The following is a 54,801-nucleotide window of genomic DNA, read 5'->3' as shown; positions in this document are numbered from 1 at the left end:
CTACAACGAGGACATCGACGTCGAGGGCAGCGTCCCGGCCGCCGCCGCGAAGCTGCGCGAGGCCGCCCAGGGCGCGCAGGCCTTCCTGCTCTTCTCGCCCGAGTACAACGGCACCATCCCGGCCGTCCTGAAGAACGCCATCGACTGGCTCTCCCGCCCCTACGGCGCCGGCGCCTTCACCGGCAAGCCCGTCGCCGTGGTCGGCACCGCCTTCGGCCAGTACGGCGGCGTGTGGGCGCAGGACGAGGCCCGCAAGGCCGTGGGCATCGCCGGCGGCAAGGTGATCGAGGACATCAAGCTGGCCATCCCCGGCTCGGTGACCCGCTTCGCCGAGACCCACCCGGCGGACGACGCCGAGGTCGCCGCGCAGCTGACCGAGGTCGTCGCCCGGCTGCACGGCCACGCGGACGAGGCCATCGCCGCCTGACCGGCGCGAGAGGACGTTGTACGGGACCGGAGCTCGGCCGAGCTCCGGTCCCGCCGTGTGTCAGGCCACCGCCGCGGCGGCCAGCGTGCGCAGCTCCTCCAGCGCGGCCGCGACCGCCGCACGACGGTGACCGCCGCTGCGCGTGCAGGTCAGCAGCTTGCGGTGCGGCCGGTTCGCGCAGGGCACGCGGACGATCGGCAGCTCGGGGGTCAGCCGGGCGAGCCGGGGCACCAGCGCGACGCCGAGCCCGTGGGCGATCAGGTGGGCGGTGACGTTCCAGTCCACCGCGTGATGGACCACGTCGGGGGTGAACCCGGCCGCACCGCACGCCGACATCACGTGCGTCCGGCAGGGGCTCTGCGGCAGCGGCGCGATCCAGGCCTCGTGCGCCGCGTCGGCGAGGTCGGCGCCGTCCCGTCCGGCCAGCGGATGGTCCGCGGGGACGACCAGGTCGAACGGTTCGTCCAGGAGCGGCCGCTGGTCGAAGCGCGCGTCGGCCGACGGCGGGCTGGCCGGCGTCGCCTCCACCACCGCCAGATCGCTCTCCCCCTCGAAGAGCAGGTCGAAGCTCTCCGCCACCTCGACCTCCCGGATCCGCACCGACAGCCGGGGGTGCCGCTCGCGCAGCCGCGCCGCCATCGGGGCCAGCAGGACGGAGACGGCCACGGGGAACCCGGTGACCCGCAGCGGCCCGGCTGGGGCGCCCTCCCCCGAACGCAGATCCTGTTCGGCCTCGTCCCAGCGGGCCTCGATCGCGTCCGCGTGTGCGAGCAGGCTCTCGGCGGCCGCGGTGAGCCGTACCCCGCGCCCCTGCGGCTCCAGCAGGTCGACGCCCAGGTCCCGGGCGAGCTGCCGGATCTGCTGCGAGGCGGCCGAGGGGGTGAAGTGAAGGGCGCGGGCCGCCGCGGTGACGGTGCCGTAGTGGGCGACGGCCCGCAGCACGTGCAGCCTGCGCAGATCAATCATGAAGTGCACGCTTCACGGTGGAGTCCGTAAAGTCAACCTGGACGTGAACGGATCCGTGGCCGCACCCTGTCAGTGGCGCCACGGTGGGACCGAACACCCACACCAGCATCCCGACGTACCACTGACGCACGAGGAGTCGCCATGCCCAGCACGACCGGTGTCGTCTGCCCGCACTGCGGGTGGCCCGACGCTGCCGAGCCCTTCCAGGTGCTGTCCGCCCACCCCACCGGGGCGGGCGGCACCCTGTGGACCCGGTGCGCCTGCGGTTCGCTCCAGGCCCGCCTCGTCGACGAGCACGGCAGCCGTGTGATCTCGCGCGGCAGGCCCACTCCGGCGGGCTGCTGAGGCGCTACCAGGGCATCGGACCCGCCGCGTCGAAGAAGCCCCCGGTGGGTCCGTCCGGGCCCAGCCGGGCCATCCGGACGATGACCTCGGCGCCCTCGGCCACGGTCTGCGTGCCGGTGTTGCCGTTCAGGTCGGTCGCGGTGAAGCCGGGTTCGACCGCGTTGATCCGCATCCCGGGGAACGCCTTGGCGTACTGCACGGTCAGCGCGTTGACCGCGGTCTTCGACGCCGGATAGGCGAGGCCGGGGTAGCCGTACCCCGGACTTGCCGGTGAGGTCAGTCCGGTCAGCGAGGCCAGTCCGCTGCTCACGTTGACCACGACGGGGGCGGCGGAGCGGCGCAGCAGCGGCAGGAAGGCACAGGTCACGCGGACCAGGCCGAAGACGTTGGTCTCGAAGACCGTGCGCACCAAGTCGGGGGTCGTGTCCTGCGCCCCGGCCACGGTGTTGTGTGCGCCGCGCTGCTCGATGCCGGCGTTGTTCACCAGGACGTCGAGGCCGCCGTCGGCCTCCACGGTCTTCACGGCGGCGGTCACCGACGCGTCGTCGGTGACGTCCAGGACGAGGGGGCGCGCGCCCAGTTCCGCGGCGGCGCGGCGGCCGCGCTCGGGGTCGCGGGCGGCGGCGTAGACGGTGTGGCCGGCGGCGACGAGGCGGCGGGCCGTCTCGAGGCCGAGGCCCTTGTTGGCTCCGGTGATCAGTGTGGTCGTCATGGAATCCAGCCTGTGGCGCGCCGGTGCCGACAGCCAGGCGTCCCGTCTTCCTGGGACCGCGGGTACCAGGAAGACCGGACGCCCGCGGTGTTCACTGGGGAGCATGACGGCTACGGAGTTCGGGCGGGCGTTGCGGCTGCGCAGGGACCGGGTCTCCCCCGAGGCGGCCGGGCTGCCCTCGGGCGGGCACCGGCGGGCGGCGGGGCTGCGGCGCGAGGAGCTGGCCCTGCTGGCCGGTGTCTCCGTGGACTACGTGACCCGCCTCGAGCAGGGCCGGGCAGCCAACCCCTCGGCCCAGGTCGTCGAGGCCCTCGTACGGGCGCTGCGCCTGCCGGCCCAGGAGCGCGCGCATCTGTTCCGGCTGGCCGGGCTGGTACCGCCGGGTCCCGAGACGGTTCCGGCGTACATCCCGCCGAGCGTCCACCGGCTCCTCGACCGCCTGGCCGGCACCCCGGTGGCCGTGTACGACGCGGCGTGGACGCTGCTGCTCGCCAACCCGCCCTACGCCGCGCTGATGGGCGACCCTTCGCGGTGGCGGGGCCCGGAGCGCAACGGCGTGTGGCGCAACTTCGTCGGCCCGGGCAGCCGGGCCCGGTACACGCCCGAGGAACGCCGCGCCTTCGAGGCGGCCCTCGTCGCGGACCTGCGCGCCACCGCCGTCCGCTATCCCGCCGACCGGCGGCTGGCCCGGCTGGTCGCGGAGCTGCGTGCCCGCAGCGAGCGGTTCGCCGAGCTGTGGCGGGCGGACGCGGTCGGCCGGCACGAGGCGGCCCGCAAGGTCGTCGACCATCCGCGGGTGGGGCCCCTCACCCTGGACTGCGACGTGCTCGGCGTGGCCGGCAGCGATCTGCGGATCATGGTCTACACGGCCGAACCGGACACCGCCGACGCGGAGCGGCTCGCCCTGCTCACGGTCCTGGGCACCCAGGAACTGGTGGAGCAGCTCCTGGGCTCGAAGGCAGGCGTCACACCCGCTCCTGCCGCCGTGTGGTCCACAGGCTCGTCGCCGTGGTGACCACGAGGACCAGCACGATGAACCCGAGCGAGAAGGGGATGCCGATCTCGGGCACGTGCACGCCGGACTCGTGCAGGGCGTGCAGCACCAGCTTGACGCCGATGAAACCCAGGATCACCGACAGGCCGTACGAGAGGTGGACCAGCTTCCTCAGCAGACCGCCGATGAGGAAGTACAGCTGCCTGAGGCCCATCAGGGCGAACGCGTTGGCCGTGAACACGATGTACGGGTCCTGCGTCAGGCCGTAGATGGCGGGGATGGAGTCCAGGGCGAACAGGATGTCGGTGAACCCGATGGCCAGCATCACGACCAGCATCGGGGTCATGACCCGCCTGCCGTTCTCCTCGACCCACAGTGCGGTGCCGTGGTAGCGGTCGGCGACGCCGAAGCGGCGCTCGATGGACTTCAGCAGCTTGTTCTCCTCGTACTCCTCCTGCTCCTCCTGCTCGTGCCCGCCCTCGCGGGCGTCCTGGACGAGCTTCCAGGCGGTCCAGATCAGGAAGGCGCCGAAGAGGTAGAACACCCAGGAGAAGGCGGAGATGATCGCCGCGCCGGCCGCGATGAACGCGGCGCGCAGCACCAGCGCCACCAGGACGCCGACCATCAGCACCCGCTGCCGGTACTGCGAGGGGACCGCGAACTTCGCCATGATCAGGACGAAGACGAAGAGGTTGTCGACGCTGAGCGACTTCTCGGTGAGGTAACCGGCGAAGAACTCGCCGCCCGGCCCGCCGCCGCCGAACACGAGCAGCCCCACCCCGAACAGACAGGCCAGCACCACCCAGACGGCCGTCCAGATCCCGGCCTCCCGGAGGGACACGTCGTGCGGCTTGCGGCCGATGAAGAAGTCGGCGGCGACGAGGACGCACAGGCCGGCGACGGTCAGCAGCCAGACGCTGAGGGAGACGTTCACCGGTGCTCCTCGTACGGGACGGGGTCGCGTTCGGGGTGGTTCCTGATCAGGGTGTTTCCGGGATGCCGGGCAGGCAACCCGGCACCGTGCGCGGCCCACGCACCGTGACCGGCGCGCACGGCCGACTCCGCCGACGTGACGGGAGCTCCGGATGACTCTTCGGCCCTCGCATCCGCACCCCGCCCACCGGGGCCCGCGCATCGGCGTGCTGGGTTCCTACGGCGGCTTCAACACCGGCGACGAGGCGATTCTGACCTGCGTCCTGAGCTGTCTGCGCGCCCGGCGGCCGGACGCGCGCCTCGTCGTCCTGAGCCGGAACGCGGAGCACACCCGCGCCCATCACCCCGACGCCGACGAGGTGGTCCCCTGGGAGGGGGTCAGCCGGAACCACGTCGTGGACGTGCTGCCCGGCCTGGAGCTGCTGGTGCTGGGCGGCGGAGGCATCCTCTACGACGGCGAGGCGCGGCGCTATCTGCGGCTGGTGCGCGCCGCGCAGATCCGGCACGTGCCCACCTTCGCCTACGCCGTCGGCGCCGGCCCGTTGACGGACGCCGAGGACCGGGACGCGGTGCGCACGGTGCTGGCGGAGATGGACGACGTCGTGGTGCGGGACGAGGAGTCGCGGCTGGTGCTCGAGGAGGTCGGCCTGGAGCGCGAGGTCGCGGTCACCGCGGACCCGGCGCTGCTGCTGGCCCCGGAGCCGTTCACCGAGGCGATGATGCGCGACGAGGGCATCCCGTCCGGCGCCCGGCTGGTGGGGATGTCGGTGCGCGAGCCGGGGCGGGCGGCCGAGAAGCTGGACGAGGGCGATTACCACGCCCTGCTCGCCGACGTCGCGGACTTCCTGGTCCGCCGGCTGGACGCGCACGTGGTGTTCCTGCCGATGGAGCGGCACGACGTACGGCACGCGCACGCCGTGCTGTCCCACATGACGGCCCCGGACCAGGGCCGCATCCTGCACGGTGACTACAGCCCGGGGCAGGTCCTCGGTTTCATGCGCCACCTCGACGTGGCCGTGGGCATGCGGCTGCACTTCGTGATCTTCGCCGCGCTCACCGGCGTACCGGTGCTGCCGCTGCCGTACTCCGGCAAGGTCTTCGACTTCGCGCGCCGGCTGGGCGCCCCGGCGCTGGTGGGGGTGGCGCGGGAGCAGGCCGGACTGCTGCTGGCCGAGGTGGACCGGCTCTGGGACGAGTACCCGCAGCGCCGGGACGACCTCAGGTCCCGGATGGCGGAGCTGACCGCGTCGGCACGGGAGACCTGTGCGCGGTGCGGGTCCCTGCTCGACGAGATCGGTACCGCGCGCGGCTCGGGCGGCGCGCCCGCGGCGGACGCCGGGCCGGCCGTCGAGGGGCCGGCGGGCGAAGGGCCGGTTGGCGAAGGGCCGGCGGGTGGCGGGCCGGCGGGTGACGAGCCGTACCGTGCCGAATCACGGCCGCTGAGCGCCTGACCCGGAGGGTGAGCGATGCCGATCCTGGAAGAGCCCCGCGAGTCCCGTACCGTCACGCTGCCGCCGCGGCCCGCCCGGCACGGGGGCCGCTGCGACGTCCTGGTGGTGGGCGGCGGCCCCGCCGGGTTCGCGGCCGCGATCGGCGCGGCCGACGCCGGGGCCGACGTCGTACTGGTGGAGCGGTACGGGTTCCTCGGCGGCAACGCGACCGTGGCGCTGGTGATGCCGCTGATGTCGTTCCACAACGAGCACAAGCAGGCCGCGTTCACCGAGGCCGGGGACACCTCACGGCTGCTGCCCACCGACCACGGCGAGGGCGAGCCGGTGGTCGCGGGCGTCCTGTGGCAGTTGCTGGACCGGCTCATGGGCCGCGGCGGCTGTCTGCCGCCCTCCCCGAAGACCGGGTACACGGTCCCCTTCGACCCGGAGCTGTTCAAGTTCTCCCTGCTGGAGATGATGGACGAGTCGGGAGTGCGGATGCTGTTCCACTCCTTCGCCTCCGGCGCGCTGCCGCTGGAGGACGGCTCGGGCTGGCGGGTGGTGTTCGAGACCAAGTCGGGACCGGTGGTGATCGACGCCGGGGTGGTCGTGGACGGCACGGGCGACGGCGACGTGGCGACGGCCTGCGGGGCGCCGTACGAGATCGGACGGCCGGAGGACGGGCTGGTGCAGCCCATGACGCTGATGTTCCGCGTCGCCGACTTCGCCCGGCCGGACTTCGCCGACTACGTGCGCGAGCACCCCGACCAGTGGCGCGGCGTGCACGGGCTGTGGGACCTGATCGAGGAGGCCAGGGCCAACGGGGAACTGCGGCTGCCGCGCGAGGACATCCTCTTCTTCGCGACCCCGCACCCGCGCGAGGTCGCCGTCAACAGCACCCGGGTGACCCGGGTCCTCGGCACCAGCGTCTGGGACCTCACCCGCGCCGAGTACACGGCCCGGCACCAACTGGCGCAGATCGACCGCTTCCTGCGCACCCGCGTGCCCGGCTTCGAGGAGTCGTACGTGGTGCAGAGCGGCACGCACATCGGGGTGCGGGAGAGCCGGCGGGTGCTCGGCGACTACCAGCTGACCGGTCACGACATCCTGGCGGCGCGCACCTTCCCGGACGTGATCGCGCACGGTGCCTATCCGGTCGACATCCACAACCCGCGCGGTTCCGGCACCGTCCTCAAGCGGGTGCCGCAGGGCAGTTTCTACGACATCCCGCTGCGCTGCCTGCTGCCCCGGGACACCGAGCGGCTGCTGGTCGCGGGGCGCTGCATCTCCGGGACGCACGTGGCGCACTCGTCGTACCGGGTGATGCCCATCGCCATGGCGACCGGTCACGCGGCCGGGGTGTGCGCGGCGCTGACCGTCCGGCACGGGCGCGGACCGCGCGGGCTGCCCTACCGGCTGGTCCAGCGCGAACTGCTGCGGCAGGGGGCTCGGCTGCGGACGGAGCAGCCCGACTGACGCCCCGGACTTCCCCGGACTTCCCCGGACCGACGCCCGGGCCGGATCAGCTCGCCCAGTCAAGCAGGCGTTCCCTGTTCTCGGGGGCGCGCAGATGGGCGAGCGAGGCCTTCTCCAGCTGGCGGACGCGTTCGCGGGTGAGGCCCACGTGCTCGGCGACCTGCTGCAGGGTGCGTGGGCGGCCGTCGTGCAGTCCGTAGCGCAGGCTGAGGATCAGGGACTCGCGGGGCGCGAGGGTGCCGACGGCTTCCCGCAGTTCCGCCGCGAGCGCCTGGAACTCGGCGACCTCCGGGGCACGCAGCACCTCGGTGTCGGGGATGAGGTCGCCGACGACGGTGTCGCCGGTCTCGTCCACGGGGGTGTCCAGGCTGACCGCGTCCCGTCCGACCCTGCGCAACCAGACGACCTTGCCCGCGTCGATGCCGCTCTCGGCGGCGACCTCCTCGGTCGTCGGCTCGCGGTCGAGGCCCGCGCGGAGCTTCCGTTCGACCTTGGCGAGCTTCTGCAGCTGCTCCACGACGTGGACGGGCAGCCGTACCGTGCGCGCGTGGGTGGCCAGGCCCCGTTCGATGGCCTGGCGGATCCACCAGGTGGCGTACGTGGAGAACTTGAAGCCCTTGGTGTGGTCGATCTTCTCCACGGCCCGGATCAGTCCGAGGTTGCCCTCCTGGATGACGTCGAGGAGGGGCAGCCCGCGGTGGGCGTGGCGCTTGGCCATCGACACCACGAGCCGCAGATTGGCCCGCACCATGTGGTCCTTGGCCGCCTGGCCGTCGTGGACCGTCTTCTCCAGCGCGCGGCGCCGCCCGGGCGTCGGGGCGGGCTCGCCGGTGTCGGCCGTCTCGAGTTCCTCCCTGGCCCGGACACCGGCCTCGATGCGGGTGGCGAGCCGGACCTCGTCCTCGGCGGTCAGCAGCGGCGTGGACCCGATCTGGGTCAGGTACTGGCCGAGCAGGTCGGGTTCCTCGTCGGGTTCGGGGATCCGGCTGCGCAGCCGTGCGGTGCGGGTGGTGGCGCGGCGGTCCTCCGGGGTGCGTGCGGTGGGTGTGCGTGCCGTGGGCGCCATGTCGCTTCCTCCGTCCCCCTCCTCGGGTCTCCTCGGGTCCTGGGGGTCAGTGCGGTGCGGGCGTGCCGCGTTCGCTCCGCAGCCGGCGGATCACCACCAGCAGGTCGGCCGCCGCAAGGAGGGCGAGCGCTCCGCACACCACGGCGACGACCACGAGCATGCCGCGGCCCGGGCTGTCCCCGGAGCCGGTGTCGGCGGCCCACACGCCGAAGAACACGGCCCCCGCGAGGAACAGCGGCAGGAAGACCGCCGACAGCAGCAGGCGCAGCCGCAGCGGGCTCTGCGCGCGGACCGGTTCGGTCCCGGTGCGCGGGAAGCGGCGGCCGACGGCGCCGGAACGGGAACGGGGGACGGGTTCCGTGGCCCGGTGCGGGCTGTGTCTGTCACTCATGCCGTTCCTCCCCGGTGATCGGGGGCTCGGTGGCCGTGTGCCGTTGGCCGGGTGTCAGTGGCCGGGTGTCAGTGGCCGGGTTCGGCGGCCGTCTGCCGTTGGCCGATGTCAGTGGCCGGATGTCAGTGGCCGGGTGCGGCCCGGCTGATGTCCGCGAGCGCGGAGTGCGGGTCGTCGGTGGCGGCGAGGTCGCCGAGGGTGACCACACCGACCGGGACGCCGCCGTGCTCGACGACCGGGAGCCGGCGCACGGCGTGGCGGCGCATCAGCTCGGCGGCGCGGTCGGTGGTGTCGTCGGGTTCGAGGGTGACCACGGGCGGCGGCGTGCACACCGCGCCCACGGTCGTGGCGTCCGGGTCCCGGCCGTCGGCCACGCTGCGGAGCACGATGTCGCGGTCGGTGAGGACGCCGAACAGGTCGCTGTCGTAGGTCACCAGGACGTCGCCGACGTCCTCCTCGCGCATCAACCGGGCCGCCCGCGCCACGGTCGTCATGGGCTCGACGGCCACCGCGGCCGGTGACATCACGTCTCGGATGCGCCGTGTCATCTCGCGCCTCCCGGGGTGTCGGTAGGGGATTGTCTGCGGGCCGCGTAGCCCGCACCCGGGCCGGTAAACCGTTCCGCGACGGCCGGCTCAGCCCGGGTCGATCAGGGCCAGGCCGATGTCGGGGCGGTGGGTCTTGGCCAGCTCCGCCGGGCTGTCGCGCACGACGACCTCCAGCGTCGGCCAGACCTTGCCGGACAGCAGGTGGCCGCCGCGGGTGGAGCCGTCGGACAGGCCCAGCACGGCGTGCAGGTGCGGGGTCGGTCCCTCGTCGGCGACGGCGATGTCCCCGATCAGGGACAGCACCTCGCACTGCTCCTGGACCGGAATGTGCCGGTAGTCCTTGGCCTGCCGGTCGAACCAGCCGACGACCGCCTCGGAGAAGGCGCCCACGGCGGTCACCTGGGAGGCTCCCAGCGACCGGTCACGGGCGAAGGCGGTGAGCTCGGCGACGGCGTCCTCGCCCTGGTCGAGCACCACCACGTACACCGCGGACGGACCCTCCTGAACCTGCTGCCACTTCATGGCCGGCGGGTACCCGGAGCGGGCCCGGGCAACCCCCGGTCGGCGTCCCGCCGCGGGACCCGACGCGAGGTCCGCCTCCGGTGCCCGTGCGGCCGCGTTGAGCGTCGCCACCAGGAACGGCAGGCGGTGCGGGTCGTAGCGCACGCTCGGCATCGAAACCACCATGCCGCCACCGCCCGGCCCCCTCGTCGCACACGGGGACGCCCACCGCGACCGGCCCCCGCTCGGAACGCTCCTGGTTCACGGCGAAGCCGGTGCGCCGCCCAGCGCTCGGGCGCGTACACGTCGGCCGGCTCCTCCTCGCTCGCCTTCGGACCCCTCTCGTCGCGCTGCTCCCCCGCCTTCACGCCTCGAGTGCCCGGCGGATCGCGGCGAGCCATCCGTCGACCGGTCCGAAGGTGAGCAGCCCGCTGCCCGCGCCCGCGAGTTCGCCGGCCGCGGGCAGCAGCCTCTCGTACGTCCGCCGCAGGGCCGGGCGGTCGCCGAGGTCGAGGGCGAGCGCGGCCTCGGCGCAGCACAGGGCCTCGTAGAGGAGGTCGGGCGGCGGTTCGGGCAGGGCCCGCAGGGCGCCGCGGGCCTCGGTGTCGCGGCCTTCGGCCAGGAGGGTGAACGGCTCGGCCCAGGGCCGGTACGGCCCCCAGTCGGCGCGCGGGTCCACCTCCGCGGGACGGCCGCGGGCCAGGCGCAGGCCGAGCAGGGCGAGGGGCAGGAGCCCGCGTTCCAGACCCGGCATCCCGGCGCCGTCGAGCCGCGCGGCGGCCGACCGGTAGGCGGATTCGGCGCTGTCGTACGGGCTGCCGGAGACGGCCTCGCGCAGGGCCAGGTACCAGGCGGTGAAGACGGCCACGAGGGGGCGCTCGTGCCGTTCGGCGAGGCGGTCCACGGCCCTCGCGTGCTCGTCGGCGGCGGTGAGGTCGGCGAGGGCCGCGCGGGCCTGGAGCCGGATCAGGTGGCCGAGCACCTCGTGGTTGACCAGGCCGTGCCGGATGCCGAGGGCGACGAGTTCGGCACCGATCGCGTCGCGGCGCGGAGCCAGCCCGGCGCGGGTGCAGGACTGCATGAAGACGCCGTTGAGGGCGAACGCGAGCAGCGCCGGGTCGTCCAGGCGGCGGGCGATCCGCTCGGCCTCGGCGGCCGCCCGCGGCCCGCGCGGGGAGCGCACGCCCCGCGACTCCAGGGCGACGGTGGCCAGCAGGCGGCAGCGTGCCGCGTCGGCGGCGGGGTCGTCGGGCAGGGCGACGAGGGTGCGTTCGGCCGCCGCGACGATCCGCCGGGCCAGTTCCGGGTCGTCACCGCGGGTCCAGTTGGCGGGGACGTCGTAGGCGCCGATCACCCGGGCCGTGAGTTCCGCGTCGCCCGTCTCCTCCGCGGCCTGGATCGCCGTCGTCCGGTGCTCCCGGGCGGCCTCCAGACCACCGCCGCCGGTGACCGCGAGGCTCCGCAGCAGGCCGACGGTGGATTCCAGACGGGCCCGGGCACCGGCGGCGACGGTGCGGTCGTACGCCTGGGTCGTCCGGGCCCACAGCCGGGCCGCCGCGTCCGCGGGTTCGCCGGGCGGGTCCAGGTCCGGGTCCTGGGCGAGGATGCCGGCCTCCAGGCGGCGCAGCCGGGGTCCGGGGTCGATGCCCAGCCGTCCGGCCAGCAGGGCGCGGGCCCGGCGCAGTACGGCGAGGGCGTCCGCCTGCCGTCCGGTCCGGTACAGGGCGAGCGCGAGCAGGCGCCAGGACTCCTCGCGCCAGGGGTGCTCGGTGAGGTGTGCGTCGAGGTCGGGGACCGCCTCGGCGGCGCGGCCGAGTTCCACGAGCAGTTCCGCCCGGCGTTCGACGGCGCGCAGCCGCAGCTCGGTGAGCCGGGAGCGTTCGCCCCGGGCCCAGCCCTCCGTGCCGAACTCGGCGTAGGCGGGCCCCCGCCACTCCCCCAGGGCCGCCCGCAGCCGGTCGGGCGCCTGTGCGGCGGGCAGCCGGTCGGCCTCGGCGACGGCGGCCTCGAAGCGCCACGCGTCCACGGTGTCCGGCGCGGCGCGCAGGGCGTATCCGGGGCCCTCGGTGACCAGCAGCCGGGCCGGGGCGCGCGGCGGGCGGTCGGGTTCCAGGGCGCGGCGCAGGTCCCCGACGAAAGTGCGTACCGCTCCCACGGCCCGCGGCGGCGGCGCGTCCCACAGGTCCTCGACCAGGCGGTCGACCGGGACGACCCGCCGGCGGGCCAGGACCAGCCGGGCGAGCACGGCCCGGTGCCGGGGGCCCTTGAGAGCGAGTACATGTCCGCCGCGTCCGGCGGTGACCGCTCCGAGCACGCCGAACGTGACCGCGTCCATGTTCCGTGTTCCGTCCGCTGCGATCCGCCACCGTTCGTGCGATCACCACGGTACGCGTGCGGGGCGGTCCCCGGCCGCTTGCTGATCGGTTGCTGATTCGCGCGCGGCAGGCTCGAGGGCGTCGCCCACGCGATGTGGGCACGCAGCGCAGAGAACCGAGAGAAAGAGAAGGGCACGACCAGCCATGGAACCGACCATCCCCGGCTTCACCCACGACCGTGTGACGGTCGCCGACGGCATCGGCCTGCACGTGGCCGTCGGCGGCACCGGCAGCCCCGTCGTGCTGCTGCACGGCTTCCCCCAGACCCACCTGATGTGGCGGCACGTCGCCGCCGACCTGGCGGCCGACCACACGGTCATCTGCCCCGACCTGCGCGGCTACGGCGCCAGCGACAAGCCCGCCGACCCGGACGGCACCGCGTACGCCAAGCGGGCCATGGCCGCCGACGTGGTCGCCCTGGCCCGGAAGCTGGGGCACGGGCGGTTCGCGCTGGCCGGTCACGACCGGGGCGCGCTGGTCGCGGTGCGCGCCGGGCTCGACCACCCGGACGCGGTGACGCACCTGGCCGCGCTGGACGTGCTGCCGACGCTCGACATGTGGGACGTCCTGCACGGCACGACGGCGGCGGTGGGCTTCCACCTGTATCTGATGGCGCAGCCGCCGGGACTGCCGGAGCAGCTGATCGGCGCCGCGCCGGACGCGTTCTTCAGTCACTTCCTCGACATCTGGACCCGGGACCCGGACGCCCTGCCCGCCGACGTCCGCGCCGCATACCTGAAGGCGTCGCGCGAGGCGGTGCCCTCCATCGTGGCCGACTACCGGGCCTCGGCCGGCATCGACGTCGACCACGACCGGGCGGACCGGGAGAACGGCAACCGGCTGCGGATGCCGGTGACCGTCCTCCAGCAGGACTGGGGCGTCGCTCTCGGCTACGACGCCGCCGCGCTGTGGCGGGCGTGGGCGCCGGACCTGCGGCACGAGACCGTGGGCTGCGGGCACTTCATGGCGGAGGAGGCGCCGGGCGAGGTCGCCGGGGCGCTGCGCGAGCTGCTGACCCGGTAGGAACACCAGCACCCCGGCGTACAACGTCTGGTTGTACCTGCTGCCCGGCCGGTTGTTTGATCCGTTCGGCCCCGGCTCGCTTGGATGTCGGGCGTGACGGAGTCGGGTGTGGTCGAGTCGGACGTGGTGGGCGGCGGGTCGTTGGGGCGGGGGTTCGCATGGCTGTGGGCGGCGTTCGCGGTCAGCACGTTCGGCACGCGGCTCGCCTTCGACGCCTTTCCGTTGATCGCGGTCATGGTGCTGGACGCCGGGCCCGCGCAAGTGGCGGCGCTCGCGGCGGCCGGTCTCGCGGTGGGTGCGGTGGTGGCCGTGCCGCTCGGGCCGTGGGTGGAGTTCCGGCGCAAGCGGCCGGTGATGGTCGCGACGGACCTGCTCCGGTGCGCGGTGCTGCTGAGCGTGCCGCTCGCGTACGCGTGCGGACGGCTCGGCTTCGCCCAGCTGCTGGTCGTGTCGGTCGTCGTCGCCGCGGCCGACATCACGTTCCGGGCCGCCGCCGGTTCCTGCCTCAAGGCGCTGGTGCGACCGCGGGACCTGTTGAGGGCCAACGGCCGGTTCGAGGCGACGACCTGGACCGCGGCCATGCTCGGGCCCCCGGTCGGCGGGGCCGCGATCGGACTCTTCGGTCCGGTGGTGACGGTGGCGGCCGACGCGGTCAGCCATCTCCTCTCGGCGCTGGGGATCCGCGCGATCGGCGGCGGGGAGCCGCACCCGCGGCGCGCGGAAGCGGCCCGGTTGCGCGCCGGTGACCTGCTGGACGGCTGGCGGTACGTGTTCGCCTCGCCGGTGCTGCGCCCGCTGTTCCTCAACACGGTCCTGGTCAACGGCCTGATCATGGCGACGGCACCGCTGCTCGCCGTGCTCATGCTGGGCGATCTGGGCTTCGCGCCCTGGCAGTACTCGCTCGCGTTCGCGGTGCCGTGCGTCGGCGGGCTGGTCGGCTCACGGCTGGCGGGCCCGCTCGTGGCGCGCTTCGGGGAGCACCGGGTACTGGTGACCAGTGGCGTGCTGCGCGTGTGCTGGCCCGTCGGGCTGGCCTTCGTCGGCCCGGGGACGGCGGGACTGGTCCTGGTGATGGTGGTCGAGTTCGGCCTGATCACCTCCGTGGGCGTCTACAACCCGGTGTACGCCACCCGTCGGCTGGAGCTGACGCCCGCGGACCGGGTCGCGCGCACCCTGTCCGCCTGGACGGTCACCGGGAAGCTGACGACCGCGGCCCTGACCGCGGTGTGGGGCCTGCTGGCCGGCCTGACCGGAACGCGTACGGCGGTCGCGCTCGCGGGCGTCCTGCTCCTGGCGACGCCGCTGCTGCTGCCGCGGCGCAACCACGCCTCCGGTCCGGCCCCGGTGGAGCCCGCCGGTGACGGGTGAGATCCCGGGGCCGGTGGTCCGGACGCGACGGGCGGACGCCCGTCAGCGGGCCCCGGGCACGTCCTCCGTGACGCCGTTCAGCGGCGAGGACGGGTTGCTGCCGTAGGGGCGGGTGAAGGCCTCCATGCCGTGCCCGGACGGGTCGGTGAAGTACACGCCCCGGCCGCCGTCGTTGCGGTTGATCCGGCGCGGGTGCCGGCCGTGCGGGTCGGCCTGGACGGGTGTCCCGCCCGCGACGAGGCGGGCGAGCACGCCGTCGAACTCGTCCTCGGAGACGAGGAACGCGTAGTGCTGCACGGGGATGTCGATGTCGACGGTGGCGAAATCGAGGGTGACGCCGTTGGCGGTCGTCACGGGCAGGAACATTCCGGCCGGATCGCCGACCTCGAGACCCAGGATTCCGGCGAGGAAGCGGGCGGACTTCTCCCGGTCGCGGGAGAGAACGATGGTGTGGTTGAACTCGACTGACACGGTCAATGCCTCCACGGGCATCTCCGCGGCGCCTCCATGCCTCACCCGGACGGTGACCGACACGCGATGCCGCGCGGCGATCATACGCCCGCTCCGCCCCCGCGCCCCGGGCTCAGCCGGACTGGTCGCTGTCCTTCATCTCCCCCCAGCCGTGCCAGCGCTCCACCTCGATCCAGGCGCTCACCCGGGGACGCTCCCGGTCCGGGTACGGGTTGCCCGTGTAGTGCCGGGAGAGACGGTCGATGCCGGAGAGATCCTCGTCGTCGCGCGTCTCGGCGACGCGGCCGATGAGGGTGACGTGCGTGTACCAGTCGTCGCCCGCGAGGACGGTGAGGGTGACACGCGGATCGCGGCGCAGGTGTCCGAGGCGTACGCGGCCCGCGTCGAGGTTGATCAGCACGCGGCCGTCGTCGTCCCACGCGTACCAGGTGGGCGTGGAGACGGGGGCGCCGTCCGAGCGGAGGGTGGCCATGACGCACGGGTTGGGGCGGCGCAGCAGTTCGACGGCCTCGGGCGGCAGCGGCGGCTTGGACATGCGGGCTCCTCGGGATCGGTGTGGTCCGGCACCGGTTCCGGTCGCCGGTGTCGGTGTCGGTGTCGGTGTCGGTGTGGTCTCGGGCACCCGGTACCCCGGGCGGGCTCAGTCGGTCGTCTTCTCCTCGAAACTGGCGAAGTAGGCCGCCACCATGTCCTCGTCGCCGTGTCCCTGGGCGGCGGCCCGGGCGAACCGTTGCGCACCGGCCGCGGCGAGGTCCAGACGGACGCCGTTCGCCTCGCCGGCCTCGACGATCAGGCGGGCGTCCTTCTCGGCGGTGGCGACGGCGAACTGGGCCGGCGTCAGCGCGCCGTCGCGGATCAGACCGGCCTTGGCGCGCAGGTAGCCCATGTCGAGCGGACCGCCGGCGATGGCGTCGAAGAAGCCGTCCGGGTCCACGCCCAGCGCCTTGGCGAGCGCCAGGACCTCGCCGACCGCGTTGGTGGCGGCGAGGACCCAGCTGTTGGCCACCAGCTTCAGCCGGGTCGCGCTGCCGGCCGCGCCGTCCTCGCCGGTCCACACGGTGCGGGAGCCGACGGCGTCGAACACGGGCACCACCCTGTCCCGTGCCTCGCCGGGCCCCGCGGCCAGCACCAGCAGTTGACCGGCCTCGGCGGGCTGACGGGTGCCGAGGACGGGGGCGTCGAAGAAGACGAGGCCCTGCTCGTGGGCGAAGGCCGCCAGGTCGGCGACCGCGTCGACGCCCGCGGTGGTGGACTGCGCCCACACGGTGCCGGGACGCAGGCCGGGCTCGGCCCGCCGCATGACGTCGAGGGCGGCGGGACCGTCGTACAGCATCGTGAGGACGACGTCGGCGCCGCTGACGGCCTCCTCCGGGCTGCCGGCGACGTGCGCGCCGTCGGCGGCCAGTGGCTCGGCCTTGTCCCGGCTGCGGTTCCAGACGCGGAGGGTGTGCCCGGCGCGGGCGAGGTTGCGGGCCATCGCGGCACCCATGATGCCGGTGCCCAGGACGCTCACGGTGAGCTGGTCGGTCATGACGTCGCCTTCTGCCTCGAACTGACTCGTACCGATTCGTACTGGCTCGCCCGACTCGTGCGGTCGGTGGCCGGGCCTCTCGAAGTCGGGCCCGGGGGCCAGCCTGCCACTCGGCGCGGGTCCCCGCGCGTCCGCGCGGGAACGTCCCGTACGGTACGGCCGTGAGCGCCTTCACCGACGACATCGACAGCAACGGCGAGACCGTCCCCGGCCGTTACGGTCCCTCCGCCACCGCCGAGGCCGATCCCCGGGACGTGGGCCGGGTGCGGACCGAGTACTCCCCCGCGCACGACGGCGACCCCGATCCCGGCGAGATCGTCTGGACGTGGGTGCCCTTCGAGGAGGCGGACGGCCGGGGCAAGGACCGGCCCGTCCTCGTCGTGGCCCGGGAGGCGGCCGGGACGGTGCTGGCCGTGCAGCTGTCCAGCAAGCGGCACGACGGGGACCGGGAGTGGGTACCGATCGGGAGCGGGCCGTGGGACCGCTCCGGACGCGACTCCTGGGTCGGCGTGGACCGGGTGCTGCGCCTGCACGACGCCGGGATGCGCCGCGAGGCCTGCGCCCTGGACCGGATGCGCTTCGACCTCGTACGGCAGCGGCTGCGGGAGCGCTACGGCTGGAGCTGACCGGAGCGGGCCGCGCCCTCCGGGAAGGCGCGGTCGAACGCCGCCCGGACGACCGCGCCCGGGGTGCGGTCCAGGATGCCGAACGCCACCCGTTCGAAGGCACCGGCGAACCGCCCGCCGGGGCCGAGCAGCGCACGGAACGCGCCGGCGACCTGGGCGGGGTCGTTGCGGAACACCCCGCAGCCCCAGGCGCCCAGCACCAGTCGCCGGTATCCGTGGGCCGCGGCCGTCTCCAGCACCCGCTCGGCGCGCACGGCGAGGGCGGCGGGCACTTCCGGGGCGCGCTCCGGGGCCGTGCGCAGCACCACGCCGGCGTTGGGCGCGGCGGAGGTGAGGAATTCGGCCGTGTACGGCTCGTCCAGCAGGCGGCCGCGGTCGTCGCGGAAGACGGGCACGCCGGGCGAGTGGATGACGCGGTCCGTGTAGAACGGGTCGCGGTGCGCGCGGTGGTGGTCGTAGAACTCGCGTACCCGCACCAGGCAGGTGTACAGGGCGGAGGCCCGGCACAGGGCCTCTTCCTGGGCCTGGGCGCCGTTGAGGTAGCCGCCGCCGGGGTTGCGCGCGGAGGCGAAGTTGAGCACGGCGACCTCGCCGCCGAGGCGGCGGGCGGCCTCCAGGCTGCTCTCGCCGGTGACCTCGAAGACCGTCCGCACCGGGACGGAGAGGGCCGGCTCGACGGGCCCGGGTCCGTACATGCGCGTACCGTCCCGTGCCGCCTCGATCGCCGCCGCGACGGACACCTCGCGGCCGTCGGACCTGCGGTAGGCCCCGGCCGCGACGATCTGTTCGGTCTGTTGTGCGATGCCTCGCAGGCGCGCGCTCACGGCGCCACCCCCGTGGACGCCGTGACCGCGCGCGGCGCGGTCTTCCCCGTCGTGCTCATGCGGGAATCCTGGGTGATGCTGGGATGCGGTGCAACGGAGTTTCCCGACCGGCGAACGCCCGGGAAAAGCCCCGGAAACGGGCGGATCGCGGAGATTACCGAGCAGGAACGTCCCGATATGCACCCTTGTGCGGAGCGACGCAAGGGTCTTGGGTGGGACGAGTGTGCCGGCCCGGCCCACCGCAGAAGGGCCGGCGGCATGGTGGAATCTCAGGAGGATCCCGACATGTCCGATCCGGTTGGTGGCTGTATCCGGCCACGTACCGCCGTCAGTGAGGCCGAGGTCGAGGCGCTGGTCCACGGCATCTGCTTCAAGACCGGTCCGCCCAGGCTCCTCGGCGTCGAGGTGGAATGGCTCGTCCACGAGCTGCGCGCGCCGCGGCTCCCCGTGTCACCCGAACGGCTCCGCGCGGTGTACACCGCACTGCGGGCCGTGCCCCTGAGGTCGGCGCTGACCGTCGAACCCGGCGGCCAGCTGGAGCTGAGTTCGCTCCCCGCCGCCTCCCTGATGGAGTGCGTCCGCTCCGTCTCCGCCGACCTGGACGCCGTCCGCGCCGTACTGCGCGAGGACGGCCTCGCCCTGGTCGGCCTCGGCCACGATCCCTGGCAGGCGCCGCGCCGCTACCTGCGGCAGCCGCGCTACGACGCCATGGAGTCCTGTCTCGACCGCACCGGCCCCGGTGGCCGCTTCATGATGTGCGCCTCCGCCTCCGTGCAGGTGTGCGTGGACGCCGGGCACGAGGAGCCGGGGCCGCTGGGTCACGTGCGCCGGTGGTGGCTGGCCCATCACCTGGGTGCGGTCCTGCTGGCCGCGTTCGCGAACTCCCCGCTGTCCGGCGGGCGTCCCACCGGCTGGCGGTCCACCCGGCAGCTGCGGTGGACGCAGATCGGCGCCGGCCGGGCGGGCGGTCCCCCGCTGGACAGCGACCCGCGCGGCGCCTGGGCCCGGCACGTGCTGGACGCCCCGGTGATGTGCGTACGCCGCGACGGCGGTCCCTGGGACGTGCCGGAGGGCCTGACCCTGCGGGAGTGGACCCGCGAGCTGGTGCCGAGGCCACCGACCAGGGAGGATTTGGACTACCACCTGACCACGCTCTTCCCGCCGGTACGGCCGCGCGGTCATCTGGAACTGCGCATGATCGACGCGCAGCCCGGGGACGACGGCTGGATCGTGCCGCTGGCGGTGACCGCCGCTCTGTTCGACGACCCGGAGGCCACCGAGACCGCCTACCGTGCCGTCAAGCCCCTGGCCGAGCGCACGCTCGGCCTGCCCGCGCCGCACAACCCGCTGTACGAGGCCGCGGCCCGGGACGCCCTGACCGACCCCGAGCTGCGCGAGGCGGCCGTCACCTGCTTCGCCGCGACGCTCGCCGCACTGCCCCGGCTCGGCGCGAGTGCCGAGGTGACGGACGCCGTCGCCGAGTACATGGGGCGCTACGTCCTCAGGGGCCGCTGTCCCGCCGACGATCTGCTGGACATGCCGGGCGGCGCCGGCCGTGGCCCGCACGGGAGGGAGACCCGCTGATGACCGACCCCACTGACGCGACCACGACCACCACCGCCGAGGCCCTGCGGGAGCGGGCCCTGACCACGCTCGTCACCGCCCGGGAGCGCACCACTGTGCTGACGAGTTGCGTGGAGGGTCCCGACCTGACCGCCCAGGTGTCGCCGCTGATGTCCCCGCTCGTGTGGGACCTGGCGCACATCGGCAACCAGGAGGAGCAGTGGCTGCTGCGCGCGGTCGCCGGGCAGGAGGCGATACGCCCGGAGATCGACGGCCTGTACGACGCCTTCGAGCATCCCCGCTCCGAGCGGCCGAGCCTGCCGCTGCTGTCACCCGCCGAGGCCCGCCGGTACGCGGCGGACGTGCGCGGACGGGCCCTGGACGTGCTGGAGCGCACCGCGTTCGACGGGACGCGGCTGACGGAGGCGGGCTTCGCCTTCGGGATGATCGCCCAGCACGAACAGCAGCACGACGAGACCATGCTGATCACCCATCAGCTGCGCACGGGCCCGCAGGCCCTGACCGCGCCCGACCCGGACCCGGTACCGCTGTTCACCGGACCGGCCGAAGTCCTGGTTCCGGGCGGCCCGTTCACGATGGGCACGTCGACCGAGCCGTGGGCACTGGACAACGAACGCCCCGCGCACCGGCGCGAGGTGGCGCCGTTCCACATCGACACCACCCCGGTGACCAACGGGGCGTACCTGGCGTTCATCGACGACGGCGGCTACGACGACCCGCGCTGGTGGAGCCCCGAGGGCTGGGACCACATCCGCCGGCACTCCATCACCGCCCCGCTGTTCTGGCGCCGGGACGGCGGGCAGTGGCTGCGGCGCCGCTTCGGAGTGACCGAGGCGGTCCCGGCCGACGAGCCGGTGCTGCACGTGTGCTGGTACGAGGCCGACGCGTACGCCCGCTGGGCGGGACGCCGGCTGCCCACCGAGGCCGAGTGGGAGAAGGCCGCACGGTACGACCCGGCCGGCGACCGCGCCATGCGCTATCCGTGGGGCGACGCCGACCCGGGTCCGGAGCACGCCAACCTCGGGCAGCGGCACCTGCGTCCGGCGCCCGCGGGCAGCTACCCGGCCGGTGAGTCGCCGCTCGGCGTACGGCAGTTGATCGGCGACGTGTGGGAGTGGACGTCGAGCGACTTCGCCCCGTACCCGGGCTTCCGGGCGTTTCCGTACCGGGAGTACTCGGAGGTCTTCTTCGGGCCCGAGTACAAGGTGCTGCGCGGCGGTTCCTTCGCCGTGGACGCGGTGGCCTGCCGGGGCACGTTCCGCAACTGGGACTATCCGATCCGGCGGCAGATCTTCTCCGGGTTCCGCACGGCCCGGTCGCAGGAAGGCGTCTGATGTGCCGACATCTGGCCTACGTGGGCCCCGGGGAGCCGCTCGGCGATCTCCTCGTGACGCCGCCGCACGGTCTGTACCGCCAGTCCTGGGCACCGCGGCACCAGCGGTACGGCACGGTCAACGCCGACGGGTTCGGCGTCGGCTGGTACGCCGCGGGGGACCCGGTGCCCGCCCGGTACCGCCGGGCCGGCCCCATCTGGGCGGACCAGTCCTTCGCCGACCTCGCCCGGGTGGTACGGACCGGCGCGCTGCTCGCCGCCGTACGGGACGCGACGCTGGCCGGCGCCGACGCGGAGGCGGCCGCGGCGCCGTTCGCCGCGGGGACCTGGCTGTTCAGCCACAACGGCGCCGTGGCGGGCTGGCCGGATTCGCTGGCTCCGGTGGCCGCGACGCTGCCGCCCGGGGAGCTGCTGTCGCTGGAGGCGCGCAACGACTCGGCGCTCGTGTGGGCGCTGGTCCTGGCCCGGCTGCGCGCCGGGGACGACGAGGGCAGGGCGCTGGCCGAGACGGTGCTGGAGGTCGCCGCGGCGGCCCCCGCCTCCCGGCTCAACCTGCTCCTGACGAACGGCGCCACCGTCACGGCCACCACCTGGGGCGACACCCTGTGGTACCTGTCCCGTCCGGGTGGCGGCACGGTCGTCGCCTCGGAGCCCTACGACGACGACCCCGGCTGGCATGAGGTCCCCGACCGCACCCTGCTCGTGGCGAGCCACGCGGAGGTGCGGCTCACCGCGCTCAAGGTCCCGGGCGCATCCGCCCCCGCAGACGCTTTCGTCTCCCCGAAGGAGCCCCGCACGTGAGCCAGTTCCGTCTGACCCGGACGCTGCCCGAGGACGCCACGGACGCCGCCCTGCGCGCCGACGTCCTGGCGGGCCTGACGAGCACGCCCAAGTGGCTGCCGCCGAAGTGGTTCTACGACGCGCGGGGCAGCGAGCTGTTCGAGGCGATCACCGCGCTGCCCGAGTACTACCCGACCCGGGCCGAGCGGGAGATCCTCGTCGACCGGGCCGGGCAGATCGCGGCGGCGACCGGCGCGCGCACCCTGGTGGAGCTGGGCTCCGGCTCCTCGGAGAAGACGCGTGTGCTGCTCGACGCGCTGACGGAGCGGACCGGGCTGCGCGGCTATGTGCCGGTCGACGTGAGCGAGAGCGCCCTCACCCAGGCCGGGCAGGCGCTCGTCGCCGAGCGTCCGGGCCTCCAGGTGCACGCGCTGATCGCCGACTTCACGGGAGGACTGACGCTGCCCGACACGCCGGGCCCCCGGCTGGTCGCGTTCCTCGGCGGCACCGTCGGCAACCTGCTGCCCGAGGAGCGCGCCGTGTTCCTGGCCTCCGTCCGCGCCCTGCTCTCCCCGGGCGACAGCCTGTTGCTGGGCACGGACCTGGTCAAGGACGAGGGGGTGCTGGTCCGCGCGTACGACGACGCGGCCGGGGTGACGGCCGAGTTCAACAAGAACGTGCTGTCCGTGATGAACCGCGAGCTGGAGGCCGACTTCGCGCCCGCGGCCTTCGAGCACGTGGCGCTGTGGAACGCCGAACGGGAGTGGATCGAGATGCGGCTGCGCTCGCGCACCGCGCAGACCGTCAAGGTCCAGGCGCTCGACCTGGCCGTGGACTTCGCGGACGGGGAGGAGCTGCGCACCGAGGTGTCCGCGAAGTTCCGGCGGGAGGGTGTGCGGGCCGAGCTGGCGGCGGCCGGGCTCGACCTGGCCCACTGGTGGACGGACGGCGACGGCCGTTTCGCCCTGTCGCTGAGCGTGGCGCGCTGAGCGAGCCCTGCTGAGCCGTGCGGGCCGGCCCCGCCGCGGGTCGGTCAGCGCGCGTTGGCGTCCAGCAGTTCGGTGATGCGGTCGGAGGCCTTCCGGGCCTCCGACTTCGCGTCCGCCCCCTTGAGCACCTTCGTCATGTACTCCTTGATCGGGTTGTCCGCCTCGACGGCACCCCACTGGGGCGTGCCTGGGGTCGCCCGGCCCTGTGCGGCGCCGGCCGCCATGGCCTCGATCCCCTCCTCGCCGGAGACCTCCTTGGCGAGCGACTTCTTGTTCGGGACGTAGTTCATGGTGCGGGCCAGGTCGGTGTTCCACTTCTCGCCCGCGAGCGCCTCGATCACGGCGAGGGCGCCTTCCTCCTGGTCGGTGTTCTTCGGGACGACGAGGTCGGAGCCGCCGGTGAAGACGGCGCCGGGCTTGTCGGCGTTCTTGCCGGGCACGGGGAAGAAGCCGATCTTGCCCTTGAGGCCGGGGTTCTCGCGCAGGATGGACTGGGCCTGGCCCGGCACCGCGATGATCTGCGCGACCTGTCCCTTGGCGAAGACCCCGGCCTGCGGCGGGTGTTCCTCGTCGGCGTCGACCGGGCCGTCGCCCAGGGCCTGCAGTTCGCGGTAGAAGTCCATGCCGCGCAGGGCCGCCTCGGAGTCGAGGGCGCCCGTCCAGACACCGCCCTCGCCCGCCTGGGTGGCCAGCTCGCCGCCCTCGTCCCAGATGAAGCCGGAGAGCGTGTACCAGTCCTGGCCGGCCAAATAGATGCCCTGGTCGCCGTTCTTGTCGAGCTTCTCCGTGGCGGCGATCCACTCCTCGCGGGTGCGGGGCGGCTCGTTGACGCCCGCCTGCTCGAAGAGGTCCTTGCGGTAGATGACGACGCGGTTGGCCGCGTACCAGGGGACGCCGAACTGCTGGGACATCCACAGCCCGGGTTCGGCGAGGCCGGGAAGCCAGTCGCGGATGCCCCAGTCGCGCATCGACTCCAGGGTCAGGTCCTGCAGCCGGCCGCCCTCCGCGTACTGCGGGACCTGGGTGTTGCCGACCTCGATGACGTCGGGTCCGTCCGTGCCGTCGGCCTTCAGCGCGGACTGCACCTTGTCGCCGATGCCGGTCCACTCCTGGATGCGGATGTCCACGTCGAGGTCGGGGTGGTCGGCCTCGAAGCCCTCGGTGAACCGCTTCAGGAAGTCCTGCGAGGCGCTGTCCTTCATCAGCCACACGGTGACGGTGCGGCGGTCGCCCCCGCCGTCCTGCGAGATCAGACCGCAGCCGCTGAGCACGGAGGCGGACACACAGACAAGGGCAAGGAGGCGACGTCTCACGAGGGGTCCTTCTGACTGACGAACAGAGGGCGGAGGCAGGTGCGTCCTGCACACGCGAAGGGAGACCCGACGTGGGGGACGAGCCCGAGGCTCGAACGGGTGTCTGGGATTTTGGTATGGACCATTACAAAGGTCAAGGGGAGGTACCGGACGGTTTCCACCCCGAACGCCGATGCCTCGCGCTCCGTCCCGACTTGGGGCACGGTGGAGTGACGCGGGGCACACCGCTGTCCCTCGGAAGGGAGCACCCGATGTCGAACCACACCTACCGGGTCACCGAGGTCGTCGGAACCTCGCCCGACGGCGTCGACCAGGCCGTCCGCAACGCCATCACCCGCGCCTCGCAGACCCTGCGCAAGCTGGACTGGTTCGAGGTGACGCAGGTGCGCGGCCAGATCGAGGACGGGCAGGTCGCGCACTGGCAGGTCGGCCTGAAGCTCGGCTTCCGTCTGGAGGAGTCGGACTGAGGCGCCCGGAGCCCACCTGGACGATGACGTCCGTCAGGTGCGCCCCTCGCGCTCCTGCGCCACGCGCAGTTCGGCCGACCGGGCCGCCCAGCGCGCCCGGAGCACGGTGAAACCGGCCCGCTCGGCGTCGTCGCAGACCAGCTCGTCGTCGTCCACCAGAACCCGCACCTCACGGGTCCGTGCCAGGTGCCGCAGGATCTCCAGCTTGGTGCGCCGGGCGGGCCTGCGGTCGGCGTTGCCGCGCATGTGCACGGGGCCCTCCGGCAGGCCGTGCGCGGCCAGCCAGACGAGCGTGTCGCGCCGGCAGCGCTCGGGCCGTCCGGTCAGGTAGACGATCTCGCACTCCTTCGCGCTCTCGCGCACCAGCGCGACGCCCTGCGCGAGCGGCGGATCGTGCGGCGCGGCGGCGAAGAAGGCGTCCCAGTCGCGCGGCCTGCGCTCCAGGAACCGCTGCCGGTGCGCGGTGTCGGCAAGGGTGTTGTCCAGGTCGAACACGGCCACCGGGGGCTTGCTGCTGTCGCTCACCCGCCCACCCTAGAGCGCGCCGCCGGGAAAGGGTGCCGCAGTCCGCGCGGGGAGCGGGTACCGGGAATCTGTGCGGCGTGCGGGCGTTGAACACCATGTGACCTCCAGCCTCGCCACCACCCGCTTCTCCGTCCTCGACCGCTCCCGCATCCGGGCGGGCCATACCGCCGGGGAGGCGCTGCGCGACACCGTGGAGCTGGCACGGGAGGCGGAGCGGCTGGGCTACCACCGGTTCTGGGTGGCGGAGCACCACGGCGTGCCCGGCGTTGCCGGGTCGGCGCCGACCGTCCTCGCCGCCGCCGTGGCGGGGGCCACGCACCGCATCCGTGTCGGCACCGGGGGCGTGATGCTGCCCAACCACCGGCCGCTGGTCGTCGCCGAGCAGTTCGGCGTGCTGGAGTCGCTCTTCCCGGGCCGGATCGACATGGGGCTCGGCCGCTCGGTGGGCTTCACCGACGGCGTCCGCCGGGCGCTGGGCCGGGAGAAGGACGACGCGGAGGGCTTCGACGCGCAGCTGGCCGAGTTGCTCGGCTGGTTCCGCGGCACCTCGCCCACGGGCGTGCACGCGCGCCCCGCGGAGGGGCTGACCGTGCCGCCGTTCGTGCTGGCGATGGGCGAGGGCGCGGCCGTCGCCGCGCGTGCGGGGCTGCCGATGGTCATCGGGGACCTGCGCGACCGGGACCGGATGCGCCGCGGCATCGACCGCTACCACGCCGGGTTCCGTCCCTCCGAGTGGAGCGCGGAGCCGTACGTCGTCGTCTCCGGCACCGTGGCGGTGGCCGCGACGCCCGAGGCGGCCCGGCGGCTCCTGGTCCCGGAGGCATGGTCCATGGCCCACGCCCGCACGCGCGGCTCCTTCCCGCCGCTGCCCCCGGCCGAGGAGGTCGAGGCCCGGACGATGACCGGCAAGGAGCGCGACCTGTACGACGCGGGTCTCGCGGGCCACGTCGCCGGCACGGAGGAGCAGGTCGCCGACGAGCTGGAGACGCTCCTGAAGGAGACGGGCGCGCAGGAGGTCCTGGTCACCACCAGCACGTACGACCGCGAGGCGCTGCTCGACTCCTACCGGCGGCTCGCCCGTGTCACCGGCACCGGGCCGCTCGGCACCCCGGCGTAGAATCGCGGAGTTTGTCCCCCCACCGTACGGAGTTCCCCGCGATGCACAGCCCCCACGACCCGTACGTCCGCGTGCGCGACGCCCGCGAGCACAACCTCAAGGGCGTCGACGTGGACGTCCCCCGGGACGTGGTGGCGGTGTTCACCGGCGTCTCGGGATCGGGGAAGTCGTCGCTGGCCTTCGGGACGGTCTACGCGGAGGCGCAGCGGCGTTACTTCGAGTCGGTCGCGCCGTACGCCCGCCGGCTCATCCACCAGGTGGGCGCGCCGAAGGTGGGCGAGATCACCGGGCTGCCGCCCGCCGTGTCGTTGCAGCAGCGGCGGGCGGCCCCGACGTCCCGCTCCTCGGTGGGGACGGTCACCAACCTCTCCAACTCCCTGCGGATGCTCTTCTCCCGCGCGGGCGACTACCCGCCGGGCGCCGAGCGGCTGGACTCCGACGCCTTCTCACCGAACACGGCGGCCGGGGCCTGCCCCCGGTGCCACGGGCTCGGCCGGGTGCACCGCACCACCGAGGAGCTGCTGGTCCCGGACCCCTCGCTGTCGATCCGGGACGGCGCGATCGCCGCGTGGCCGGGCGCCTGGCAGGGCAAGAACCTGCGCGACGTCCTGGACGCGCTCGGGTACGACGTGGACCGGCCCTGGCGCGAGCTGCCCGCCGAAGCGCGGGAGTGGATCCTGTTCACCGACGACCAGCCGGTGGTCACGGTGCATCCGGTGCGGGACGCGGGCCGCATCCAGCGGCCGTATCAGGGCACGTACATGAGCGCCCGGCGCTACGTGATGAAGACGTTCGCCGACTCGAAGAGCGCCACGCTGCGGGCGAAGGCGGAGCGCTTCCTGACCAGCGCGCCCTGCCCGGTGTGCGGCGGCGGCAGACTGCGGGCCGAGGCCCTGGCGGTGACCGTCGGCGGCCGCAGCGTCGCCGAGCTGGCCGCACTGCCGCTCACCGAGCTGGCCGGGCTGCTCCCGACCGAGGGCGAGACGGCCAGGGTGCTGACCGAGGACCTCACCTCCCGCATCGCGCCCGTCGTCGAGCTGGGGCTCGGCTATCTGAGCCTCGACCGGCCCACCCCCACCCTGTCGGCGGGCGAACTGCAGCGGCTGCGGCTGGCGACCCAGCTGCGGTCCGGGCTGTTCGGTGTCGTGTACGTCCTCGACGAGCCCTCGGCGGGTCTGCACCCGGCGGACACCGAGGCGCTCCTGACGGTGCTGGAGCGGCTGAAGGCGGCCGGCAACTCGGTGTTCGTGGTGGAGCACCACCTGGGCGTGATGCGCGGCGCCGACTGGATCGTGGACGTCGGTCCGCTGGCCGGCGAGCACGGCGGGCGCGTGCTGTACAGCGGTCCGGTCGACGGGCTGGCCGAGGTCGCGGAGTCCGCCACCGCCCGTCACCTCTTCGGCCGCTCTGCCGCGCCCGTCCGCGAGGTACGCACCCCGCGGGGCACGGTGACGGTCGGTCCGGTGACCCGGCACAACCTCCGCGGGGTGACCGCGCGGTTCCCGCTCGGGGTGCTCACCGCGGTGACGGGCGTGTCGGGCTCCGGGAAGTCGACGCTGGTCGGTGAGCTCACCGAGGAACTGGCGGGGGTGGACCGGATGGTCTCCGTCGACCAGCGGCCGATCGGCCGCACCCCGCGCTCCAACCTGGCCACGTACACGGGCCTGTTCGACGTCGTGCGCAAGGTCTTCGCCGCCACCGACCAGGCGCGGGAACGGGGTTACGGCGTGGGCCGGTTCTCCTTCAACGTGGCGGGAGGGCGCTGCGAGACGTGTCAGGGCGAGGGTTTCGTCAGCGTCGAGCTGCTGTTCCTGCCGAGCACGTACGCGCCGTGCCCCGACTGCGGCGGGGCGCGCTACAACCCCGAGACGCTCGAAGTGACGTACCGGGGACGGAACATCGCCGAGGTGCTGGACCTGACGGTGGAGGGCGCGGCGGAGTTCTTCGCGGACACACCGGCGGTGGCCCGCAGTCTGGCCGCGCTGCTGGACGTCGGTCTCGGCTATCTGCGGCTCGGCCAGCCGGCGACGGAGCTGTCCGGCGGAGAGGCGCAGCGCATCAAGCTGGCGAGCGAGCTGCAGCGGGGGCGCCGCGGGCACACCCTGTATCTCCTCGACGAGCCGACGACCGGTCTGCACCCGGCCGATGTCGAGGTGCTGATGCGCCAGTTGCACGGTCTCGTCGACGCCGGGCACACGGTGGTCGTGGTCGAGCACGACATGAGCGTGGTCGCGGGCGCCGACCACGTGATCGACCTGGGGCCGGGCGGCGGAGACGCCGGGGGCCGGATCGTCGCCGCGGGGCGGCCCGTCGAGGTGGCGCGGGCCGGGGGGAGCGCCACGGCGCCCTATCTGGCCCGGGCCCTGGACGGCGGGAAGCGCCGGTGAAGTCGGTTCACCGGCGCACGGTCCCGCACTGACGTCGGGGGGACGGTCACTCGCGGCCCCGGCGCTTGTCACCCCGCCGGGTCTCGTCCTCGGTGAAGGACTCGGTCTCGGCCTCGATGCGCTCCTTGCGGACCTGGCCGCGCACCGTCTCGTTCTCGGTGTGCTCCTCCGTGGTCATCCGGACGCGCTCCACCGGCACCGTCTCCGTCTCCACGACGGGGCGTTCCGCGTGCAGCGTGACCTCGTGCTCGGCCTCGCTGATCTCCGGTCCGGCCAGGGCCTCGTCACGGTTGGCTTCCGTGATGGGCTCGCGCACCACGCGCACTTCCTCGTGGCTCACCGGAACGGTCTGCTGGACCTCTTCCGTGACCACGTACTTGTGGAGCCTGGCCCGGCCCGACTCGTGCCGTTCGACGCCGACGTGCATCTGCTCCTCGGAGCGGGTCATGGCATCGTCGTCGCGCATGCCCTCGCGCCGCATGGCGTCCTGGCGGCCGGTCATACCGCCCGCCGTACCGGCCGCGCCCGCGGCGCCCGCCGCTCCGGCGGCCCCGGCGGCTCCCGCCGTGCCCGGTCCCGCGGCCCAGCGGCCGTCGTCGGTGCGCTCGGCCTCGGACAGCACGCTGTCCCAGTTGATGCCGTAGTAGTCGTAGAGCCGGTGCTCCTCGGTCTCCGACAGATGGCCGCCCGCGTCGACGTCGACAGAGGGCGCGCCCTTGACCTGGTCCTTGCCGTAGGGAACCTCGAGGTGGTCCTGTACCAGCGCGGCGTCGCGGATGGGCACGAAGGACTCGGCGGAGCCGAACATGCCCGTCTTGACGCTCACCCACTCGGGGCGCCCGGTCATGTCGTCGAAGAAGACATGCTTCGCGTCGCCGATCTTGTTGCCGTCCCCGTCGTAGACCGGTTGGTCCAGGACGTTGGCGATCTCTTCACGGGTGATCATCTGCCATCACCCTCCTTTCGGGTGCCTGCTTTCCGATTGTCCGCATCCAGCGGTGAGGAAACGGCACAAACTTCACAAAGCACACATACTTTTCGAAGGTGCTTTCCCCCGGTGACCGTGAGCGTGATCGATGGTGTGGTGGTGCCCGTGACCGCCGGCCCGGCCGTGGACCGCCTGCTGAGCGGCCTCGGCGAGGCGACGGCGGTCACGGTGACGGCCGGGCGGTACGGCCGGACGCACTTCCACCTCGGCGGTCAGTCCCCGCGACGACGCCACCCGCCAGAGGGAGGCGAGCAGTGTGTCCACGCCGACGAACGCGGGTGTCGTGCTCACCGCCCGCTCCCCGGACCGGTAGCGGATCCGGACCGGCTGGACCGGCACCCCGGCGTCCAGGGCGGCCTGGAACACCGCCCGGCTGAAGGGCCCTCGCGCGCGTCCGCACCAGGTGCTGCCCTCGGGGAAGGCGGCCACCGCGGCGCCCGCGCCCAGGACCCGGGCGATCGCGTCGACCGTGTCCGGCAGGGCCCGCAGCCGGTCCCGCTCGATGAACAGCACCCCGGCGCGGGCGGCCGGCCCGCCCGCCACCGGCCAGTGCCGGATCTCGCTCTTGGCCAGCATCCTGGCGGGGCGTACGGCGGCGAGCAGGGGGATGTCGAGCCAGGAGACATGGTTGGCGACCAGGAGCAGCCCGCCCTCGGGGACGGCGGCGCCCGTGACGCGGACCCGTACCCCCGCGGCCCGCACGACCCACCGGCACCAGCTCCGCACCAGGGCCGCGGGCAGCCTCCCCCGCAGGCCGGACGGCGCCAGCACGACGGCGATCCCGGCGAGGAGCAGCACGGCGACCGCGGTGAGCCGCAGCACGGCGCGCGGCACGGCCGCCGCGGTACGGGCCGGTTCCACGCACGCCCCGGGGGTGCAGGGCGCGGCGGGCAGCCAACCGCTCATCAGGCCGGGACCAGCGAGAGGAAGTGCCGCAGATAGCGCGGGTCGACCCGGCTCATCGGCAGCAGCACGTACAGGTCCGCGACGCCGAAGTCCGCGTCGTGCGCGGGTTCCCCGCAGACCCAGGCGCCGAGCCGGAGGTAGCCGCGCAGCAGGGCCGGCAGCTCGGTGCGGGCGGCGGGCGGCGCGGCGCGCGGGATCCACGGGAGCAGCGGCCGTACCCGGTACTCCTCGGGCGCCAGGTGCTTGGCCCGCACCCGGTCCCAGGCACCGGCGGCGAGGGCCCCGCCGTCGGCGAGGGGGAGCGAGCAGCAGCCGGCCAGCCACTCGTGGCGCCGGTCGGTCATGTAGCGGGCTATGCCCGCCCAGACGAGCCCGATGACGGCACCGTCGCGGTGGTCGGGGTGCACGCAGGAACGGCCGACCTCGACCAGCGAGGGACGGATCTCGTCCAGCGCCGCGAGGTCGAACTCCCCCTCCGCGTACAGCCGTCCGGCGACCGCCGCGCGCTCCGGCGGCAGCAGCCGGTAGGTCCCGACGACCTGCCCGGTGGTCTCCTCGCGCACGAGCAGGTGGTCGCAGTACGCGTCGAAGGGGTCGACGTCGTACCCGGGTTGCGGGCTCGCCAGCAGCGCGCCCATCTCCCCGGCGAAGACGTCGTGCCGCAGCCGCTGCGCGGCCCGCACGTCGTCCTCGTCGCGGGCGAGGGCGACGGTGTAGCGGCGGGGAGCGGCGGGCTTCGGGGGGCGGTCAGCGGTCAGTACGCCGGTCATGGGTGCTCTCCTGGTCGTGAGAACGGTGGTCGTGGGGACGGCTCCGCCCCAGTTCTTCCGACGTCGGCTGTACTGCGCATGACGACTGCCGGGAGCGCGGATGTGCGCTTCCTGAATGCCGGGAGCCCGGCCGTCCTTCCCGGACGCCGGGCGCGCACAAGCGAAACGGGGCCGGGAGGAGCACCTCTCCCGGCCCCGTCCGTCCGCACCTGTCGGCGAACGTCGGTGGGGCTACTTCTTCGCCACCTTGCGCGTGGCCCGCAGCCATTCCTTGTTCATGCTGGTGATGGACACCAGCGGGATGCCCTTGGGGCAGGCCGTCGCGCACTCGCCGGTGAGCGTGCAGCCGCCGAAGCCCTCGTCGTCCATCTGCGCCACCATGTCGAGCACTCGCGTCTCGCGCTCGGGCGCGCCCTGCGGCAGGACGTTCAGGTGGTTCACCTTCGCGGAGGTGAACAGCATCGCCGCCCCGTTCGGGCAGGCCGCCACGCACGCGCCGCAGCCGATGCACTCCGCGTGCTCGAAGGCGAGGTCGGCGTCCGGCTTGGGCACCGGCGTGGCGTGCGCCTCCGGCGCGGCACCGGTGGGCGCCGTGATGTAGCCGCCCGCCTGGATGATCCGGTCGAAGGCCGAGCGGTCGACGACCAGGTCCTTGACGACCGGGAAGGCGGACGCCCGCCACGGCTCGATGTCGATGGTGTCGCCGTCCTTGAAGGACCGCATGTGCAGCTGGCAGGTGGTGGTGCGCTCGGGGCCGTGGGCGTCGCCGTTGATGACCAGCGAGCAGGCGCCGCAGATGCCCTCGCGGCAGTCGTGGTCGAAGGCGACCGGGTCCTCGCCCTTGAGGATGAGCTCCTCGTTGAGGGTGTCGAGCATCTCCAGGAAGGACATGTCGCTGGAGATTCCGTCCACCTCGTACGTGGACATGGCGCCGTCGGCGTCGGCGTTCTTCTGCCGCCAGACGCGCAGGGTGAGCTTCATGCGTAGCTCCGCTGGGTGGGGTGGACGTACTCGAAGACCAGGTCTTCCTTGTGCAGGGTGGGGGCCTCGCCGGTGCCGGTGAACTCCCAGGCGGCGGCGTAGCCGAACTCGTCGTCCCTGCGGGCCGCCTCGCCGTCCGGGGTCTGGGACTCCTCGCGGAAGTGGCCGCCGCATGACTCGGCCCGGTGCAGCGCGTCGAGGCACATCAGTTCGGCGAGCTCCAGGTAGTCGACGATGCGGTTGGCCTTCTCCAGTGACTGGTTGAACTCCTCGCCGGTGCCCGGGACCTTGATCCGCCGCCAGAACTCCTCGCGGATCTGCGGGATGCGCTCCAGCGCCTTGCGCAGTCCGGAGTCGGTGCGGGCCATGCCGCAGAACTCCCACATCAGCTCGCCGAGTTCGCGGTGGAAGGAGTCCGGGGTGCGGTCGCCGTCGACGGACAGCAGCAGGTTCAGCCGGTCCTCGGTCTCGGCCAGCACCTTTTGCACCGCCGGATGCGCGTCGTCGACCTCGTCCCCCAGCGGGTTGCGGGCGAGGTAGTCGTTGATGGTGGCCGGCAGGACGAAGTAGCCGTCGGCCAGGCCCTGCATCAGCGCGGAGGCACCGAGCCGGTTGGCGCCGTGGTCGGAGAAGTTGGCCTCGCCGATCGCGAACAGGCCCGGGACGCTGGTCTGGAGGTCGTAGTCGACCCAGAGGCCGCCCATCGTGTAGTGCACGGCGGGGTAGATCCGCATCGGCACCTTGTACGGGTCCTCGTCGGTGATCCGCTGGTACATGTCGAAGAGGTTGCCGTACTTGGCCTCGACGGCCCCCCGGCCCATGCGCTCGATGGCGTCGGCGAAGTCCAGGTAGACGCCCTGGCCGCCGGGACCCACTCCCCTGCCCTCGTCGCAGACGTTCTTCGCGGCGCGGGAGGCGATGTCGCGGGGGACGAGGTTGCCGAAGGACGGGTAGATGCGCTCCAGGTAGTAGTCGCGCTCGTCCTCGGGGATCTCGTTCGCGGGCCGGTCGTCGCCCTTGGCCTTCGGCACCCAGATCCGGCCGTCGTTGCGCAGCGACTCGCTCATCAGCGTCAGCTTGGACTGGTGGTCGCCGGTGCGCGGGATGCAGGTGGGGTGGATCTGCGTGAAGCAGGGGTTGGCGAAGTGGGCGCCGCGCCGGTGCGCCCGCCAGATCGCGGTCGCGTTGGAGTTCATGGCGTTGGTCGACAGGTAGAAGACGTTGCCGTAACCGCCGCTGGCCAGGACCACGGCGTCCGCGAAGTAGGTGTCGATCTTCCCGGTGATCAGGTCCCGGGCGACGATGCCGCGGGCCCGGCCGTCCACGACGATCAGGTCGAGCATCTCGGTGCGCGCGTGCATCTCGATGTTGCCGGCCGCGATCTGCCTGCTGAGGGCCTGGTAGGCGCCGAGCAGCAGCTGCTGCCCCGTCTGGCCGCGGGCGTAGAAGGTGCGGGAGACCTGGACGCCGCCGAAGGAGCGGGTGTCGAGCAGTCCGCCGTACTCGCGGGCGAAGGGCACGCCCTGGGCCACGCACTGGTCGATGATCTCGACGGAGATCTGCGCGAGCCGGTGCACGTTGGACTCCCGGGAGCGGAAGTCGCCGCCCTTGACGGTGTCGTAGAACAGGCGGTGGATCGAGTCGCCGTCGTTGCGGTAGTTCTTCGCGGCGTTGATGCCGCCCTGCGCGGCGATGGAGTGGGCGCGGCGCGGGGAGTCCTGGTAGCAGAACTGGACGACGTGGTAGCCCTGTTCGGCGAGGGTCGCGCCGGCGGAGCCGCCCGCGAGGCCGGTGCCGACGACGATGACGGTCTTCCCGCGCCGGTTGGCGGGGTTGACCAGCTTCGCCTCGAAACGGCGCGTGTCCCAGCGCTCGTTGACGGGCCCGGCGGGGGCCTTGGTGTCGGCGACCGGCGCACCGGTCGTGTAGTCGGCGTAGGTTGTCATGTCAGCTCACCACTCCGGTCATGACGCCCACGGGGACGGCGATGAAGCCGATCGTGAGCAGCAGCGCGAGGACGTTCGCGGTCGTCTTCAGGGCGCGGTCGCGGGTCCGGCTGCCGGCGCCGAGGGTCTGGGCGGCGCTCCAGAAGCCGTGCTGGATGTGCAGGCCGAGGGCGAGCATCGCGACGATGTAGATGACGTTGCCGTACCAGGTGGAGAAGGTGTCCACGACGTTCTGGTAGGGCTTGCCGGTCTCGAAGCCGCCGGAGTGCACGGTGCCGGTGGTCAGGTCGAGGATGTGCCAGACGATGAACAGGCCGAGGATGATCCCGCCCCAGCGCATGGTGCGCGTCGCGTAGCCGGCACGGGCCTTCTTGTGCACGTACTTGCTGGGCCGCGCCTTGATGTCGCGGCGGCTGAGCTGGTACGCGGAGACGGCGTGGGCGACGACGGCGACGACCAGCACGACGCGGATCAGCCAGAGCGTCCACTCGTAGTGCATGAACGGCTCGCCGACCGTGCGCAGCCAGTGGGCGTAGTGGTTGAACTCCTCGACCCCGAAGTAGATCTTCAGGTTCCCGATCATGTGGGCGACCAGGTAGAGCAGCATGACGAGACCACTGACCGCCATCACTGTCTTCTTGCCGACGGTCGAGTCCCACACGGTGCGCGCCATGGACGGCCGTCGGTCCGTCCGCGTTGCCAGAGCCATGTCACAGGACGTTACGGGTACGGGGCCTCATCGGTCCAAGACATGGAACGCCTGGTTTCCATAGGCCTTGTCTATCAACAACGTATGCTTGCGGTATGCAGTTGCAACAGCTCCAGTACTTCGTGGCGGTCGCCGAGACCCGGCACTTCACCCGGGCCGCCGAAGTGGTGCACGTGGCGCAGCCGTCGCTGTCGCAGCAGATCAAGGCGCTGGAGCGGGAGCTGGGCGCCGATCTGTTCCTGCGGGCGCGCGGGAACATCACGCTCACCGACGCCGGGGAGGCGCTGCTGCCGCTGGCCCGGCGCATCCTGGCGGACGCGGACACCGCGCGGCACGAGGTGCTGGAGCTGGCTCAGCTGCGCCGCGGCCGGGTCAGGCTGGGCGCCACCCCGAGCCTGTGCACCGGCCTGCTGCCCGACGTGCTGCGCGCCTTCCACGACCGCTATCCCGGCATCCAGCTGCTGATCGAGGAGGGCGGCTCGCACGACCTGGTGCGCGAGCTGGCGCGCGGCGCGCTCGACCTCGCGCTGGTCGTGCTGCCGCTGCCCACCGCGTCTCCGGCGCTGACCACGGTGGAGCTGCTGCGGGAGGACCTCGTGGTGGTGTCGTCCCCGGAGTCGCCCCGGCCGGGCGGCGGGCGCCGTGCCGTGCGCATCACCGACCTGGAGGGCGAGCGTCTGGTGATGTTCCGGCACGGCTACGACCTGCGGGAGCTGACCGTGGCCGCGTGCCGCTCGGCCGGGTTCGAGCCGGACTTCGCCGTGGAGGGCGGGGAGATGGACGCCGTGCTGGGCTTCGTGCGGGCCGGGCTCGGCATGGCGGTCGTCCCGCGGATGGTGGCCGCCCGTTCCGGGCGCGGGCTGCGGGTGACCCCGCTGGCCCGGCCCGGCCTGTACCGGACCATCGCCCTGGCCCACCGCAGCGACGCGGCACCGCCGAGGGCGGCACGGGAACTGCAGCGGATGCTGCTGGAGCGGTGACGGCGGATGCCGCCGGCGCGGTGACGGTGCGGTTCAGGCGAGCACGGCCGGCCTGAGGACCTCCTCGCACCAGCGGCGGAAGCTCGTGGGCGCGGTGTCCGGGGTGCTGGGCTCGGCCACGCCGTAGAAGCCCTGCTCGTCCATCGCCGAGGCCATGTCCGCCAGCCCCTGGGCGCCCGCCTCGCTCGCCCCGAAGCGCAGGGCGGACGCCCGGTACGCCTCCGGGGTGGTCTCCCGTACCCGTACCGGACGGCCCAGTACCTCGGACAGGACCTCCGCCATGCCCGCGGGGGTCAGCTCGTCCGGGCCGACCATGGGGACGTCGGCGCGGCCGGTCCAGGAGTCGTCGAGCAGCAGGCGGGCGGCCGTGGCGGCGATGTCGGCGGTGGCACAGGTCCGCAGGACCCGGTCCGCGGCGTACGCCATGCGGAACTCGCCCGTGTCGCGCAGGCCGGCCGCCTGCCCGAGCAGGTTCTCCATCAGGAAGGGCGGGCACAGCGCCCGGTAGCGCACGCCGGTGGCCGCGATCCGCTCGTCCATGGCGAGCGAGGCGGAGATCGGCCCGGCGTCCTTCGCCACGCCGCGTCCCAGGCTGGAGACGGCGACGACCCGTGCGACGCCCTGCCGCGCGATCACCTCGCACAGCGGCTGCGTGAAGTCGCGGAAGTGGCCCTCGACGCTGTCGGCGCCGGGCGCGGGCGGCACCAGCCAGAACACCTGGTCGGCACCCGCGCAGGCCGCGCCCAGGACCTCGGGGTCGGCGTGCGAGCCCTGGAACACTCCGGCCCGCTCCCGGGCCCGGGCGGTGAGGCGGCCGGGATCGCGGGCGATCACTCGCAGGGAGGTCCCGCCGCCCTGGGCGTCGAGGCCGTCCAGGACGTTGTCGAGGACCTGCCGGCCGATTCCGCCGGTCGGGGTGGTGATGACGATCACGAGCACAACTCCGGTTCAGGGAAGGAGAGGAGAGAGGGACCGCGCCGGGGGGAAGCCCGTTCCGTTCGCTTCCCGGCGCTCTTTCATCCTGTTCGCCGGTCCGGCGGAACTGAAGGATCGATCGGATCCCGCTTGTTACCCTGAGGGCAATACCGGCCTGCACCGGAGGGGAGGCGGAGCATGGAATCGCGGTCCCTGCGCTACTTCGTGGCAGTCGCCGAAGAGCTCAACTTCGCGCGCGCCGCCGAGCGACTGGGCATCTCCCCGCCGCCCCTGTCCAGGGCGATCCGCCGGCTGGAGGACGAGCTGGGCGTCACCCTGTTCGAGCGCACCACCCACAGTGTCACCCGGACCCCGGCCGGGGACGTACTGCTCGCCGAGGCCCGCGTCGCGCTGGACGCCCTGGAGGCCGCCGGACGGCGGGCCAGGCGGGCGGCCGAGGAGCCGAAGCTGGTGCTGGCCATGAAGGCCGACGGGGACGCGGGGCTGCTGGAGCCGATCCTGGCGCGCTACGCCCGCGAACCCGGGTCCGTGCCGGTCGCCGTCCGGCTGTGCGGGTGGCAGGAGCAGCCGCGGCTGCTGCGGGCCGGCGAGGCGGACGTCGCCCTGGTCCACGCGCCGTTCGACGGGACCGGCCTCGACACGGAGACGCTGGCCGCCGAACCACGCGTCGCCGTCCTCGCCGCGGACCATCCGCTCGCCGCCCGCGACCGGCTGGAGCTGGCCGACCTCGGCCTGGACGTCGGCAGCGTGGAGCGGCACATCGACGAAGCCCGGCGCGGCCACGGCGACCTGGCCCAGGTGCTCACGGCCGTCTCCCTCGGGAAGGTCGTCACCCTGCTGCCCGCGTCGGTCACCGCACGCTATCCGCGCCCGGGCGTCGCCTACCGTCCGGTCCTGGACGCCCCTCCGGTCGTCCTCGCCCTCGCCTGGCCCCAGCAGTCGCGCTCGACGGCCACCGCGGCCCTCGTCCGCGCGGCGACGGAGGCCGCCGAGGCCGCGCGTGACGGGGCCTGAGCCGAACCGCGCGTGACGGAGCCCGAGCCGAACCGCGCGTGACGGAGCCCGAGCCGAACCGCGCGTGACGGAGCCCGAGCCGAACCGCGCGTGACAGGGCCCGAGCGGACCGGCGGCCGCGCTCAGCCCGTGGCGTCCACCAGTGCCAGCTCGTGCAGCCGCTCCGGCGGGCCCGGACGGGCGTAGTACCAGCCCTGGGCCGTGTCGCAGCCCAGTATGCGCAGCTGCTCGGCCTGGGCGCCGGTCTCCACGCCCTCCACGGTGACCGCGAGGTCCAGGCTGTGGGCGAGGGCGACGATCCCCTCGACGATCTTCAGGTCGACGGGGTCCGCCGGGAACTGCTGCATGCTCTGCGTGAACGAGCGGTCCAGCTTCAGGACGCTCACCGGCAGCCGGCGCAGGTTGGCCAGGTTGGAGTAGCCGGTGCCGAAGTCGTCCAGGGCGATGTCCACGCCCATCTCGGCCAGCCGGCGCAGCGGTTTCAGCAGGCCGTCGTCCGCGCCGATCAGCGCCGACTCGGTCACCTCCAGGCACAGCGCGTCGGGCGCGACGCCGGTCCGCTCCAGGATCTCGACGGTGTCCTGGACCAGACCGGGGTGGGTGAGCTGGCAGGGCGAGAGGTTGACGTTGATGCGCAGCGGCCCGGCGGCGGTCGTCTCGCCGTACCGCTCCCGCCAGACGCGGGCCTGGCGCACCGACTGCTCCAGCACCCAGCGGCCCAGCGGCACGATCAGCCCGGTGTGTTCCGCGAGCGGGATGAAGCGGTCCGGGCCGAGCACCCCGTGCTGCGGGTGCAGCCAGCGCACCAGCGCCTCGGCGCCGCGCACACTGCCGTCGCCGAGGTGGACCAGCGGCTGGTACTCGATGAAGAACTCGCCCCGCTCCAGGGCCGCGGGGAGCGCCGTGGTCAGCCCGTGCCGGGTGATGACGCGGGCGTCGGCCTCCGGGTCGGCCAGCTCGAAACGGTTGCCGCCCGCCGACTTGGCCCGGTACATGGTGATGTCGGCGCTGCGCAGCACCTCCGCCGGGCTGCGCTCGCCGGCCGGGCCCTCGACGATGCCGATGCTGCCGCGCACGGTCAGTTCGCGGCCGTCGACGCTGATCGGGGCGAGCAGCGCGTTCATGATGCGCCCGGCCAGCTCGTCGACCTCGTGCCGGGTGTCCGGGCCCGTGGTCAGCGCCACGAACTCGTCGCCGCCCAGCCGGGCCACCATCTCGCCGGGCGCGGTGGCGCAGGCCTGGAGGCGGTCGGCGACCTCCACGAGCAGCCGGTCGCCGGCGGCGTGGCCGAGGCTGTCGTTGACTGTCTTGAAGCCGTCGAGGTCGAGGTAGCACAGGCCGAAGCGCTGGCCCGGGCCCGCGTTCAGGGCCTTCTCCAGGCGTTCGAAGAAGAAGCTGCGGTTGGGCAGGCCGGTGAGCGCGTCGTGCGTGGCCTCGTAGCGCAGCCGGAGGTTGAGCAGCCGCCGCTCGGTGGTGTCCTCCATCAGCGCGAGCTGGTACTGCGGGATGCCGTCGGCGTCGCGCAGCAGGGAGACCGTGAGGTTGGTCCACAGGACCGTGCCGTCGGGCCGGTAGAAGGCCTTCTCCACGTGGTAGTGCTCGCGCTCGCCGCGCACCAGCTCCTCGTAGAGCCGCCAGGTCTGCGGCGCGTCGTCGGGATGCGTCCACTCCGTCGCCCTGCGGCCGCCCAGCATGGGGTCGGCCATGCCGAACATGCGCATCAACGCGTCATTGACCTGGAGGACGTTGCCGTCCAGGTCGGCGATGCCGATGCCTATGGCGGCGCCCTCGAAGACCGCGCGGAAGCGGGCCTCGCTGGCGTGCAGGGCCTCGGCCACCACGCCCTGCGCCCTCAGGGCGGCCTGCGCGATGGCCTCCTGCTCGGCGAGGGTCCGGGTGCGCAGCGCCCCGGCGAACCCGGCCGCCATCGCGTGCTGGAGCCGTGCCGAACGGGCGCGCAGGTCCTCCGGGTCGCCTTCCTCGCCGCAGTAGAGCACCAGGTAGGCGTCGACGCAGTCCAGCGTCCGTGAGAGCGCCTCGGGGTCGGTGCAGTGCGAGTCGACGAGCGCGGCGCCGACCGCCCGGGCCTCGGCCGCGTCGAAGCTCCGCGCGCGCAGCACCTCGCTCAGCCGACGGGCCAGCGGCAGCAGTTGCGCCTCGAACTCCGGCCGTGTGGACGAGGTCGAGGTCACCGGGAACACCGCCCGGCTCCAGATCGTCGCGAACCGGCGCAGTCTGTCCTCCGGCCCGTCCGGCTCCGCGCTCACGCCGTACGCCCCACGCCGGCGAACCCGGAGAACGCGTACGGGTCCTCTTCCTCGGGCTCCCCCTCCGGCCTCCAGCGCGGCATCGGAACCAGTCCGGGTTCCACCATGTCGTACCCCTTGAAGAACCGCGCGATTTCCTCGCGCGAACGCATGATCAGCGGATTGCGAATGTCTTTGTACACGTCCACCGCGCCCCCGGCCCGCTCGGCGGGCAGCGGGATGTTCTCGTACGAGGCGTGCGTGAGGACGAGCAGGCTGCCGGGGGCGAGCGCGTCGCTCAGCTCGGCCACCGCCGCGTACGGGTCGTCCTCGTCTTCCACGAAGTGCAGTATGGCAACCAGCAGCAGGGCGACCGGTCGATTCAGGTCGATCAGCCGCTCCACCTGGGGGCCGGCCAGGATCTCGGCCGGCTTGAGGAGGTCGCCGGCCACGACGTCCGCGTCGTCGTTGCCCGCCAGGACCGCCTCGCTGTGCGCGACCGCCACCGGGTCGTGGTCCACGTACACCACGCGGGCGCCGGGGCGGCTGCGTCCGGCCACCTCGTGGACGTTGCCGAAGGTGGGGATGCCGGAGCCGATGTCCAGGAACTGGTCGATGCCCTCGTCGGCCGCGAAGCGCACGGCCCGGCGCATGAACGCCCGGTTGGCCTGCATGATCTTGGGGAGTCCCGGCATGAACTCCATGGCCCTGCGGGCCGCTTCCCGGTCGACCTCGAAGTTGTGCGAACCACCCAGGTAGAAGTCGTAGATCCGGGACACGCTGGGCACCGAGATGTCGATGCTGCGAGGGGCCCAGGCGGGACGCTCCATCTAGCTCTCCAAGGCATAGGCGATCCGGTGTTCGAGCTGAGGCTACTGATCGCCTGCCAAAGGGGCGAGTCCAAACGGAAATTGACCGTCCGTTCCCGGTCACTGCCCCGGGCACGTGCCGTGGGCGAAGGCATGCCAAAGCGCACGAACCAGGCCGTCCCCTCCGTCTGGGTACGGAGGGGACGGCCCGCTGGTCGTGCGCCGAAGGTTGGCAGGCGGGAGGTCGCTACTTCTTCGGCGCGCCGACCGGCTTTCCGTCGGGCTTGACGGCGTACCAGGTGCCGCCGACGCCCTGACCGTTGGTGTCGCCGGCCTTCTTGTCGCCGGCGAAGGTGTAGATGGGCCAGCAGTCGATCGTCTGCTGGGCGGCGCCGTCGGGCCGGGTGAAGCTCATCAGCCCCTTCTTCTCCACGCCCTTGGTGTCGTTCGCCTCGACGGGCGCCACGACCGGCCACTTCTCCAGGCACGCTCCGGTGCAGGCGGACACCGGCTTCGGCCAGGCCTCGTCCTTCATGAAGCGGTAGACGGTCATGCCGTTCTTGTCGACGACGATCTCGCCGAGTTTCGGGTCTTTGCGGGTGGACAGCCCGGCGGCCGGCTCGGCCTGGGCCTTCTTGCCGTCCGCGGCCAGCGCGTACCACTTCTTGCCGACGCCCTGGCCCTTGACGTCGCCGGCGGCGGTGTCCTTGGCGTAGCGGTACGCGGGCCAGCCGCCGATCGTCAGCTGCTTGGTGCCGTCGGGCCGGGTGACCTCGCCGAGCAGGTCCTTGTCGATGCCCTCGCCGGCGAGGGCGTCGTCCGCGCCGACGGGCGGCCACGTGGTGGCGCAGTCGTTCTCGCAGGTGGTCTTGGGCGGCTCGGCGGTGTCGGCGTCGAAGCGGTAGAGGGTGCGGCCCGCCCCGTCGGTCACCAGATCGCCGATCTCGGCGTCGGTGGAGACGGACAGCTTGCCCGCGGGTTCCGGCGCGCTCGCCGAGGCCTGTCCGCCGTCGGCGCCGGTACCGAGTCCGTCGCCGGCGCCCGCGCCGATGTCGCCGACGTCGCCGGGCGCGGCCGTCGCGCCCACGTTCTGACTGCCGGTGGCGCCGCCGCCGTCCTGACCGCACGCCGTCGTCAGCGCCAGCACCGCCGCAGCGCTCGCCACGAGTGAGGCGCTCCGCCAGGAGGTCTTCATCGTCAATCCCCGATCGTCACGAAGGTGTTGGGGCGCCCTGCCGGCCCCGGCACGACACTGGGTACGCACGGGGAAGCCCGTTGTGTTCAACGGGACGCGCGCTTTCTTTACGGCCGCCACCGGCGCGCGGCCCCTCGTACAGGCTTCCGGGCTCCGGCGGGGACGGGTCCGCCGCCGTCAAACCCCTGGTGGGAGGGTGTCCCTCCTTCGGGGCAATCGCCGGGCACTCGGGCGTGGGCCGGTGCGCCAGGCTTCATTATCTGCGTCGTGCATGGACCCGAACCGACCCGATCCGCCGTTGCCGGACGGGTGTTGGCCCTGGTGACGCTGACGTTCACCCTCGTCGGCATACCGGTCGGCCCGGCGCAGGCCGACGCCTGTGCGTACGCCTCGACCGGACCGGACGGCACCGACGCGGTGGCGGTCACCGGGAGCCTTTCCTGGCCCACCTTCCCGCCGTGTTCCGAGCCGACTCCGACACCGACACCGACGCCCACCCCGACGCCCGAGCCCCCGCCTCCCCCGCCTCCCCCGCCGAAGCCCACTCCCCCGCCGCCGCCCTCGCCGAAGCCTCCCCCGCCCGCGCCACCGGCGCCGAAGCCCGAGCCGCCGCCCCCGGCCCCGCGCCCGGCGCCGTCCCGGCCCGCCCCGACTCCGACGCCCCGTCCCACGCCGCCACCGGCGCGGCCCGAGGCGCCCGCGCCCGCTCCGTCGGTCACGCCGACGCCGACGCCCCGGCCGTCGCTCAGCCCCGTGCGCTACCCGCGCCACCGCGCCGCCCGGCCGCCGCAGCGGTCCTCGCGCGGGGCCGCGTCGCCCCTCGTCTTCGTCCTGCTCATCACGGTGCCCGCGGTGGTCGCCGTCGCCGCGCTCCGTGCGCGCTGATTCCTGGAGGCCTCTCTTGCCGGAATGGCTTGTTCTCACCCTCGCGATGCTGGCCGCCTGTGTCGTGGTGGTCGTCGTCACCCTCCTACGGCACCGCACGGCGTCCGACGACGAGGACATCACCGAGACCCCGGACGTCATCGAGTACATGACGATGTGGATCGGCGTGGTGTACGCCATCGTCCTGGGCCTGGCCATCGCCGGTGTCTGGGAGGCACGCAGCGCCGCCGAGGCCGACGTGCAGACGGAGGCCGTCGCGCTGCACGAGATCTCGGAACGGGCCCGGGTCTATCCGCCCGACGTCCGTGACCGCATCCGGGCGGATGTCAACGCCTATGTCGGACACGTCGTCACCACCGAGTGGAAGACCATGGCCGACCAGGGCGAGGTGACCGACCGCGGCACCGAGCTGCTCGACCGCGTCCGCGCGGACGTCACCGACTACGAGCCGAGGTCGGACTTGGAGGCCCAGGCGTACCAGCCCCTCGTCGACCAGGTGGCCGTCGCGGACCAGGCCCGCAACGCCCGGGCGCAGTCGACCGGGGCGACCATGCCGGGGGTGGTGTGGTTCGGGCTCGTCGCCGGGGCCGTCATCACCATCGGGATGGTCTTCGCCCTGCAGATCCGGCGCACGCCCCGCGAACTGGTCCTCGCGGGGCTGTTCTCCGCGCTGATCGCCTTCCTGCTCTTCCTCATCTGGGACTTCGACGCGCCCTTCAGCAGGGGCGTCTCGGCGTCGACCGACCCGTTCCTGAGCCTCTTCCCGGGGGCCGGGGACTGACACGCCGCCGGGGACGGTGACGGCCGACACGCCGTCACCGTCCCCTGAGCGGCCCACGTTCTTGCCCCATTCGCGCGACTGCGATCGCGGCGACGTGCACGGCTTCCTAGCGTTTCGGACATCGAGGTGCATTCCTGGCGCGAGCGGAACAGGTCCGCCGCTGCTCCTCGGGGACCCGGAGGATTCACCATGCGCGCGATACCCGTCGCCTCGGTCGCCCTGCTGGGCGCCGCCGCCCTCTCCGCCTGCGTGCCGGCCGGGGCCGTGGGCTCGAACACGTTCGGCTTCACCGTTTCCCCCGCCACCGTGGCGCCGGGCGGCGAGGTCACGCTGGGGGTGGGCCGTACCGCGGCGGGTTGCCGGGGGCGGGTCACGGTCACCTCGCCGGTGTTCGACACGGTCACCATCCCCCGGCACGAGTCGTCCGCGACGGCGCGGGTCGACCGGGACGCCCGGCGCGGGGCGGTCTACCAGGTGACGTTCGCCTGCCGGGACAAGACCGGCACGGTGGACCTGACCATCGCCGGCGGCGGCCCGCACCACCCGACCGACGAGCCCCGGCACCCCAAGGGCGTGCACGCCGGGGAGGGCGGCAGCGTCGCCGGGTTCGACGTGAAGCAGATCGGGCTCGGTGCGGTGCTCATCGCGGGGGCGGTGGGCACGGCGTACCACCTCTCGCGCCGCCGTTCCGGCGAGGGCGGCGCCTGACCCTCCCCCACCGCGCGCAGGAGTTCGCCCCGGATCCGACAGGGTTCCGGGGCGAAGCCGTGCGGGTCGTGTTCCGGCTGCGCGGTCAGATGCGCCGCTCGGACCGGCGGCGCAGCCAGAACAGTCCGCCGCCGGCGACGGCCGCGGCGACGAGCCCGCCGCCGATGGCGATGTCGGTCGAGGTCGCCCCGCTGGAGCTGCTGCCGCCGAGGCCGCCGCGGACACCGCCGATGACGGTGAAGGCCGCCGGCCGGGTCAGCCGCCGGCCCGAGCAGTTGACGGTGATGTCGTACGAGCCCGGCCTGGCGTCCTGCTTGATGGTGGCGGTGCCCTTGGACGTCTCGTTCGCCCCCCTGACGGGGGTCAGGTGGGTGGTCCGGAAGGCGTCCGAGGTCATCGTGCCGCCCTGGGGGCAGCCGTCGACCGTGACGGTCATCTGGCCGCCGCGGGCGATGACGCTGGGCAGGGCGACGATGTTGCTCGGCTGGTTGTGGTCCCCTCCGGCGGTGGCCGCGGGGGCGGCCAGACCGAGGACAGCGACCGCGGCGCCGGCTGCCGCGAGGGCACGAGTGTTGCGCATGTGATCCTCCGCGGAAGACGCCCCGGGTCCCGTCCCCGGTCGATCGGCGAGAAAGCGCCTCCCAGAAAGACCCTCAGTTGCCCCGCGCGGGGCCGCATTTCGGGAATGGTCCGTCCTGGTGAGAGGGGTGGCGGGCCGAAACCGCGCGAGTGGATATCGCCGCAGGTCACGCACCGTCAGAAAATCTCCGCCTGCCATCTCCCGGATGGCGCACGGAAGGAGGCGCGCACCACCCGTTCGCCGCCGCCCCGTCGCCGGTCCCACGCACGCCGCTTAGCGTGCTCGTATGCGCGGATGATCCGGCGACGGCCGGGTCGAGAGGGGAAGGCGAATGTACGACTCCGAGTTGGCCGAAGAGGAGGAGCGGCGGAGGAAGCGCGCTCCCTGGGGCGTGATAGCGCTTGTTCTGCTGACCGGTCTCGCGCTCATCCGCAACGGCTCCGGGGAGTTCGACGTGGGCCCGCCGCAGCCGGCGTCGGCCGCGGCCGCCCCGGACACCCGCGCGGCCGCCGGCGACGCCGCCGCCCCCGGCGTCACGCCCCTGCCCTACTCGGTGCCCGACCGGGTGTCCGTCCCCGCCATCCAGGTCGACGCGCCGGTCATGGGGGTCGGCCTGGACGCGGACGGCTGGGTCGACGCACCGCCGCCCGAGGACCCGAACCTGGCCGGCTGGTTCACCGGCGCGGTCTCCCCGGGGGAAAAGGGCACCGCGGTCGTCGTCGGCCACGTCGACAACCAGCAGGGCCCCGCCGTCTTCTACGGGCTCGGCGCCCTGAAAAAGGGAAACAAGGTGGAAGTGCACCGCCAGGACGGAAAGACGGCGGTCTTCGAGATCTACGGCATCGAAGTGTTCGAGAAGAACAACTTCCCGGGCGACCGGGTCTACGGCTCGAAGGGCAGCCCCGAATTGCGGGTCATCACCTGCGGCGGCGGATTCACCAAGCAGAACGGCTACGACGGGAACGTGGTCGCTTTCGCCCGCCTGGTCGAGGTCCGCTGAGCGTGCCCCGGCCCGGCGGGCGCGGCCGCGGTCAGATCAGGCGCCGCCGGGGGACGGTGAGGTGGTAGCCGGAGTCGAGCAGTTCGGGCAGGTAGCGCCGCAGGGCGCGGACACTCTGCGAGCGATTGCCCCCGGCGTCGTGCGAGAGCACCACGACGCCGGGGGCCGCGCCCTCCTCGACCCGGTCGACGATGTTGCCGGTGCCGGGGGTCGTCCAGTCGAGGGTGTCCACGGTCCAGGCGAGCGGCTCCATGCCGAGTTCCGCGCCGAGCTGGAAGGTGGCGCGGTTCCAGGCCCCGTACGGGGCCCGGAACCAGCGGGGCGGCTCACCGTAGGCCTTCTCGACGACCTCGCTCGTGCGCTCCATCTCGGAGCGGATGCGGCGCCGGCTGAGTTTGGTCAGCAGCGGGTGGGACCAGGTGTGGTTGCCGACCACGTGGCCCTCGTCCGCCATCCGCGAGAGCAGGTCCCGGTTGTAGTCCGCCATCTCCCCGCACACGAAGAACGTGGCGTGCACCTCGTGCTTCGCGAGGGTGTCCAGGATCTCGGGGGTGTACTCGGGGTGGGGGCCGTCGTCGAAGGTGAGCAGCATGGTGCGGCCCCGGCCCGTCATGCGCAGGATCGGCTCACTGCGCACCGGTGGCTGCCGGGGCGCGGCACGTGGTGCCCCGTATCCGGTCAGGGGCTGGAGGCGGTAGGCGGAGGGCTTGAGCGGGCTGCGCTGCGGGGGTCCGGGCGCGGGTACGGGGGCGGGCGGCCGGGCCGAGCCGTCTCCCAGGCCCATGGCGAGTGCGCCGCCGGCGCCGGCGGCGCCCAGGGCCGCGACGCCGGTGAGCAGGGTGCGGCGGGTGAGCAACTGATCCTTCTCCATGACTCATCAGTCGCCCGGCGACGGTGCGCCGCACCTGAGCAACACCGGTGCGGCGGCATAAAACCACCCGCCCGGCTCAAGATCACGACGGGCTCCGATAACCTCGCCGCGTGACGGAACAGCACTCCCATCAGTTCGAACGCGGCACGGACGGACCGAAGGTCATCGTCGTCGGTGTGGACGGCTCCGACTCCTCGCTGCGGGCCGCGGCCTACGCCGGTGGGCTGGCCAGGCGGCAGGGTGCCCTCCTCGCGGTGGTGTACGTGCAGCCGGTGCTGGCGGGGGGTGCGGCGCTCGGGGCGTCGGTGGCGGAGACGACCGACGAGATCGCCGAGGAGCTGGTGGCCCAGATCCGGGAGGCGACCGAGCGGGTGAAGGGGATATTCGACATCCGCTGGGAGTTCCACACGTTCCGCGGCGACCCGTTCAGCGGCCTGGTGCAGACGGCCGACCAGCTGAAGGCGGACGCGGTGGTGGTGGGCGCCTCCGAGCAGGCAGGTCACCGGTTCGTCGGCTCGGTGGCGGTGCGGCTGGTGAAGTCGGGGCGCTGGCCGGTGACGGTGGTGCCGTAGTACCCGGGTGCGTGTGTGCGTCTTGGGTGCTTTGTGCGTCGTGACTTCCGTCGCGGTCGTGTGTGAGTCATCATGATCCACCGTCAGCCGTTTGCCGTTCACGAAGAGGTGAGGCGCATGGCCCGGTTCCGCATGGGTGAGGGTGTTCTCCGCCGCAAACCCATCGAACACATCGAGGAGACGGAGAGCGGCGGCGGCCTGGTGCGCTCGCTGGGGCTGTGGCAGCTGACCGCGATCGGCGTCGGCGGCATCATCGGGGCCGGCATCTTCACGCTGGCCGGCACGGTCGCCAACGGCACAGCGGGTCCGGCGGTCCTCGTCTCCTTCCTCATCGCCGGTGTCGCGAGTGCGGCGGCCGCCCTTTCGTACGCCGAGTTCGCCGGTCTGATCCCGAAGGCGGGCTCCGCCTACACCTACGGCTACGCGGTCCTGGGCGAGCTGGTGGGGTGGTTCATCGGCTGGGACCTGCTTCTGGAGTACACGGCGATCGTGGCGGTGGTCGCGATCGGCATCTCGGGCTACTTCAGCTTCCTGGTCGGCGAGATGGGCGCCGACCTGCCGAACTGGATGCTGGGGGCGCCCGGCACCGGGGACGGCCACCGGGTAGACCTGTTCGCCGCCGCGCTGTGTCTGCTGATCGCGTACCTGCTGACGCTGGGCATCAGGAACGCGGCCCGCTTCGAGATGGTCGTGGTCGTGCTGAAGGTGCTGGTGGTGCTTCTGGTGATCGGGGTCGGCGTCTTCCACATCAACACCTCGAACTACCACCCGTTCTTCCCGTTAGGGGTCGGCGGGGCGTTCACCGGTGCGGCGACGGTGTTCTTCGCGGTCTTCGGCTACGACGCCATGTCGACGGCGGCCGAGGAGTCGAAGGACGCCCAGCGGCACATGCCGAAGGCGATCATCTACTCGCTGATCATCTCGATGGTGCTGTACGTGGCCGCCTGTCTGGTGCTGACCGGCATGCAGAACTACAAGAGCATCGACCCGGAGAGCGGCTTCTCGACGGCGTTCAAGTCGGTGGGGCTCAGCTCGCTGGCCGACGTCATCGCGGTGGGCGCCATCATCGGCATCCTCACGGTGATGTTCACGTTCATGCTGGGCGTCACCCGGGTGTGGTTCTCCATGTCGCGCGACGGGCTGCTGCCCAAGTGGTTCGCGAAGACGCACCCGACGCGGCACGTGCCGACCCGGGTCACCTGGATCGTCGGGGTCGCGTCGGCCGTGATCGCCGGGTTCCTGCCGATCGGCGAGGCGGCGGAGCTGACCAACATCGGCATTCTGCTGGCCTTCGTGGTGGTGTGCGCGGCGGTGATCGTGCTGCGCTACCGGCAGCCGGACCTGCCGCGCACCTTCCGTACGCCGTGGATGCCGTTCGTGCCGGCGCTGGGCATCGTCTTCTCGATCTGGCTGATCACGTTCCTGCAGTGGCAGACCTGGGTGCGGTTCGCCGTGTGGTTCGTGGTCGGACTGGTGATCTACTTCGCGTACTCGTACCGGAAGTCGGAGCTGGCACGGCGCTAGCCGTGGACGTCGGCTGACCCGCTCCCCCACTTGCCCGTCACCGGCTACTTCCCCATCACCAGCCCGTCCCCGGCGGCGCCCCGGCTGAGCACCACGTCGCGGATGCGGTCGCGCACGCCCTGCAGCTCGGCGCCCTTCTCCAGCGCGCGGTTGAGGTTCACCACCCGGCCGGCGTCGACGTCGAACAGCTGCGGGACGAACTCGGCCTTCGTCACCTTCCAGCGTTCGCCGGTCCGGTCGGGCGGGGCGAAGGTGAAGCGGCCGATGGTCGACTGGTTGCCGCGCGCGTCGCGGACACCCTCGTCGTTGACCATCTCGCCCGCGATCTGGTCCCCCATGCCGTAGACCACCCAGGTGCCGTTGACCTTCTCGTAGGCCTGCGGGACATGGGCGTGGGTGCCGAGGATCAGGTCGATGTCGGGGCGGTCGCCGGTGCGTGCGGCGGTCAGGCTCCGCGCAAGCGCCAACTGGTCCTGGTCGGGGGCGTCCTGCCACTCGGTGCCCCAGTGCAGCGACACGACGACGACGTCGGCGCCGGCTTTCCGCGCGGCCCGCGCGTCCTCGACGATGCGCGCCTCGTCGATCATCCCGACCGCCCAGGGCTGCCCGTGGGGAAGGGGGTGGCCGTTGGTGTGGAGGGTGTAGGCGAGGTGGGCCACCTGGGCCCGGCCCGCGCGCAGGACCGTCGCGGTGTCCGCCTCGGCCTCGGTGCGCGCGGTCCCGGCGTGCCGTACACCGGCACGGTCGAGCGCGTCCAGGGTGCGGCGGATGCCGTCCGCGCCGTCGTCGACGCTGTGGTTGGAGGCGGTGGAGCAGTCGTCGTAGCCGGTGGCGGCCAGCGCCTTCGCCACCTCGGGCGGGGACTTGAAGAGGGGGTAGCCGCTGTAGTCGCCGTTCGCGCCGTAGACGGTCTCCATGTGGCACAGGGCGAGGTCGGCGCGCGAGACGACGGGCTGCGCGCCGGCGAGCATGGGGCGGAAGTCGTAACCGGCGCCGCCGGCGTCGAAGCGGGCCCGCTCGATGATCGAGTCGTGCGGGAGCACGTCACCGGAGGCGACCAGGGTGAAGGCGCCCTCGACGGCGGCGGGCGGGGCCGGCGCCGGCGGTTTCGGCGGTTCGTGGTCGCGGGCCTGGCAGGCCGCGCCGGCGGTGAGGAGGGCGGTCAGGGCAAGGGCCACCTGACGACTGCGTGTGATCATCCGTTCACCCCGCTGGGTCGCACACACCGATGAAAAGTCGCATTTACTTATAAACAGGTAATGAGTCACGGCTCGTCACAGGCGGCTCCGACACGCCCATTAGCCCGTCCGGCGTGCGCGAACGGGGTGCCGGGTCCGCGGGCCGACCGTTCGTCGAACCGTTCGTCGACGCGATCGACCGTCCGCCGCACGCCCGTGTGTGCGCCCTGTCCCCGCCCGGTTCCCTGCGGTGCCATACGGCCATGACGGCCGGAATCACCCTCACGGACACAGCGAACGGGACGACCGCCGAGCACGAGCTCGCCGCACTGCAGCGCGAGCACGGCCGGCCGCTCTTCGCGCTGCTGCTGCGGCTCAGCGACGGCGACCGGCAACGCGCCGAGGACCTCGTGCAGGAGACCCTGGTCCGCGCCTGGCAGCACCCCGAGGCCCTGCGCGCCGACGACTTCGACTCTGTACGGCCCTGGCTGCTCACCGTGGCCCGGCGGCTCGCGATCGACGCGCGCCGCGCCCGCCAGGCGCGTCCCCCGGAGGTCGGCGACGCCGTGCTGGAGAACGCGCGGGTCTGCGCGGACCACGCCGAACGGGCCGCCGCGGCCCTCGATGTGCGCGAGGCTGTGAAGACACTCACTCCGGAGCACCGTGAAGTCCTGGTGCTGGTGTATTTCCAGGGGGCGAGTGTGGCGGAAGCCGCGGCGGCCCTAGGCATCCCACCCGGTACCGTGAAGTCCCGCGCGTACTACGCGCTGCGCGCCATGCGCAGGGTGCTACCGGGATACGCCGCCGACCTGCGGTGAAACCGACCCGTTGGTCAAGCCTCCGTAAAGCGCCTTGCCCAGGACCCCGGTTGAGCAGTCGGCTGTCCTCATCCGTGTTCCGGACGGGGGTCCATGACCCGGGTCGGGCGACGCGCACGCATCGGAGGAAGGCAGGAAGGGATGCTGCACAGAGGTCAAGAGAGCACGGACGGCACCGGCGGGGGCGAACTGAGCGTTCCCATGGCGTGGTTGTACGCCGAGTACATCGCCGACGAGCTGCTGCGGACCGGCGACCTGATGCCGCCGACATCCTTCGAGTTCCGCGCCGGACGGGACGCGCTGGCGCTCACCGTCTTCCTGTCCGACACGGACGACGAACTGAGCGGCATCCGCGTCGTCACCCACCTGGAGACCTGGCTGTCCCTGACGGCCTACGACCAGCCGTGGCACGAGTGGGTGCACGGACGGCTGGCCGAGGTCACGGCCGACACGGTCGCCGCCGGACGCCACTCCCCGGACCTGGAGCTGGCCCGGGCGGCCTGGCGCTGGCTCCAGGACACCGAACTCCTCGCCCCGGACCTGAACGCGGTTCCCGGCGGTGCGGCGGTGACCGGAGAGGACGAGGGACCGAAGGTGTGGACGCCGGCCTGGCAGCTCGGGCTGCCGCTCGGACACCTCGCCATCCACCTGTTCTAGCCGTCCCGGCCGGCTCGCCGGCTTCCCCGAAGACGGACCGATCCGCGCCTGCGACCGCTCCGAACACCTCGGTTGCGATTCGATCGCGGCTTGAGTGATTCGGCTGTCCGGTGCGTACGGGTGGGAGCAAGGAGTAACCCCACCCGCACCCAACGGTACGAGGATTCGGCATGAGGTCCCTGGAAAGGCATGGTGACGTCGGCGCCTACGCGCTCGGCGTGCTGGACGAGGCGGAAGCGTTCCGCTTCGAGGACCACCTCATGGAGTGCCCCAGGTGCGCGGCCCAGGTGACCGAATTCGGTCCCGCCACCCGCCAGTTGATGCTGTACCGGCAGGCGACACCCCGTATCGTCCACCCCCTGACCAGGCCGGGACCGCGACTGCTCGACCGGCTGCTGTCCGAGGTGGCCACGCGCCACCGGGCGGGCCGCAGGCGGGTGCTGTACGCCGTGGCCGCCGCCGTCGTGTGCGCCGTGGCCGGGCCCGGCGCCGTGCTGTACGCGAGCCAGGGCGACCCGGCGGTGCCGCTCACCGCGACCGACACACGGACCGGGGTGTGGGCGCGGATCACGGCCGAGGACGAGGCCTGGGGCACGGGCGTGCGACTAGAGGTCAAGGACGGGGCGGGCCCGCGCTCGTGCCGGCTCGTGGCCGTCGCCCGCGACGGGTCCGAGCAGACGATCACCAGCTGGATGGTGCCCGGGCAGGAGGACCGGCCGCACACCGTGCACGGCGGGGCCGCCCTGCATCCGGACCAGATCGACCGCTACGAGGTGCGGACGGCGGACGGCGATCACCTGGTGACCCTGCCGGCCGGGTGACCGCCGCCCCGGCGACCGCCGCCGCTTCGGCGAAGCCGCCACTCCCGCGAGGCCGCCGTTTCGAGCGAAGCCGTCACTCCCGTGAGGCCGTCACTCCCGCGAGGCAGTCACTTCAGCAGCCGGGACATCCTGCGGTCCGCCAGCGGTTTGCCGCCGGTCTGGCAGGTCGGGCAGTACTGGAGCGAGGAGTCGCTGAAGGAGACCTCGCGGACGGTGTCGCCGCACACCGGGCAGGGCTCTCCGGCACGCCCGTGGACCCGCAGTCCGCTCTTCTTCTCGGCCTTCAGGCGTCCTGCGGCGACGCCCCGGGAGCGTTCCACGGCCTGGGTGAGCGTGTCGCGCAGGGCCGCGTACAGGCGCGCGGTCTCCTCGTCGGTGAGGGAGGCGGCCAGCTTGAACGGGGACATCTTCGCGGCGTGCAGGACCTCGTCGCTGTACGCGTTGCCCACGCCCGCGATCAGGCTCTGGTCGCGCAAAGCGCCCTTGAGCTGCCGCCGCTCACCCTCGAGGAGGGCGGCGAAGCGCGCCTCGTCGAAGTCGTCGGCGAGCGGGTCCGGTCCGAGCCGGGCCACGCCGGGCACCTGCCGCGGGTCGGCCACGACGTACACCGCGAGCCGCTTCTGCGTGCCCGCCTCCGTCAGGTCGAAGCCCGCGCCGGTCTCCAGGGCGACACGCAGTGCGAGCGGGCCCTTGCCGGGCCTGGGCATGCCGCTGGGGAGACTGTCCTTCCAGTGCAGCCAGCCGGCCCGGGCCAGATGAGTCACCAGATGCGGGCCGTCCGCGGTCTCGACGTCGAGGAACTTGCCGCGGCGGTGCACGCCCGCCACCCGGTGGCCCTCCAGTGCCGTGAGCGGGGGGTCGTACGTCTTCAGGACGCTGATCGCCACGGGCAGGACCCGGACGATCTCGCGGCCGGTGAGGTGCTCGGTCAGGAAGTCGCGGAGCGCCTCGACCTCGGGCAGTTCTGGCATACGTCCAGAGTGCCACCGGCCACCGGCAGTGCCAGTGGGGTCAGCCCGTGCCGTGCGCCACCACGAACTCCGCCCACACGACCTTGCCGCCGCCGCGTGCCTCCACGCCCCATGCGTCGGCGAGCGTGTCGACCAGGAGCAGCCCCCGCCCGGAGACCCCGTCGTCCCCGGCCTCGCGGCGGCGCGGCAGGGCGCTGGAGGAGTCCTCGACCTCGACCCGCAGCCGCCGGTCGGTTCCGGTGAGCAGTCGCAGGGTGACGATCGCGGAGCCCTCGGTGTGCATGAGGGCGTTGGTCATCAGCTCGTCGGCGACCAGTTCGATCTCGTCGCTCCGGCCCCTGACCCCCCAGGAGCGGACCGCGGCACGGATCATGTGCCGGGCCTCGGTGAGGCCCTCCGGGTCGCCCGGCGAGACGTGCTGCTGGACCCTGCCGAAGGTCTTGGGGGCGCCGAGTCCGTGGCGGCGCAGCAGGAGCAGCGCGACGTCGTCGTCGCCGCGGCGCTCGTCGGCCACGTCGATGAGCCGGTCGGCCAGGTCCCGCACGTCCTCGGGCCCGGAGCTGATCAGCGCCATGAGGACCTCCATGCCCTCGTCGAGGTCGGCGCCCGGCTGCTCGACCAGGCCGTCGGTGCACAGCAGCAGGGTGTTGCCCGGGTCCAGCTCCAGAGTGGCGACCGGGTAGGCCAGGCGCCCGAACTCGGCGGACAGGCCGAGCGGCAGCCCGCCCTCGACGCGCACGAGGCGGCAGCTGCCGTCGCCGAAGCGCAGCAGCGGGTCGATGTGTCCGGCACGGACCACCTGGACCACTCCGGTGCCCAGGTCGGCCTCCGCGTACAGGCAGGTCGCGAAGCGGTCGGTGTCCAGCTCGTGCAGGAAGACCGAGGCCCGTGCCATCACCGTGGCCGGGGGGTGGCCCTCGGCGGCGTAGGCGCGCAGCACGATGCGCAGCTGGCCCATGACGGCGGCGGCGTGCGTGTCGTGGCCCTGGACGTCGCCGATGACGGCGCCGACGCGGCCGCCGGGCAGCGGGATCAGGTCGTACCAGTCGCCGCCGATGTCACGGCCGAGGGTGCCTCCGATGGAGGCCGCGCGGTAGCGGACGGCGACGTCGCAGCCGGGCACGCTGGGGATGGTGCGCGGCAGCATGGCCTGCTGGAGGCCCTCGGCGAGGTCCATCTCCTGCTCGTAGAGCATGGCCCGCTGCAGGCTCTGCGCGATGCCGCTGCCGAGCGCGACCAGGACGTTGCGGTCCTCCGGGGAGAAGCCGTGCCGGTCGCTGTAGAGCAGCCCGATGGCGCCGATCGGCCGGGCCTGGGCGATCAGGGGCAGGTAGGCGGCCGAGGTGATGTCGAGGTGGGTGATGTCCCGCCACAGCAGGGGGTAGCGCTCCGCGAACTCCTCCGGCGACTCGATGAAGCGGGGGCTGAGGGTCCGTACGGCCTCGCTCATCGG

The 54,801-nt window shown here is 73.2% G+C and carries 55 protein-coding genes (2 of these 55 cut by a window edge); 26 read left to right on the top strand and 29 right to left on the bottom strand.

The features are described from left to right. Positions 1-427, top strand: partial view of an NAD(P)H-dependent oxidoreductase gene (locus ABS735_RS13530; RefSeq protein WP_373905812.1) — the 3' portion only. 137 nt of this gene lie to the left of the window's left edge; the window shows 427 of its 564 coding nt (coding positions 138-564); its start codon lies beyond the left edge, outside the window; its stop codon occupies positions 425-427. 60 nt (positions 428-487) lie between these two features. On the opposite strand, the gene ABS735_RS13525 is transcribed toward ABS735_RS13530, so the two are convergent. Continuing rightward, positions 488-1,393, bottom strand: coding sequence for a LysR family transcriptional regulator (locus ABS735_RS13525; RefSeq protein WP_373905813.1), 906 nt, complete (start codon positions 1,391-1,393; stop codon positions 488-490). A gap of 141 nt (positions 1,394-1,534) precedes the next feature. Here ABS735_RS13525 and ABS735_RS13520 point away from each other — a divergent pair, with 141 nt between their 5' ends. Continuing rightward, positions 1,535-1,738 carry a hypothetical protein gene (locus ABS735_RS13520; RefSeq protein ID WP_373905814.1) on the top strand — a complete coding sequence of 68 codons (204 nt, stop codon included), beginning with the start codon at positions 1,535-1,537 and terminating at the stop codon, positions 1,736-1,738. A 4-nt stretch (positions 1,739-1,742) separates the two neighbouring features. On the opposite strand, the gene ABS735_RS13515 is transcribed toward ABS735_RS13520, so the two are convergent. After that, positions 1,743-2,450 (bottom strand): SDR family NAD(P)-dependent oxidoreductase, encoded by a 708-nt coding sequence (locus ABS735_RS13515; protein WP_373905815.1) that lies wholly within the window; start codon positions 2,448-2,450, stop codon positions 1,743-1,745. A gap of 103 nt (positions 2,451-2,553) precedes the next feature. On the opposite strand from ABS735_RS13515, the gene ABS735_RS13510 reads away from it, so the two are divergent. Continuing rightward, complete coding sequence (locus ABS735_RS13510) at positions 2,554-3,465, top strand: helix-turn-helix transcriptional regulator (RefSeq protein ID WP_373905816.1); 912 nt, start codon at positions 2,554-2,556, stop codon at positions 3,463-3,465. Here ABS735_RS13510 and ABS735_RS13505 read toward each other — a convergent pair. Continuing rightward, positions 3,416-4,378 carry a TerC/Alx family metal homeostasis membrane protein gene (locus ABS735_RS13505; RefSeq protein WP_373905817.1) on the bottom strand — a complete coding sequence of 321 codons (963 nt, stop codon included), beginning with the start codon at positions 4,376-4,378 and terminating at the stop codon, positions 3,416-3,418. The genes ABS735_RS13510 and ABS735_RS13505 overlap by 50 nt on opposite strands. A 151-nt stretch (positions 4,379-4,529) precedes the next feature. Between ABS735_RS13505 and ABS735_RS13500 the strand changes: the two genes are divergently transcribed. Next, complete coding sequence (locus ABS735_RS13500; protein WP_373905818.1) at positions 4,530-5,828, top strand: polysaccharide pyruvyl transferase family protein; 1,299 nt, start codon at positions 4,530-4,532, stop codon at positions 5,826-5,828. Positions 5,829-5,843: 15 nt separating this feature from the next. Next, entirely contained in the window at positions 5,844-7,283 is a 1,440-nt protein-coding gene (locus ABS735_RS13495) for an FAD-dependent oxidoreductase (RefSeq protein WP_373905819.1), read from the top strand. Positions 7,284-7,329: 46 nt separating this feature from the next. Here ABS735_RS13495 and ABS735_RS13490 read toward each other — a convergent pair whose 3' ends face one another. The 5 genes from ABS735_RS13490 to ABS735_RS13470 form a co-directional block, all read right to left on the bottom strand. Next, complete coding sequence (locus ABS735_RS13490; protein WP_373905820.1) at positions 7,330-8,349, bottom strand: sigma-70 family RNA polymerase sigma factor; 1,020 nt, start codon at positions 8,347-8,349, stop codon at positions 7,330-7,332. Between the two features lie 46 nt (positions 8,350-8,395). Further along, positions 8,396-8,740, bottom strand: coding sequence for a DUF6343 family protein (locus ABS735_RS13485; protein ID WP_373905821.1), 345 nt, complete (start codon positions 8,738-8,740; stop codon positions 8,396-8,398). Between the two features lie 122 nt (positions 8,741-8,862). Beyond that, the gene (locus ABS735_RS13480) at positions 8,863-9,288 is read right to left on the bottom strand and encodes a CBS domain-containing protein (protein ID WP_373905822.1); all 426 of its coding nucleotides are present in this window, start codon (positions 9,286-9,288) and stop codon (positions 8,863-8,865) included. Between the two features lie 87 nt (positions 9,289-9,375). Continuing rightward, positions 9,376-9,963, bottom strand: coding sequence for a PPC domain-containing DNA-binding protein (locus tag ABS735_RS13475; protein WP_373905823.1), 588 nt, complete (start codon positions 9,961-9,963; stop codon positions 9,376-9,378). A gap of 190 nt (positions 9,964-10,153) precedes the next feature. After that, entirely contained in the window at positions 10,154-12,124 is a 1,971-nt protein-coding gene (locus ABS735_RS13470) for an AfsR/SARP family transcriptional regulator (RefSeq protein WP_373905824.1), read from the bottom strand. Positions 12,125-12,308: 184 nt separating this feature from the next. On the opposite strand from ABS735_RS13470, the gene ABS735_RS13465 reads away from it, so the two are divergent. Both ABS735_RS13465 and ABS735_RS13460 read left to right on the top strand, forming a co-directional pair. Further along, complete coding sequence (locus ABS735_RS13465) at positions 12,309-13,187, top strand: alpha/beta fold hydrolase (RefSeq protein WP_373905825.1); 879 nt, start codon at positions 12,309-12,311, stop codon at positions 13,185-13,187. 84 nt (positions 13,188-13,271) lie between these two features. Continuing rightward, complete coding sequence (locus ABS735_RS13460; RefSeq protein ID WP_373905826.1) at positions 13,272-14,555, top strand: MFS transporter; 1,284 nt, start codon at positions 13,272-13,274, stop codon at positions 14,553-14,555. A gap of 42 nt (positions 14,556-14,597) precedes the next feature. Here ABS735_RS13460 and ABS735_RS13455 read toward each other — a convergent pair whose 3' ends face one another. The 3 genes from ABS735_RS13455 to ABS735_RS13445 form a co-directional block, all read right to left on the bottom strand. After that, positions 14,598-15,026, bottom strand: a complete 429-nt coding sequence (locus tag ABS735_RS13455; RefSeq protein ID WP_373905827.1) for a VOC family protein — start codon at positions 15,024-15,026, stop codon at positions 14,598-14,600. A gap of 112 nt (positions 15,027-15,138) precedes the next feature. Next, complete coding sequence (locus ABS735_RS13450) at positions 15,139-15,561, bottom strand: PPOX class F420-dependent oxidoreductase (protein ID WP_373905828.1); 423 nt, start codon at positions 15,559-15,561, stop codon at positions 15,139-15,141. Positions 15,562-15,666: 105 nt separating this feature from the next. Then, positions 15,667-16,557: an NAD(P)-dependent oxidoreductase gene (locus tag ABS735_RS13445; RefSeq protein ID WP_373905829.1), complete on the bottom strand. Its 891-nt coding sequence runs from the start codon at positions 16,555-16,557 to the stop codon at positions 15,667-15,669. Between the two features lie 161 nt (positions 16,558-16,718). Here ABS735_RS13445 and ABS735_RS13440 point away from each other — a divergent pair, with 161 nt between their 5' ends. After that, complete coding sequence (locus ABS735_RS13440) at positions 16,719-17,183, top strand: type II toxin-antitoxin system PemK/MazF family toxin (RefSeq protein WP_373905830.1); 465 nt, start codon at positions 16,719-16,721, stop codon at positions 17,181-17,183. On the opposite strand, the gene ABS735_RS13435 is transcribed toward ABS735_RS13440, so the two are convergent. Beyond that, positions 17,168-18,007 (bottom strand): TIGR02452 family protein, encoded by an 840-nt coding sequence (locus ABS735_RS13435; protein WP_373905831.1) that lies wholly within the window; start codon positions 18,005-18,007, stop codon positions 17,168-17,170. The two genes, ABS735_RS13440 and ABS735_RS13435, sit on opposite strands and share 16 nt — an antisense overlap. A gap of 285 nt (positions 18,008-18,292) precedes the next feature. On the opposite strand from ABS735_RS13435, the gene egtA reads away from it, so the two are divergent. The 4 genes from egtA to egtD are packed head-to-tail and all read left to right on the top strand — an operon-like array spanning position 18,293 to position 22,693. Next, entirely contained in the window at positions 18,293-19,591 is a 1,299-nt protein-coding gene (gene egtA, locus ABS735_RS13430; RefSeq protein WP_373905832.1) for an ergothioneine biosynthesis glutamate--cysteine ligase EgtA, read from the top strand. Continuing rightward, positions 19,591-20,925, top strand: coding sequence for an ergothioneine biosynthesis protein EgtB (gene egtB, locus ABS735_RS13425; RefSeq protein ID WP_373905833.1), 1,335 nt, complete (start codon positions 19,591-19,593; stop codon positions 20,923-20,925). The genes egtA and egtB overlap by 1 nt, the downstream gene beginning before the upstream one ends. Further along, positions 20,925-21,725: an ergothioneine biosynthesis protein EgtC gene (gene egtC, locus ABS735_RS13420; protein WP_373905834.1), complete on the top strand. Its 801-nt coding sequence runs from the start codon at positions 20,925-20,927 to the stop codon at positions 21,723-21,725. Before egtB ends, egtC begins: the two co-directional genes overlap by 1 nt. Beyond that, complete coding sequence (gene egtD, locus ABS735_RS13415) at positions 21,722-22,693, top strand: L-histidine N(alpha)-methyltransferase (protein ID WP_373905835.1); 972 nt, start codon at positions 21,722-21,724, stop codon at positions 22,691-22,693. The genes egtC and egtD overlap by 4 nt, the downstream gene beginning before the upstream one ends. A 44-nt stretch (positions 22,694-22,737) precedes the next feature. Here the strand turns inward: egtD and ABS735_RS13410 are convergent, their stop codons facing one another. After that, entirely contained in the window at positions 22,738-24,006 is a 1,269-nt protein-coding gene (locus ABS735_RS13410) for an extracellular solute-binding protein (protein ID WP_373905836.1), read from the bottom strand. Positions 24,007-24,257: 251 nt separating this feature from the next. Between ABS735_RS13410 and ABS735_RS13405 the strand changes: the two genes are divergently transcribed. Continuing rightward, a complete protein-coding gene (locus ABS735_RS13405) occupies positions 24,258-24,473 on the top strand; it encodes a dodecin (protein WP_030399431.1) in 216 nt (71 codons plus the stop codon). Between the two features lie 33 nt (positions 24,474-24,506). Here the strand turns inward: ABS735_RS13405 and ABS735_RS13400 are convergent, their stop codons facing one another. After that, positions 24,507-24,998, bottom strand: coding sequence for a phosphatase domain-containing protein (locus tag ABS735_RS13400; protein WP_373905837.1), 492 nt, complete (start codon positions 24,996-24,998; stop codon positions 24,507-24,509). Positions 24,999-25,095: 97 nt separating this feature from the next. Here ABS735_RS13400 and ABS735_RS13395 point away from each other — a divergent pair, with 97 nt between their 5' ends. Further along, complete coding sequence (locus ABS735_RS13395) at positions 25,096-26,115, top strand: LLM class flavin-dependent oxidoreductase (RefSeq protein WP_373905838.1); 1,020 nt, start codon at positions 25,096-25,098, stop codon at positions 26,113-26,115. Positions 26,116-26,156: 41 nt separating this feature from the next. Continuing rightward, on the top strand, positions 26,157-28,502 hold the full coding sequence (locus ABS735_RS13390) for an ATP-binding cassette domain-containing protein (RefSeq protein WP_373905839.1): 2,346 nt from the start codon (positions 26,157-26,159) through the stop codon (positions 28,500-28,502). Between the two features lie 46 nt (positions 28,503-28,548). Here ABS735_RS13390 and ABS735_RS13385 read toward each other — a convergent pair whose 3' ends face one another. The 6 genes from ABS735_RS13385 to ABS735_RS13360 all read right to left on the bottom strand — a co-directional run bounded on the left by ABS735_RS13385 (position 28,549) and on the right by ABS735_RS13360 (position 34,766). Next, positions 28,549-29,448: a DUF2382 domain-containing protein gene (locus ABS735_RS13385; protein WP_373905840.1), complete on the bottom strand. Its 900-nt coding sequence runs from the start codon at positions 29,446-29,448 to the stop codon at positions 28,549-28,551. Positions 29,449-29,520: 72 nt separating this feature from the next. Continuing rightward, positions 29,521-30,396, bottom strand: coding sequence for a lysophospholipid acyltransferase family protein (locus ABS735_RS13380; protein WP_373905841.1), 876 nt, complete (start codon positions 30,394-30,396; stop codon positions 29,521-29,523). Then, positions 30,396-31,166, bottom strand: a complete 771-nt coding sequence (locus ABS735_RS13375) for a GNAT family N-acetyltransferase (RefSeq protein WP_373905842.1) — start codon at positions 31,164-31,166, stop codon at positions 30,396-30,398. Before ABS735_RS13375 ends, ABS735_RS13380 begins: the two co-directional genes overlap by 1 nt. A gap of 231 nt (positions 31,167-31,397) precedes the next feature. After that, positions 31,398-32,147: a succinate dehydrogenase/fumarate reductase iron-sulfur subunit gene (locus tag ABS735_RS13370; RefSeq protein ID WP_373905843.1), complete on the bottom strand. Its 750-nt coding sequence runs from the start codon at positions 32,145-32,147 to the stop codon at positions 31,398-31,400. Next, a complete protein-coding gene (locus ABS735_RS13365; protein WP_373905844.1) occupies positions 32,144-34,093 on the bottom strand; it encodes a fumarate reductase/succinate dehydrogenase flavoprotein subunit in 1,950 nt (649 codons plus the stop codon). Before ABS735_RS13365 ends, ABS735_RS13370 begins: the two co-directional genes overlap by 4 nt. 1 nt (position 34,094) lies before the next feature. Continuing rightward, the gene (locus ABS735_RS13360; RefSeq protein WP_373906211.1) at positions 34,095-34,766 is read right to left on the bottom strand and encodes a succinate dehydrogenase; all 672 of its coding nucleotides are present in this window, start codon (positions 34,764-34,766) and stop codon (positions 34,095-34,097) included. Positions 34,767-34,897: 131 nt separating this feature from the next. Here ABS735_RS13360 and ABS735_RS13355 point away from each other — a divergent pair, with 131 nt between their 5' ends. After that, complete coding sequence (locus ABS735_RS13355; protein ID WP_373905845.1) at positions 34,898-35,782, top strand: LysR family transcriptional regulator; 885 nt, start codon at positions 34,898-34,900, stop codon at positions 35,780-35,782. Positions 35,783-35,815: 33 nt separating this feature from the next. Here the strand turns inward: ABS735_RS13355 and ABS735_RS13350 are convergent, their stop codons facing one another. Further along, a complete protein-coding gene (locus tag ABS735_RS13350; RefSeq protein WP_373905846.1) occupies positions 35,816-36,715 on the bottom strand; it encodes an NAD(P)H-binding protein in 900 nt (299 codons plus the stop codon). Positions 36,716-36,895: 180 nt separating this feature from the next. Between ABS735_RS13350 and ABS735_RS13345 the strand changes: the two genes are divergently transcribed. Continuing rightward, complete coding sequence (locus ABS735_RS13345) at positions 36,896-37,732, top strand: LysR family transcriptional regulator (RefSeq protein ID WP_373905847.1); 837 nt, start codon at positions 36,896-36,898, stop codon at positions 37,730-37,732. A gap of 122 nt (positions 37,733-37,854) precedes the next feature. On the opposite strand, the gene rmdA is transcribed toward ABS735_RS13345, so the two are convergent. From rmdA to ABS735_RS13330, 3 genes are all read right to left on the bottom strand, one after another. Then, a complete protein-coding gene (gene rmdA, locus ABS735_RS13340) occupies positions 37,855-39,999 on the bottom strand; it encodes a cyclic Di-GMP phosphodiesterase RmdA (protein WP_373905848.1) in 2,145 nt (714 codons plus the stop codon). Next, positions 39,996-40,808 carry an SAM-dependent methyltransferase gene (locus ABS735_RS13335; protein ID WP_373905849.1) on the bottom strand — a complete coding sequence of 271 codons (813 nt, stop codon included), beginning with the start codon at positions 40,806-40,808 and terminating at the stop codon, positions 39,996-39,998. Before ABS735_RS13335 ends, rmdA begins: the two co-directional genes overlap by 4 nt. A gap of 226 nt (positions 40,809-41,034) precedes the next feature. After that, complete coding sequence (locus ABS735_RS13330) at positions 41,035-41,982, bottom strand: SCO0930 family lipoprotein (protein WP_373906212.1); 948 nt, start codon at positions 41,980-41,982, stop codon at positions 41,035-41,037. A 753-nt stretch (positions 41,983-42,735) separates the two neighbouring features. Here ABS735_RS13330 and ABS735_RS13325 point away from each other — a divergent pair. From ABS735_RS13325 to ABS735_RS13315, 3 genes are all read left to right on the top strand, one after another. Further along, positions 42,736-42,867, top strand: coding sequence for a hypothetical protein (locus ABS735_RS13325; RefSeq protein ID WP_373905850.1), 132 nt, complete (start codon positions 42,736-42,738; stop codon positions 42,865-42,867). A 16-nt stretch (positions 42,868-42,883) separates the two neighbouring features. Then, positions 42,884-43,648, top strand: a complete 765-nt coding sequence (locus ABS735_RS13320) for a bestrophin-like domain (protein WP_373905851.1) — start codon at positions 42,884-42,886, stop codon at positions 43,646-43,648. A gap of 189 nt (positions 43,649-43,837) precedes the next feature. Continuing rightward, entirely contained in the window at positions 43,838-44,356 is a 519-nt protein-coding gene (locus tag ABS735_RS13315; RefSeq protein ID WP_373905852.1) for a hypothetical protein, read from the top strand. An 85-nt stretch (positions 44,357-44,441) separates the two neighbouring features. Here the strand turns inward: ABS735_RS13315 and ABS735_RS13310 are convergent, their stop codons facing one another. Next, positions 44,442-44,936 (bottom strand): hypothetical protein, encoded by a 495-nt coding sequence (locus tag ABS735_RS13310; RefSeq protein ID WP_373905853.1) that lies wholly within the window; start codon positions 44,934-44,936, stop codon positions 44,442-44,444. 331 nt (positions 44,937-45,267) lie between these two features. On the opposite strand from ABS735_RS13310, the gene ABS735_RS13305 reads away from it, so the two are divergent. Further along, complete coding sequence (locus ABS735_RS13305) at positions 45,268-45,936, top strand: class F sortase (RefSeq protein WP_373905854.1); 669 nt, start codon at positions 45,268-45,270, stop codon at positions 45,934-45,936. Positions 45,937-45,967: 31 nt separating this feature from the next. On the opposite strand, the gene ABS735_RS13300 is transcribed toward ABS735_RS13305, so the two are convergent. Beyond that, the gene (locus ABS735_RS13300; protein ID WP_373905855.1) at positions 45,968-46,807 is read right to left on the bottom strand and encodes a polysaccharide deacetylase family protein; all 840 of its coding nucleotides are present in this window, start codon (positions 46,805-46,807) and stop codon (positions 45,968-45,970) included. 110 nt (positions 46,808-46,917) lie between these two features. Here ABS735_RS13300 and ABS735_RS13295 point away from each other — a divergent pair, with 110 nt between their 5' ends. Next, on the top strand, positions 46,918-47,379 hold the full coding sequence (locus ABS735_RS13295; protein WP_373905856.1) for a universal stress protein: 462 nt from the start codon (positions 46,918-46,920) through the stop codon (positions 47,377-47,379). Between the two features lie 117 nt (positions 47,380-47,496). Further along, positions 47,497-48,903, top strand: coding sequence for an amino acid permease (locus tag ABS735_RS13290; RefSeq protein WP_373905857.1), 1,407 nt, complete (start codon positions 47,497-47,499; stop codon positions 48,901-48,903). 44 nt (positions 48,904-48,947) lie between these two features. On the opposite strand, the gene ABS735_RS13285 is transcribed toward ABS735_RS13290, so the two are convergent. Next, positions 48,948-50,102 (bottom strand): CapA family protein, encoded by a 1,155-nt coding sequence (locus ABS735_RS13285; protein ID WP_373905858.1) that lies wholly within the window; start codon positions 50,100-50,102, stop codon positions 48,948-48,950. A 242-nt stretch (positions 50,103-50,344) separates the two neighbouring features. On the opposite strand from ABS735_RS13285, the gene ABS735_RS13280 reads away from it, so the two are divergent. The 3 genes from ABS735_RS13280 to ABS735_RS13270 all read left to right on the top strand — a co-directional run bounded on the left by ABS735_RS13280 (position 50,345) and on the right by ABS735_RS13270 (position 52,377). Beyond that, the gene (locus ABS735_RS13280; protein WP_003977918.1) at positions 50,345-50,899 is read left to right on the top strand and encodes a sigma-70 family RNA polymerase sigma factor; all 555 of its coding nucleotides are present in this window, start codon (positions 50,345-50,347) and stop codon (positions 50,897-50,899) included. A 141-nt stretch (positions 50,900-51,040) separates the two neighbouring features. Then, a complete protein-coding gene (locus tag ABS735_RS13275) occupies positions 51,041-51,556 on the top strand; it encodes a hypothetical protein (protein WP_373905859.1) in 516 nt (171 codons plus the stop codon). A gap of 170 nt (positions 51,557-51,726) precedes the next feature. After that, on the top strand, positions 51,727-52,377 hold the full coding sequence (locus ABS735_RS13270) for a zf-HC2 domain-containing protein (RefSeq protein WP_373905860.1): 651 nt from the start codon (positions 51,727-51,729) through the stop codon (positions 52,375-52,377). Positions 52,378-52,484: 107 nt separating this feature from the next. On the opposite strand, the gene ABS735_RS13265 is transcribed toward ABS735_RS13270, so the two are convergent. Together ABS735_RS13265 and ABS735_RS13260 are read right to left on the bottom strand one after the other, a co-directional pair. Next, positions 52,485-53,348 (bottom strand): Fpg/Nei family DNA glycosylase, encoded by an 864-nt coding sequence (locus ABS735_RS13265; protein WP_373905861.1) that lies wholly within the window; start codon positions 53,346-53,348, stop codon positions 52,485-52,487. Between the two features lie 40 nt (positions 53,349-53,388). Beyond that, positions 53,389-54,801 carry the 3' portion of a SpoIIE family protein phosphatase gene (locus ABS735_RS13260; protein WP_373905862.1) on the bottom strand. 678 nt of this gene lie beyond the right edge of the window, so the window shows 1,413 of its 2,091 coding nt (coding positions 679-2,091); its start codon lies off the right edge, out of view; it ends in the stop codon at positions 53,389-53,391.

Source organism: Streptomyces sp. MMCC 100 (assembly GCF_041538145.2).
Taxonomy (GTDB): domain Bacteria; phylum Actinomycetota; class Actinomycetes; order Streptomycetales; family Streptomycetaceae; genus Streptomyces.
This window is presented reverse-complemented; position numbering and strand designations above follow the sequence as displayed.

Coding starts and splice junctions, on each gene's coding strand:
- ABS735_RS13450 (WP_373905828.1), bottom strand. CDS start 15,561: ATGTCCAAGCCGCCGCTGCCGCCCGAGGCCGTCGAACTGCTGCGCCGC.
- ABS735_RS13265 (WP_373905861.1), bottom strand. CDS start 53,348: ATGCCAGAACTGCCCGAGGTCGAGGCGCTCCGCGACTTCCTGACCGAG.
- ABS735_RS13485 (WP_373905821.1), bottom strand. CDS start 8,740: ATGAGTGACAGACACAGCCCGCACCGGGCCACGGAACCCGTCCCCCGT.
- ABS735_RS13465 (WP_373905825.1), top strand. CDS start 12,309: ATGGAACCGACCATCCCCGGCTTCACCCACGACCGTGTGACGGTCGCC.
- ABS735_RS13370 (WP_373905843.1), bottom strand. CDS start 32,147: ATGAAGCTCACCCTGCGCGTCTGGCGGCAGAAGAACGCCGACGCCGAC.
- ABS735_RS13290 (WP_373905857.1), top strand. CDS start 47,497: ATGGCCCGGTTCCGCATGGGTGAGGGTGTTCTCCGCCGCAAACCCATC.
- ABS735_RS13375 (WP_373905842.1), bottom strand. CDS start 31,166: ATGACCGGCGTACTGACCGCTGACCGCCCCCCGAAGCCCGCCGCTCCC.
- ABS735_RS13385 (WP_373905840.1), bottom strand. CDS start 29,448: ATGATCACCCGTGAAGAGATCGCCAACGTCCTGGACCAACCGGTCTAC.
- ABS735_RS13360 (WP_373906211.1), bottom strand. CDS start 34,766: ATGGCGCGCACCGTGTGGGACTCGACCGTCGGCAAGAAGACAGTGATG.
- ABS735_RS13480 (WP_373905822.1), bottom strand. CDS start 9,288: ATGACACGGCGCATCCGAGACGTGATGTCACCGGCCGCGGTGGCCGTC.
- ABS735_RS13470 (WP_373905824.1), bottom strand. CDS start 12,124: ATGGACGCGGTCACGTTCGGCGTGCTCGGAGCGGTCACCGCCGGACGC.
- ABS735_RS13495 (WP_373905819.1), top strand. CDS start 5,844: ATGCCGATCCTGGAAGAGCCCCGCGAGTCCCGTACCGTCACGCTGCCG.
- ABS735_RS13500 (WP_373905818.1), top strand. CDS start 4,530: ATGACTCTTCGGCCCTCGCATCCGCACCCCGCCCACCGGGGCCCGCGC.
- ABS735_RS13405 (WP_030399431.1), top strand. CDS start 24,258: ATGTCGAACCACACCTACCGGGTCACCGAGGTCGTCGGAACCTCGCCC.
- ABS735_RS13345 (WP_373905847.1), top strand. CDS start 36,896: ATGGAATCGCGGTCCCTGCGCTACTTCGTGGCAGTCGCCGAAGAGCTC.
- ABS735_RS13510 (WP_373905816.1), top strand. CDS start 2,554: ATGACGGCTACGGAGTTCGGGCGGGCGTTGCGGCTGCGCAGGGACCGG.
- ABS735_RS13490 (WP_373905820.1), bottom strand. CDS start 8,349: ATGGCGCCCACGGCACGCACACCCACCGCACGCACCCCGGAGGACCGC.
- ABS735_RS13390 (WP_373905839.1), top strand. CDS start 26,157: ATGCACAGCCCCCACGACCCGTACGTCCGCGTGCGCGACGCCCGCGAG.
- ABS735_RS13365 (WP_373905844.1), bottom strand. CDS start 34,093: ATGACAACCTACGCCGACTACACGACCGGTGCGCCGGTCGCCGACACC.
- ABS735_RS13380 (WP_373905841.1), bottom strand. CDS start 30,396: ATGAGCGGTTGGCTGCCCGCCGCGCCCTGCACCCCCGGGGCGTGCGTG.
- ABS735_RS13330 (WP_373906212.1), bottom strand. CDS start 41,982: ATGAAGACCTCCTGGCGGAGCGCCTCACTCGTGGCGAGCGCTGCGGCG.
- ABS735_RS13285 (WP_373905858.1), bottom strand. CDS start 50,102: ATGATCACACGCAGTCGTCAGGTGGCCCTTGCCCTGACCGCCCTCCTC.
- ABS735_RS13475 (WP_373905823.1), bottom strand. CDS start 9,963: ATGCCGAGCGTGCGCTACGACCCGCACCGCCTGCCGTTCCTGGTGGCG.
- ABS735_RS13445 (WP_373905829.1), bottom strand. CDS start 16,557: ATGACCGACCAGCTCACCGTGAGCGTCCTGGGCACCGGCATCATGGGT.
- ABS735_RS13275 (WP_373905859.1), top strand. CDS start 51,041: ATGCTGCACAGAGGTCAAGAGAGCACGGACGGCACCGGCGGGGGCGAA.
- ABS735_RS13515 (WP_373905815.1), bottom strand. CDS start 2,450: ATGACGACCACACTGATCACCGGAGCCAACAAGGGCCTCGGCCTCGAG.
- egtA (WP_373905832.1), top strand. CDS start 18,293: ATGTCCGATCCGGTTGGTGGCTGTATCCGGCCACGTACCGCCGTCAGT.
- ABS735_RS13335 (WP_373905849.1), bottom strand. CDS start 40,808: ATGGAGCGTCCCGCCTGGGCCCCTCGCAGCATCGACATCTCGGTGCCC.
- ABS735_RS13270 (WP_373905860.1), top strand. CDS start 51,727: ATGAGGTCCCTGGAAAGGCATGGTGACGTCGGCGCCTACGCGCTCGGC.
- ABS735_RS13305 (WP_373905854.1), top strand. CDS start 45,268: ATGTACGACTCCGAGTTGGCCGAAGAGGAGGAGCGGCGGAGGAAGCGC.
- ABS735_RS13310 (WP_373905853.1), bottom strand. CDS start 44,936: ATGCGCAACACTCGTGCCCTCGCGGCAGCCGGCGCCGCGGTCGCTGTC.
- egtB (WP_373905833.1), top strand. CDS start 19,591: ATGACCGACCCCACTGACGCGACCACGACCACCACCGCCGAGGCCCTG.
- ABS735_RS13460 (WP_373905826.1), top strand. CDS start 13,272: ATGTCGGGCGTGACGGAGTCGGGTGTGGTCGAGTCGGACGTGGTGGGC.
- ABS735_RS13280 (WP_003977918.1), top strand. CDS start 50,345: ATGACGGCCGGAATCACCCTCACGGACACAGCGAACGGGACGACCGCC.
- ABS735_RS13525 (WP_373905813.1), bottom strand. CDS start 1,393: ATGATTGATCTGCGCAGGCTGCACGTGCTGCGGGCCGTCGCCCACTAC.
- ABS735_RS13300 (WP_373905855.1), bottom strand. CDS start 46,807: ATGGAGAAGGATCAGTTGCTCACCCGCCGCACCCTGCTCACCGGCGTC.
- egtC (WP_373905834.1), top strand. CDS start 20,925: ATGTGCCGACATCTGGCCTACGTGGGCCCCGGGGAGCCGCTCGGCGAT.
- ABS735_RS13355 (WP_373905845.1), top strand. CDS start 34,898: ATGCAGTTGCAACAGCTCCAGTACTTCGTGGCGGTCGCCGAGACCCGG.
- ABS735_RS13315 (WP_373905852.1), top strand. CDS start 43,838: ATGCGCGCGATACCCGTCGCCTCGGTCGCCCTGCTGGGCGCCGCCGCC.
- ABS735_RS13520 (WP_373905814.1), top strand. CDS start 1,535: ATGCCCAGCACGACCGGTGTCGTCTGCCCGCACTGCGGGTGGCCCGAC.